Source organism: Streptomyces purpurascens, assembly GCF_045040895.1.
Classification (GTDB): Bacteria; Actinomycetota; Actinomycetes; order Streptomycetales; family Streptomycetaceae; genus Streptomyces; species Streptomyces purpurascens.
Genome location: NZ_CP108341.1, coordinates 1,250,986 through 1,308,656 on the forward strand (window position 1 = coordinate 1,250,986; position 57,671 = coordinate 1,308,656).

The following is a 57,671-nucleotide window of genomic DNA, read 5'->3' on the forward strand; positions in this document are numbered from 1 at the left end:
CCGCCGCGGTCCTGGTCTTCCTGCTGTGGGGACGGTACGAACTGCGCACCGCCCAGCCGCTGGTGGACCTGCGCACCACCGCCCGCCGGCAGGTGCTGTTCACCAACCTCGCCTCGGTCGCGCTCGGCTTCTCGATGTTCGCCATGTCGCTCGTCCTGCCGCAGGTCCTCCAGCTGCCCGAGCAGACCGGCTACGGGCTGGGCAAGTCCATGCTGGCCGTCGGTCTGATCCTGGCCCCGCAGGGGCTGGTGATGATGGCCATGTCCGCCGTGTCCGCCGGCCTCACCAAGGCGAAGGGCCCCAAGGTCACCCTGATGATCGGCGCGGTCGTCGTGGCCGCCGGATACGGACTGAGCATCGTATTGATGTCCGAGGTCTGGCACATCGTCCTGGTCGCCTGTGTGATCGGCGGCGGTGTCGGCTTCGCCTACGGGGCCATGCCCGCCCTGATCATGGGCGCGGTGCCGGCCTCCGAGACGGCGGCGGCGAACAGCCTCAACACCCTGATGCGCTCCATGGGAACGTCGTTCGCCAGTGCCCTCGCGGGCGTCATCCTGGCGCAGATGACCACCGGCTTCGGGGGCCACGCCCTGCCCTCCGAGAACGGCTTCAAGACGGTCATGGCCATCGGTGCCGGCGCCGCCCTCCTGGCCTTCTTCCTCGCCTCGTTCCTCCCGCGCCGGCAGGCCACCCCCGAACCGGACCAGCCGGCCGAAGCCGCCGCCGGACCGGCGGAGATCTCCGGGGCGCGCTCCTAGTGCGCACCCGCCGAGGCGCCGACCCCTGGACGGCCGTGGTGTAGCAGGCTGCACCCCCGGTTCGGGAGCGCGCTCCCTCGTCGCGGCACGCGGCGGACGGGATCGTGGTGAGCAGGTCGGAAACGCCGAACCCACCCCTCCCTCCCCCGCATTCCACCCCGAGAGGCACCTCCATGTCTTCGTTCCTCGCCACCGTCAAGTCGACCGTCGCCAACCTGCTGCTCTGGAGCTTCTTCACCGTCGGTCTCGGCGCAGCCCTGGGCGCCGGTGCCGTCCTCGACGGCACCCAGAAGGACGTGGCCACCATCGCCGGGTCCGCCGTCGCGCTCGTCACCGGGATGCGGCTCGCCAAGAAGCCGAGGATCAAGGGCTTCCTGGCCAAGCCCGGCACGCTGTGGTTCCTGTTCCTGTTCAACGGCGGTGCGGCCGTGGCGATGTACTTCGCCCTGGACGGTGTGAAGGGAATCGCCGCCGCTGCCGCCATGGGGCTGGTCTCGCTCGGCGCGGCCGGCGGGATCGTCGCCAACTACCGGAACGCGGCCCACGCCTGAGACACCGCGACCCGCCGGCGAGTGACGTGAGTCACGTCAGCTCGAGGTCAGGGAGCTGACCGGAAGCTGTCAGCCCGCTCCGCTTCCATACCGATGCCCGAACTCTTCCCCTCCCCCACCCCATCACTGAGGAGACGTCATGTCCGATGCCCTGTCCTGCCCCGTCACCGGCGCCACCGGCCCGCTGCCCGAGTACCCGCTGCCGCGCGCGTCGGAGTGCCCGCTGGCCCCGGCCCCCGTCGCACAGGAACTGCGGGACGAGAAGCCGATCACCAAGGTGCGGATCTGGAACGGCAGCACGCCCTGGCTGGTCACCCGCCACGCCGACCAGCGGGCCCTGCTGCCCGACTCCCGCGTCAGCGACGACGACCTCGACCCCGGCTTTCCCTACGTCAACGCGCACCGGGCGGAGATCGCGCCGGTCACACCGCGGCTGATCACGAACACGGACGCTCCGGAGCACACGCGGCTGCGGCGGACCGTCAACGGGCCGTTCGTGGTCAAGCGGATCGAGAAGATGCGGGAGCCGGTCCAGAGGATCGTCGACGAGCTCATCGACGGGATGCTCGCCGGACCGAACCCGGCCGATCTGCTCACGGCGTTCGCGCTGCCGGTGCCGTCGCTGGTGATCGCCGAGCTGCTCGGAGTGCCGTACGCGGACCATGACTTCTTCCAGCGCAGCAGCAGTCTGGTCCTGGACGGTTCGGCGGCACCGGAGGAGGCCAGGAAGGCCAGCGGTGCGCTGGCCGCGTACCTGGACAACCTCCTCAGGCTGAAGACGGCCGACCCGGACGACGACGTGCTGTCGGAGATGGCGGGCCGTGTCCAGGCCGGCGAGATGACGCACACCGAGGCCGTCCACATGGGCGTCGCGATGCTGATCGCCGGTCACGAGACCACCGCGACGATGATCAGCCTCGGCACCCTCGCCCTGCTCCAGCACCCCGACCAGCTCGCCCTGCTGCGCGAGACCGACGACCCGAAGCTGGTCGCGAACGCGGTGGACGAGGTGCTGCGCTATCTGTCCATCGTCCAGACCGGCGTGCGCAGGGTCGCCAAGGACGACATCGAGATCGGTGACGTCGTCATCCGCAAGAGCGACGGCATCATCTTCGACCTGCACGCCGCGAACTGGGACCCGGAGGTCTTCCCCGAGGCCGAGCGACTGGACATCACCCGCCCGGCCCGTATCCACCAGGCGTTCGGCTACGGACCCCACCAGTGCCTGGGCCAGAACCTGGCCCGTCTGGAGCTCCAGGTCGTCTACGGCACCCTCTACCGCCGCATCCCGACCCTGCGGCTGGACGCGGCGATCGAGGAGCTGGAGTTCGACCACACCGGGACCACCTACGGCGTGCACAGCCTGCCCGTGGCCTGGTGACCCCTCCCCCTCAGATCCCCCCTCAGAAAGAACCGAGGTGACAACGATGCGTGTGGAACTGGACGTACCGAAGTGCGTGGCGTCGGGGCAGTGCGTGCTGGCCGCTCCTGACGTCTTCGACCAGCGGGACGACGACGGTGTCGCGATCCTGCTGGAGGAGCGGCCCGGCGAGGAGCTGCGCGGCGAGGTGGAGGAGGCCGTGGCGATCTGCCCGGCCGCGGCGATCCGGCTGGTCGAGTCGTGAGGCGCGTCGTGGTCGTCGGCGCCTCGGCCGCGGGACTCGCGGCGGCGGAGATCCTGCGCCGGACGGGCTACGACGGCACGCTCACCCTCGTCGGTGACGAGCCGCAGGCCCCCTACGACCGCCCCCCGCTGTCCAAGCAGATCCTCTCCGGCGAGTGGGGCGCCGAGCGACTGCCGCTGCGCCCGGGGCCCGACCTCGACGCCCTCGGCCTCGACCTGCGGCTGGGGTCGGCGGCGACCGGGCTGGACATGACGGACCGTACGGTGTGTCTGGCCGACGGGGAGCAAGTGCCGTACGACGGGCTGATCGTGGCCACCGGGGTGCGTCCCCGGCGGCTGCCCGGTGACGGCGGCGCCCATGTGCTGCGCACCCTGGACGACGCCCTCGCGCTGCGCGAGCGGCTGAAGCCGGGCTGCCGGCTGGTCGTGGTGGGCGCCGGGTTCCTCGGCGCCGAGGCCGCCGCGGTGGCCTGGGGACTCGGCGCCCGGGTGACCCTGCTGGAACCGGCTCCCGTGCCGCTGGCGCACGCCGTCGGCACCGAGGTCGGCCAGGTGCTCTCGCAGGCCCACCTCGACCACGGCGTCGAACTGCGCACCGGCGTCACCGTGACCGAGGTGACCGACGGGGGCGTGCGGCTCGCGGACGGCGAACTGGTCGAGGCCGACGAGGTCCTGGTCGCCATCGGCTCGCTGCCCAACACCGAGTGGCTGGCGGACAGCGGACTTCCGGTCGGCGACGGTGTGCTCTGCGACGCGTACTGCGCAGCCGCACCGGGCGTGTACGCGGCCGGTGACGTGGCCCGCTGGGACAACCCGCTGTTCGGGACGTCCATGCGGATCGAGCACCGTACGAACGCCGCCGAGCAGGGCATGGCCGCCGCCCGCAACCTGCTCGCCGCGCCGGACGCGCGCAGGCCGTTCGCGCCGGTGCCGTACTTCTGGTCCGACCAGTACGACATGAAGATCCAGGCGTACGGCTATCTGCGCGGGCACGACGAAGTCGCCATCGTGGACGGGGACTTGGCCGAGCGCAGGTTCGTGGCCGCCTATCGCACGGGCGAGCGGCTGACCGGCGCCCTGGCGGTCGGCATGCCGCCCAAGGCCGTCCGCGGCTGGCGGCAGGCCATCGCGGGCGGGACGGCCTGGAGCGACGCCGTAACCGCCGCCGGCACCGAGGCGGCCTGACCCCAGGTATCCCAACTCCCGGCGGGGGCGGCCCCGTTGTCGCCCCCGCCCTTTCTTCGAAGGAGAGCGCAGATGCAGAACCGTACGGACGACCCGCGCGACGTGGTCGTCGTCACCGGAGCGGGCGGGATGGGAACGGCGGTCGCGCGCCGCCTGGGCAGCGGGCGGACGCTGATCCTCGCCGACTCCTCGCGCGAACGGCTCGATCAGGTCGTGGCGGAGCTGAGCGCCGAGGGATACGCGGCACAGGGCGTACCGACCGACGTCTCCGACCGCGCCTCGGTCGAGGAACTCGCCCGGACCGCGGCGGAGCAGGGGCGGATCACCGCGGTGGTGCACACCGCCGGAGTCGCCGCCGCGACGGCCTCGGTCCGCAGAATCCTCGACGTGGACCTGCTCGGCACGGTGTATGTGATCGAGGCGTTCGAGAAGGTGGCCGTCAGAGGCACCTCGCTGGTCTGTGTCGCCAGTCTGGCCGGGCACATGGCCTCGATCAGCGCCGAGGAGGAGGCGGCCCTGGCGACGGCTCCCGCCGAGGAACTGCTCGGTCTCGACGCCGTCACAGCCCTCGGCGACGACGCGACCGCCGCCTACATCCTCGCCAAACGCGCCAACCACGTCCGCGTGCAGGCCGCCGCCCTCGCCTGGAACGGGCTCGGCGCCCGCGTCAACACCCTCAGCCCGGGTGTCATCGCCACCGCCATGGCGAAGGCGGAGGCCGACTCGGACGCCGACGGGCACATGCTCAAGATGCTCGACGCGTGCGGCGCGGGCCGGCCCGGCACGCCCGGCGAGATCGCCGACGCCGTGGCCTTCCTCACCGGCCCCGAGGCGCGCTACATCACCGGCACCGATCTGCTCGTCGACGGCGGGCAGGCGGCCTGGATCCGCCGGCACATGCGGCGCCCCGGATGACGGTGGCCCAACCGGCCCGTCCGGTCACCGGCCCGGCCCGCACGGGCAGGGAGTTGCGGCAGGCCGGGCGGGCCACGCTCCACCTGTTCGTAGCCGCGTTGCTGGCCTTCGGCCTGTACCTGTTCATCACCGTGCTGCTGATCACGGCGATCGCCACGGTCTCCGTCGTGGGGGCATGGCTGCTGCCCGAGACGGTGCTGCTGATCCGCCGGATCGCCGGGGCGAAGCGCGCTCTGGTGGCGGCCTGGACGGGCCGGGCGATCCCCGAGGCGTACGAGCCGGTCACCGGCCCGCTGCGGGAGCGGCTGCGGATCGCGGTCCGGGACCCCGGCACCCTGACCGACCTGCGCTGGATGGCGGCCTCCTACGTCTACGGAGCCATGCTCGCCCTGGCACTGCCCCTGTGGCCGCTGGGGCTGGTCGTCGACGGCGTGTGGTGCGGGCTGGGGCGCCGTGAGGCGCTCGTCCTGCCGTTGATCACCCGCCTCGCCGATGTGGAGGCCGGCTGGTCGGAGACCCTACTCAAGCCCTCGCCCAAGGCGCGGCTGGCCGCCCGGGTCGAGGAGCTGGCCGCCACCCGGACGGACGCGATCGCGGCGCACGGGGCCGAACTGCGCCGCATCGAGCGAGATCTGCACGACGGGGCGCAGGCCCGGCTGGTGGCGCTGTCCATGCGGATCGGGCTGGCGGTACGCGCCTACGACCGTGACCCACAGGCCGCGCACCGGCTGCTGGCCGACGCACAGGACCAGGCCGAGGAGGCGCTGACCGAGCTGCGGCACGTGGTCCGCGGCATCCATCCGCCGATCCTCACCGACCGGGGCATGGTCGGTGCGGTGCGGGCGCTGGCCGCGGTCAGCGGGCTCGAGGTGACGGTGCGGGTGGACGGTCTGGAGGGCGAGGGGGTCCGGGCCCCGGCCGCGGTCGAGGCGGCCACCTACTTCGCCGTGGCGGAGGCGCTCACCAACGCCGCCAAGTACAGCGGCGCCGACCGGGCGTCGGTCGTCCTGGAACGCCTGCGCACCGGACTGCGCGCCGTCGTCCGGGACGAGGGGGTGGGCGGCACTGACGAGTCCGGTGGCGGTTCCGGGCTGCTGGGCATCCGCCGCCGCGTCGCCGCCCTGGACGGGAGCGTGACCGTGACCAGCCCCGTCGGGGGGCCGACCGTGATCGAAGTGGAGCTGCCGTGCGTGTGGTGATCGCCGAGGACAACGCCCTGCTCAGAGAAGGGCTCGTGCTGTTGCTGACCTCGGCCGGGCATGAGGTGGCGGCCGTCGCCGGCACCGGCCCCGAGGTCCTCCCGGCGCTGCTGGAACACCGTCCGGACGCGGCCGTGCTCGACGTCCGGATGCCGCCGGGCTTCCGGGACGAGGGGCTGCGCGCCGCGCTGGAGGCCCGCGAGAGGATTCCCGGGCTGCCCGTGCTGGTGCTCTCGCAGTACGTGGAGGAGTCGTACGCCGCCGAGTTGCTGGGCGGCGGGGCGAGCGGGGTCGGCTATCTGCTCAAGGACCGGGTGGGCCGGGTGGACGAGTTCCTCGAGGCGCTGGACCGGGTCGCGGGCGGTGGTACGGCCCTGGACCCGGAGGTGGTCACCGAGTTGCTCACCCGGCGCCGCGACTCGCCCCTGGACTCGCTGACGCCGCGCGAGCGCGAGGTGCTGAAGCTGATGGCCGAGGGCCACGACAACACCACCATCGCGCGGACCCTGGTCGTCACCGAACGCGCCGTCAGCAAGCACATCGGCAACGTGTTCCTGAAACTCGGCCTCCCGCCCAGCGACAGCGGCCACCGCAGGGTGCTGGCCGTGCTGGCCCATCTGAACGGCCGGTGAGTCAGCGCGGGGTCGCGGCGGGCCGGGCCAGCCGCTCGCCGATGACGCTGATCACGTCCGGCGCGTGGTCGATGAGGAAGAAGTGCCCGCCGGGGTAGCTCTTCATCTCGAAGTCGCCCGCGGTGTGGGCGCTCCAGGCGCGTACCTCGTCGTGGCTCGCCTTGGGGTCGTCGTCTCCGGTCAGCGCGGTGAGGGGGCTGCGGAGCCGGTGCTCCGACGCCCACACGTAGGTCTCCACCGCGCGGTAGTCGTTGCGGAGGGCCGGCAGGATCATGCGCATCAGCTCCTCGTCTCCGAAGACGCGCTGGTCCGTGCCGCTGAGCCCGCGCAGTTCGGCGATGATCCCGGCGTCGTCACGCCGGTGCACCCGCTCGTCGCGGTGACACGACGGTGCGCGGCGCCCCGAGACGAAGACCCGCTCGGCGAATCGCCCGGCCCGCTCCAGCCGTACGGCGACCTCGAAGGCCAGGGTCGCTCCCATGCTGTGCCCGAACAGGGCGAAGGGGCGGTTTACCGTGCGCGTCACGGCCCGGCTGACATGGCACGCGAGACCGTCGATGGTGTCGATCATGGGCTCGTTGTGCCGGTCCTGGCGGCCCGGGTACTGGACGGAGAGCACCTCGACCCGGGGGTTCAACGCCTGGGCCACCGGCCGGAAGAAGGACGCCGAACCGCCCGCGTGGGGCAGACAGACCAGTTGCACGGGGGCCTCGGGGCTCGGGAAGAAGCGTCGTATCCACGGATCGGTGGCGGTCATGGGGCCTTCCTGTTCTCATGCTCGGAACGACATGCTCGTACCGATTGCCAAGATAGACGGACCGACCGGCCAGGAGGGATCGCATGACGAACCACCCCACCCGCACGGAACGTGTCGAACTGACGCCGGCCGCCGAGGAACTGCTGCGGCGGCTGACCGGGGCGCACGGGCCGGTGATGTTCCACCAGTCCGGCGGCTGCTGCGACGGCAGCGCCCCGATGTGCTATCCGCGCGGCGAGTTCCGGGTCGGTGCCTCGGACGTCCTGCTGGGGCAGGTGGCCGGGGACACCCCGTTCTGGATGAGCGCGGACCAGCACAGGTACTGGTCGCACACCCATCTCACCGTGGACGTCGTCCCCGGCCGCGGCAGCGGCTTCTCCCTGGAGGCCCCGGAGGGCGTCCGTTTCCTGATCCGCTCCCGGCTGCTCACCGACGAGGAGCTGCGGCACATCGAGACGGAGCCACCGCTGCCGACCGGGGCGGACGAGCCCGGCCGGGCCTGAACCGCTCGGTGCGCGCGTCGCCGTAGGGTGGGCGCATGTACACGACGCGGGTCTCGGGCCATGTCGACGCGCCGCGTCCGGCCGTCTACCGGGCGCTGCTGAGCGCGGAGGCCATCGCGCGCTGGCGGGTGCCGACCGGGATGAGCGGCGAGGTGCACGAGTTCGACGCCCGCGAGGGCGGCGAGTTCCGTGTCTCGCTGACGTACGACGCACCGGACGCCACCGGGAAGTCGGCCGCGCACACCGACACGTACCACGGCCACTTCGCACGGCTCGTGCCCGACGAGCAGGTGGTCGAGGTGCTCGCGTTCGAGTCCGCCGACCCCGCGCTGGGCGGCTCGATGACCATGACGACGACGCTCACCGACGCCGAGGGCGGTGGCACCGACGTCCTCGTGGTCCACGAGGGCATCCCCGACGCCGTGCCCGCCGCGGACAACGAGACAGGCACGCGCATGGCTTTGGCGAATCTGGCCCGGTTCGTCGAAGAGGGCCGGGACGCCTGACGACCTCGTGCACGGCTAGCTGTGGCTCGTCGAAGATTTCGGTGCTGGCAGTGGTCACGCTGGAAGCCGCGGGAGAGGACGGTGGTCTGCTGTCGTGAGAGCAGTCCAGCGACGGCTTGGACAACGTCGCTCATGTGCTCGCGACGGCCAAGATGGCGGGCAAAGAGCCCGCCAGTTCTTCAAGTCCCGATGCCATGCTCAACGCGGATGCGCCTTGGCGGGTGCGGTTTGCGCTGGAGTCCGTGCCGCTCCTCGTACCAGACGGGAACCTTCTTCTTGAACTTGCGGTGCGGTGGTGTGACCACCCGTCCACCGGTCTGCTCCCCTGCCCTGATAGCCGGCGTCCGCGAGAATCTTCATAGGTGACGCGAGGCCAGCAGATCCCCAGTCGTGGGGAGGCTGCGGGCGGCGTAGCTGACGCGACGGCGAGGTAGGTCTGTTCGACGGCGACCCCACGGGCGGGTCCCTTCGGTTGCGCGGAGATCCAGCAGGGTGAGCTGTTCGGCGATGGAGTCCGGCAGTGTGCAGTTCTGCGGCCAGGTAGGCAACATGGCTCTGTCGTCTTGCGCTGTCGATGGCCTGACGGAACGCCGGCGGTTCTCAAACTCAGTCCGGATCGGGCACTGTTGACCAAGCAGGTGGAGATGCTGCGCGTGTTCGCGCCGTCGGGCCGGGTGCCGACCGTATTGTCTGCCGACGCGCAGGCCGGGGCGATGGTGTTGGAGGAGGTCCTGCCCGGCACCGAGGCCGAGGACATGCCGCAGACGTCATTGCCGCAGCAGTGGGGAGAGTTGCTTGCCGCACTGCACGCCGTGACCCCACCCGCGCACTGGCCACTGGATCTGCGCGGTCGATGTGATGAGGCCTTCGTCCGGATCGGCCGGCGGCTGTCCGAGCCGGCCATCGGCGCACGGATCGACCAGGCCGCGTGGCAGGGGGCGATACGGCGCTGTGAGACGTTGCTGGACAGTCAGGCCAGGCTCGTGTTGCTGCACGGCGATCTGCACCTCGGCAACGTCCTGGACGGCGACCCGTCGCGCGGTCTGATCGCGATCGCCCCCAAGGCATGCATAGGCGACCCATGCTTCGACGCCGTCGACTACGTGGTGGCCGGCGCCGGACAAGAGGGTGTCGAGGCCCGTTGCCAGCGGGTGGCGACCGCGTGCGGGCTCGATGGGGACCGGTTGTATGCCTGGAGCCGAGTGATCGCACCCATGGCAGCCATCGCGCACCTCACCTATGACGGTCCAGAGCCGGTGATCGACGAACTACTAGCCCTGTCGTGCTGATCCCACACGAATATCAGTTCCTCGGGCCGGCGCCAGGCTGGGTGCCGGGCATCCAGACCATGCTCCAGAGGTCGTCCCGTACGGCCGCCGATTCGACGAGGCCGTGGCCTTTCCCGCCCCAGCCTCTGCGGTCGTGAAGGTGGCCTGAACGCGGAAACCTCACACGAGTCCGGCGGCCTGCCGGAGCTTCGCCTGACTGGCAGCGGTGATCAGGCCCTCTGGCAGCATCGCCACCACACTCGCGTGTTCCACGAACACAGCCCTGCACTGCTCACGCTCGGGGTGATCTCTGTCGCTGCCGAACCACAGCACCATGGCCTCGTTGCCGGCCTCGATCGGCTCGGAGAACTCGGCAACCGTGACCAGACGATCCAGCAGTCCGGACCGCTCAGGAACCTGAGGGTCGCCTGCGAGACGAAGCAGAAAGGGCAGGACTTCCGGCATGGCCGGGTTCATCTCGGCGATGCTGTCGAACATGGTGTTGGTGAGCACCCGTTGGGCCTCGGACGCGACGGCCTGATCGAGAAGGGCATGCAGCAGCACCGGGATCGCGGCGGGACATCCGGGAAACTCGGACCAGCGGACCTTCTCACACCCGTGAAGGGCAGGATGGCTACGGCTGGCATCAGCCGGCTGCGGGTACTCGTGGAGAAACCGAGCGATCGCCGCATCCTTGGCGGCCACATCCATCCTGCACACCTGTCTGTCCCCCGTCCCGCCGTCTTGAGCCGCGAGCACCGCGTCAACCGCACTCTTGCGCGACCGGAGATCCGCACGCAAGCCAGACAGCAAGGCGACAATCAGGCGCCTACAACTGCTCGGCTTGGCGACTTGGGCACCTGAGGTGTCTCGAAGTAGGGGATTGCGGTCATGACGTCCATCTCCTCTCGCTGGTCTCGGTGGTGAGGGACCACCGCGCCGCCCCGGCCTGCTTCAGATGGAGAGTCCGGGTGGCGCAAAGTGTCCGTCACGCTGGGCTGTTCAGGTATGCCCTTCCAGGGCCGCGCGGTGCACTGTGCTGGCACTGTGCGTCTGCAGAAGTGGGGGGACCATGAACCTGAACCTTGTGACGTTGCTGGTTTCAGTGATCGCGTTGGTCACATCGGCCTGGTTGGCGTGGAGTCAGCTCAGGTCATCTAGGAAGTCGACGGTGTTGGCGATGATCCTGGAGGGGTTTCGGGACACACGAGGCGATGACTACCTCGAAGCAGTCGAGTACGTGCTGTACCGGCTGGCAGTCGAACACCCGCAGCCCGTCGCCTATCAGCAACTCCCAGAGGAGAGCAGGCGGTACATCCAGCGTGTCGGTCTGTTCTACAACGACCTGGGCAAGCTGGTCGCGCACGGTCTGGTCGACGAGTCTCTGATCATCGGCGCGTACGGCGGGAGCCTGCTGCGTGCGTGGAATCTGCTGGCCCCCTACGTCTACCTGGAGCGCCAAGAACATCAGCGGCAACCCATGCGCTACTTCGAGGACCTGGCTTGGCGAGTGTCATCCCGGCGCCCGGAAACGGTGTACCGCGAGCTGGGCCTGCACGTACTTCCGCCTGGCACCATGCAGTGAGCGCTGGGTAGTTCGTGATCGGCAACCCGATGCTCAGGCGCCTTCGCCGCGCCGGAATGGGCGTTCGGGCGCTTTGAGGGTGGTTGCGAAGCGAAGGGTAGTCACCTGCCGCGGAGGTCAAGAGCCCACAGGCCCCGTGATGGGGCTCGGTACAGGCTGCCAGCCGGTTTCGGCTGCCATCATCAGCACCTCCGTGGCCGGAGAGCGAAGCGGGAGCCATAGCTGGACTGCTCTCACACCCGCCGCCCTCTCCCGCGGCTTCCAGCGTGACCACTGTCAGCACCGCACTCCTCGACGAGCCACAGCTAGGGGCGCACGAGGTCGTTAGGCACACACGGACGGCACCGCCCGCGCGAGTCCCTTCAGGTGGAGGGCGTCGAGCCGGTGGGTGCAGGCGGACCAGGCGGCTGCCGTGGTCAGGCGTGGGCCGCACGACGGGACGGCCCGGGCCTGTTCCGTGGCCTGGAGCGCGGTCAGCAGCTGTGTGGTGATGCGGTCGAGGGCCGGGCGGACCTCCTTGGCCAGGTCCGGGCGCTCGGTGGGGCGTTCGCCGGGGTTCGCGTCCCAGCGGGCGTACAGGCCGCGCTGCACCAGCTTGTTCGCCTCGATCTGGTCCCGGAACACGGCGGCCACGGCATCCGGGTCGAGCCCGAGGACGGCCGCGCGGGCCCGGACGTCGTCCAGGATCTGCGCCTCCCGGGCCGGATCGTCGATCGGCGTGTCGGTGCCGTACTTGGCGGCGGCGACCTTGTCGGCCAGCAGCAGTCTCTCGGCGAGCAGTTGGGTGAGAGGGGTCAGGTGTTGCGCGGCGGTCGCGTGGTGTACGGGAGCGGGGTGCACCGGGGCGGCCGAGGACGGGCCGGCCGTGCCGAGGGCCAGCGTGGCCGCGGTGGCCACGGTGCTGAGGACGGTGAGGGCGGACCGGAGGCGGCGAGGGCGCACAGGGGTGTCCTTCCGTGGGGGCGGGGCAGGCACCAACCTACCGATCACCCTCACGGCGTCGTTCGCCCAGGTCCCAGAACAGCCCCGCCATGATGCCCAGCCCCTCTCGGGCCACTGCCCCCAACAGGTGTTCGTCCGGGGCGTGTTGGGAGCAGGACGGGTGGGAGTGCGGGATCCAGACGGTGGGCAGGCCGAGGATGTCCGCGAAGGCGTCGTTGGGGAGCGTGCCGCCGAGGTTCGGCAGGACGGCCGGTTCCTTGCCCGTGGTGTGCCGCAGGGAGTCCACGGCCCAGCCGACCCACGGGTCGTCGGGGCTGAGGCGGGTCGCGGGGACGGCCTGCAGCACCTCGACGTCGACCATGGGCAGGCCGTGGGCGTCGAGGTGGTCGCGGACGATGCGTTCGAGGTCGCGCCACGGGGTGCCGACGACGAAGCGGAGCTGGACATCGGCGTGGGCGGTGCCGGGGATGGCCCCGACGGGCTTGGCGGGGTCCCCGGCGGCCAGGGTGAGGACCTCCAGCGTGTTCCAGCCGAAGACGCGCTCGGCCGGGCTGAGGCCCGGCTCGCCCCAGTCGGTGTCCACGTCCGGGTCGTCGTCCCCGCCGCCCACGGTGAGGTCGGCCAGGGCGGCGGCGACGGGCCCGGGCAGCGCCGGGGGGCGCAGGCCGTCCACGAGGATGCGGCCCCGGGCGTCGACCAGGGTCGCCAGGGCGCCGGCGAGCACCGTGGCGGGGTTGCGCAGGGCGCCGCCCCAGTTGCCCGAGTGGTGGGCGCCCTCGCGCAGGGCCACACGCAGGCGGAAGTTGGCGGCGCCCCGCGAGCCGAGGAACAAGGTCGGGCGGCCGGCCGCGAGGCGCGGGCCGTCGGAGGCGATCAGCAGGTCGGCGGCCAGGTCGTCCTTCAGCCGGCGGCACATCTCGCGCAGGCCCGGTGAGCCGGACTCCTCCCCGGTCTCGACGAGCACCTTCAGGTTGAAGCCCAGCCTGCCTCCGCGAGCCGCCAGGACCTGTTCGAGCGCGGCCAGGTTGACGGTGTGCTGGCCCTTGTTGTCGGCGGTGCCGCGCCCGTAGAGGCGGTCGCCCTCGACGACGAGTTCCCAGGGGGACAGGCCGGTGCGCCACCGGTCGTCCTGGCCGGGGACGACGTCGCCGTGGCCGTAGACCAGGACGGTGGGCAGGTCGTCGGCCTCGTGCCGGTGGGCGAGCAGGAACGGGCCCGCGCCTTGCACCGGGTTGTCGACGATCCGTGCGGTCGCGCCCAGGCGGCGTACGGCGGGGGTGAGTTCGTCGGTCAGGTAGGTGCGCAGCGGGCCCGTGCCGTCGGGCGGCGGGCTCTGGGTCGGGAACGCGACCCGGCGCCGCAGGTCGGCGAGGAACTCCCCGGAGTCGTAGTAGGCCTCGGCCAGGCCGATGGCGGTCTCACGTGTCGTCATGCGTTCCACTCCCACTGGTCCGTGTCCCGTTCGCTTCCGCCGGCCCTGCGCCGCGCGCTCCCGGCCCTCTGGTGCCGCCCTCGCGGTCCGCCGGGCCGGGCGCGTTCGCCAGGCGGCCGTCCTCCCGGTCGAGCCAGTGCCGCCGCAGCGCCCGGAGCACCACGGAGACGTCGAAGGAGAGCACCCCGGGAAGGTCCGCCACATCGCGGGTGAGGAACGCCGCGAGGCCCGCCTCGTCGCGGAAGACGCCCTGGTGGACGACGGAGCAGGGGCCCGCGTTGGTCGACACGTAGCGGGCGGAGGGGTGCCGGGCGAGCGTCCGGGCCGCCTCTTCCATCCCGCCCGGTGACACGGTCAGGGCGACCACCGCCTCCAGGGCGTAGCCGAGCAGTCCGGGCTCGATCTCCACGCGGGGGCGGATCAGTTCGCGCTGGAGCAGTGACTGGGTGACGCGGTAGGCGGTGGACTGGCCGATGCCGAGCTCCCGGGACACCTGGGCGGCGGTCATGCGGCCGTCGGCGGCGAGCAGCCGCAGTGTGCGCAGTTCGTCGTCGGCGAGGCGGGCGGGCCGGTCGGTGCCGTCCGGTGCGGCGTCGCCGTCCTGGGCCGCGTACTCGGCGAGCAGCCGGTGCTGGTCCGCCGTCAGCCGGGGCAGCCGCCACGAGTCGGACTTGGTGTCGGCGCGCAGGACGAGTGCGGTGCGGGTGGAGTGCACGCCGGGGAGTGCGGCGACGCGCCGGGTCAGCAGGTCGTGGGCCTCGGAGCGGCGGCTGGGCTGGACGACGCAGTAGACGTCCGCCTGCCCCGCGGTGACGGCGACATGGGCCGCCTCGGGCAGTGCGACGAGCCGCCGGGCGACGTCGTCGGCCCGTCCCGGCGCCGCGGTGACCCACACGTGCCAGGGCGTGCCCTCGCCGGACACCGACAGGTCGACCTGGCCGATCACCCGCAGCAGCCGGTGCGACTCCAGCCGGGCCAGCCGCCGTCCCACGGTGCTCGCCGACACGCCCAGCGCCTGGGCGAGGAGGCTGAGCGGGGCGCGCGGCGCGCGCTGGAGCGCGGCGACCAGATCGAGGTCGTCGTCGTCCAGGGCGTTCTCCACGGGGTCCATCAGTGCCCATCCCTTCATGGAACGAATCCGTCAACCAGCGGCTTCACGCGACCGATACGACCACAACAACCTTTTCACTTGCATGATTTCGTCAGGGCGTCGTCAATAGGGATGTGACCACCGCCACTTCACCCCCACCGCCCGACGCCCCTTCGAAGCAGCTGTCCCGGCTGCTCGCCGTCCTCGGACGCATCGAACGCCTCGGCAACAAACTCCCCCACCCCTTCTGGCTGTTCGGCGTGCTGAGCGTCGCACTGGCCCTGGTCAGCTGGGTCCTGTCCGCCACCGGCGCCTCCGCGCTCAATCCGGCCACCGGCGAGACGGTGGGGGTGCGCAGCCTCGTCTCGGGCGAGGGGCTGCGGATGATGATCTCCGACGCGGTGACCAACTACGCCACGTTCCCGCCGCTCGGCACGATCCTGGTGGTCATGCTGGGCGTGGCCGTCGCCGACCGGTCGGGGCTGCTGCCCGCGATGCTGCGGGCGGCCGTCGCCCGGGTCCCGGCCCGCTGGCTGACGTTCACGCTGGCCTTCACGGCGATGGTCGCGCATGTCGCGTCCGACGCGGCCTATGTGGTGCTGGTGCCGCTGGGCGCGATGGCGTTCCGGGCGGTGGGGCGCAGCCCGATGCTGGGCGCGGTGGTGGCGTTCGTGTCGGTGGCCGCCGGCTACGACGCGAGCCCGCTGGTCACGCCGACGGACGCGGTGCTGTCCGGGCTCACGACGGCCGCCGCGCACACGGTCGACCCGTCGTACGTGGTCAACCCGCTGTCCAACTACTTCTTCTCCCTGGTCTCGTCCGTCGTCCTGGCCCTCGTGATCACTGTCGTCACGGAGAAGGTCATCGCCCGGCGGGTGGCGGCGATGCCGGAGGAGCCGGAGCCGGAGGACGTCCCGGAGGGCGCGGGCGAGGTCTCCGAAGGGCTGACCCTGCGCCCGGAGGAGCGCAAGGGCCTGCGCAACGCCGGTCTGGTGCTGCTGGCGTACGCGGCGCTGGTCGTGGTGGCGATGGTCCCGGCCGGGTCGCCGCTGCGCGGTGAGGGCGGCAGCATCGTCGAATCGCCGGTGCTCACCGGCATCGCAGTGGTCCTGGCGGTGGCGTTCCTGATCGTGGGCGCCGTGTACGGGCGGACGGTGGGGACGGTACGGAAGGGCCGGGACATCCCCGACCAGATGGCGCAGGGCCTGCGCGAGATGGCGCCGATCCTGGTGCTGTTCTTCGCCATCTCCCAGTTCCTGGCGTACTTCAAGTGGACCGGTGTCGGCGAGGTCCTGGCGATCCGGGGCGCCGGCCTGCTGAAGTCGGCCGGCATCACGGGACCGGTCGCGTTCCTCGGCGTCCTGCTCATCTGCACGGTGATCAATCTGCTGGTCACCAGCGGATCCGCCCAATGGGCCCTGGTCTCCCCGGTGTTCGTCCCGATGTTCATGCTGCTCGACATCCCGCCCGAGGTGACCCAGGCCGTGTACCGCATCGCGGACTCGTGCACCAACGCGGCGACCCCGATGAGCGCCTACTTCGTCATGACTCTGAGCGTCGTACAGCGCTACCGGCGCTCGGCCGGCATCGGCACGCTGCTGTCGCTGACCCTGCCGCTGTGCCTGGTCATGCTGGTGGCCTGGACTCTGCTGTTCTACGCCTGGTGGGCGCTGGGGATTCCGCTGGGCCCGGGGGTACCGGTCCGCTGACGCCGTGACGCGTCGCCGTACGTACGACAAGGAGCGCGCATGTCCCTGACCCGTGTCGAGTCGCTGGCCCGGGCCGCCCTGCCGGAGATCACCGGTGATCTGCGGACGCTGGTCGAGCTGGAGACACCCAGCGACGACAAGGAGTTGCTGACCGCCGGGCTCGCCGCCGTCGAGGCCTGGACGCACCACCGGCTCGGCACGCCGGACGCGTCCCGGCGCCATGACGGCGGCGCCCACGGCGACCTGCTGGAGCTGCTCTACCGGGGCACGTCGCCCGCGGTGGTGCTGGTCCTGTGCCACTACGACACGGTGTGGCCGGCCGGCACCCTCGCCGAGTGGCCCTTCCGGGCGAGCGAGGACGGCCGGGCCACGGGGCCGGGCATCTTCGACATGAAGTGCGGCCTGGTGCAGGCGGTGTGGGCGCTGCGCCTGCTGCGGGAGCTGGACCTGCCGCGCCCGTCGGTACGGCTGCTGTTCAACGGCGACGAGGAGATCGGCAGCCCCGCCTCCCGGCCGGTGATCGAGCGGCTGAGCGAGGACGCGGCGGCCACGCTCGTGTGCGAGGCGTCGGCCGGGCCGGAGGGCGCGCTCAAGACGGCCCGCAAGGGTGTCGGCCTGTTCGAGGTGACGGTGGAGGGCGTGGAGGCGCACGCGGGCCTCGACCCGGACAAGGGCGCCAGCGCCGTGCACGCGCTCGCCGAACTGGTCACCCGGATCGCCGGGCTGGGCTCGCGGGAGCGCGGAACGACGGTCAACGTCGGGCTGATCAGCGGCGGCACGGGACGCAACGTCATCGCCGGCCGGGCGAGCTGCGGCATCGACGTACGGGTCGCCGACCCCGCCGAAGCGGCCCGCGTCGACACCGCGCTGGCCTCCCTCGCCCCCTCCGATCCCCGGGTACGGGTCTCGGTCACCGGCGAATGGAACCGCCCCCCGATGGTGCCGACGCCCGCCTCGCGGCTCCTGTTCGATCAGGCGCACGCGGCAGCGGCGGAACTGGGGTGGGCCCTGCGGGAGACCGCCGTCGGCGGAGCGAGCGACGGCAACTTCGTCTCCGCGCTGGGCCGTCCCGTGCTCGACGGTCTGGGAGCGGTGGGCGACGGTGCCCACGCCCGGCACGAACACATCCTGCTGGACCATGTGCCGCCGCGCACCGCGCTGTTGGCCGGGATCCTCATGGCGGGAGCCGTATAGCCCGGACACCCCATGACCGTGGTCTCCATGTTCATGCCAGGCGCGCAACTCGACTGCCGTGCTCTTCAGGGCCACAGACGGAACACGCATTTCTCCGTGCACAGAAAAGCATTAACAAACTGAATGCACGCAGCAATCGTGATTCGCTCGACGCCCCTGCGTGCTTCCGTGCGCCCCTATGGAGAAAGGATTCGGCGAGCCGTCGGCAGATTTCACTGGGCAGGACTGAGGCGAGCGTCAAATCGGTGCAACCGCACCACAATCCCGTGTGCCGACTGAGGCAGGTGGTATTCGATGACCGGCTCCGTTCCCGGATCGGCCCGAAACTGGACAGTGGGCACTGCTCCAGGCATATTCCCATTCCTGGGCCACGGTATCGACTTGGTCCGTCGGCCGCTGGCTTTTCTGGAATCTCTTCCCACGCACGGGGATCTGGTCGAAATACGACTGGGTCCCCAGCGTGCCTGGATGGCCTGTCACCCGGATCTGGTCCACCAGGTACTCGGGGACCCTGAGACGTTCGACAAGGGCGGCCCGCTCTACGACCGGCTGCGGATGCTGCTGGGGGACGGCGTCGGGACCTGCCCCCATCAGGATCACCGGCGCCAGCGCAGGATGCTTCAGCCCGGCTTCCGCAAGGCCCGCGTCGCCGACCAGGTGCACCTGATGGGCGAGGAAGTGGAGTCGGTGTGCCGCACATGGCGGGGCGGGCAGACCGTCGACATCAGCGCGACCATGATGGATCTGTCGACTCGCGTGATCAGCCGCGTCCTCTTCTCCGACTCGCTCGACGCCGCGACGGCCCTCGAGATGCGCAGGTGCCTGGCCACCGTGGTCCGCGGCATGTTCGTCCGGACGGTGATGCCGGTCGACGCCCTGTTCCGTGTTCCCACTCCGGCGAACCGGCGCTACCGGCACGCTTCCGACCGGCTGCGCGCGATCGTCGACGCGGCTGTCGCCGAGCGCCGGCGAGACGCTGCGCGCGACGACCGGGACGATCTGCTGGGGACCCTGCTGGCGGCGGCGCGGGGTGACGGCCTGGAGTCGGCGATCACCGACCGGGAAGTCCACGGCCAGGTGATCACGCTGATGTTCGCCGGCGCCGAGAGCACCGCCCTGTGCCTCTCCTCCGCCTTGGCGCTTCTGGGGCGGCACCCCGAGGAGGAACGCCGCCTGCACTCCGAGGTCGACGCCGTGCTCGCCTCAGGACGGCCGCCCGGTCCCGACGAACTGCCGCGCCTCGTCCGCACGCGGTGCGTCCTCACCGAGACGCTTCGCCATCGCCCGCCCGGCTGGCTCTTCACCCGCGTCGCCACGAAGGAGACGGTGCTCGCCGGGCACCGGCTCCCGCCGGGCGCCACGATCGTGTTCAGCCCGTACCTCCTGCACCACGATCCCGCCCTGTTCCCCGACCCCGACCGCTTCCTCCCCGACCGCTGGCTGCCCGGGCAGGCCGACGCGGTCCGCCCCGGAGCGATGATCCCGTTCGGAGCGGGCCGCCGGAAATGCATCGGCGAGACGCTCGCCATGACGGAGGCCATGGTGGCCGTCGCGTTCATCACCCGCCACTGGCGACTGCGCCATCTGCCCGGCTACGAGGAACGGCTGCGCCCCGCGGCGTCCTTGGGGCCGAGGGGACTGGTCATGACCTGCGAACCACGAACGAGGAGGCCGGTGGCCACACCGCCTCGGGCGGATTCCCGCGCACCCCGGACAGCTGTCGTACCCGTCGTCCACAACTCCCGAACGGCAGGTGGCCACGATGTCCACGACGCATGAGGAAATCGCGCTCGCCGCGCAGGACGGAACTCAGGCGGTCGATCTGCGGGAACTGATCGACGCGAACCTCTACATGCCATTCCCGTACGAGCGCAATCCCCACGCGTCCGAAGCGTCGGCGGGCGTCGACAGGTGGCTGAGCAGGTGGGGGCTGACCGACGACCCGGCAGTGGCGGCCATGATCTCCTATACACGTCCCGCCGAACTCGCGGCCTGCAACAGTCCGGCCATGGATTCCGGGCTCCTCCAGATCGTGGCCAACCAGATCGCCTACCAGTTCGTCTTCGACGACCGGGCGGAGGACGTCGGCCGGCGCTCGCCCGGCGGGCTGCTGCCCATGCTGTGCGAGAGCGTCGCGATCCTGCGGGACGGCCAGCCGCCCACCACCCCGCTCGGGGCGGCCCTGGCCGACCTCCATCGACAGGTCCGGGAGCGGTGCACCCCCGATCAGGCCGCACGATGGGCCGGGAACAGCCGTGAGTACGTGCACGGCCTCCTGTACGAAGCGGTGGCCCAGGCCCATTCCGACCCGGTGGGCAGCGGGCTGTGCCGGTCCATACGGTCCCTCATCGCCGGCGTCGAGCCGTTCTACCCGCTGTGCGAGGCCGCGCAGCGGTGCGAACTGACCCCGGAGGAACTCCATCACCCCGTCATGCGACGCCTGAGCAGGTTGTCGGCCGACGCGGCGGTGTGGATACCCGACCTCTTCTCCGCGGTGAAGGAGCAGCGCGCGGGCGGCATGATCAACCTGGCCCTCGCCTACCGGCGGACACACCGGTGCTCCCTGCCGGTGGCCGTCACACTGGCCGTACGGCACATCAACAGCACGATCCGCGAGTTCGAGGAGCTCTACGGTGAGATCAGGCCGGAGTTGAGCCCGTCCGGCGTCGGCTACGTGGAGGGCATGGCCGGCTGGATCCGCGGATGCTACTTCTGGTCCCGCACCGTGCCCCGGTACGCCGACACGATGGCGGCACCCGCAGGGCTCTGACCGTCCGCCCGCCCGGTCGCCTCCCCACAGTGATCCCGAAAGGGGCGGAAACGGACCACGCTACCCCGAAAGGCAGGGGCGCAAAGCGTTCCCGCGGGAAATTCACTCACCCTGTCTACCTCCTGTTACGCCCGGGCCAAACGACCTGTTTCCGGGCGTACGCTCGCCCCGTCCGGCGGGGAGCAACGACAGGAAGCGGTAGACCACATGACGCATGGGCTGCGGCAACCGATCACCGAACACCGGCCTCTGCTCGAACGCGACGAGGAACTCCGGGCCATCGACCGTGCGCTGGCGGGGCTCGGGCACGCCGTCGACGGGGTGCCCCGGGTACCGCGCGGCGGGCTGCTCGCCTTCACGGGTGCGGCCGGGCTGGGCAAGACCACACTCATCGCGGCGGTGCGCGCCCGCGCCGCCGCACAGGGGTTCACGGTGTTCTCGGGCAAGGGCGGCGAGAACGAGCAGGGGCTGGCGTTCCGCGTCGTCCGCCAGGTCATGCAGCCCGTCCTGGCCGGAATGAGCGGGCCGGAGCGCCGGGATTTCCTGGGCAGTTGGTACGACATCGTCGGCGCCGCGCTCGGTCTCGAGGCGACGGACCCCGCCCGGGTGCCGGACCCGACCGGAGTGCGCGACGGCCTCGACTGGGTCATGACGCGCCTGACGATGCTGAACGCGCCCGTCGTTCTGCTCCTGGACGACCTGCACTGGGCCGATACCGAATCCCTCGACTGGCTCGCCTCCTTCGCGCCCCGGGTCGCGGACCTCCCGCTCCTGATCGTCGTCGGCTACCGGCCGGACGAACTCCCGTCCGACGCGACCTCTTTCCGCACGCTCGTCGAACGCCACGAGCAGCGCCCGCACCTCCTGTCTCCGCTCGGCGAGGCCGGCGTGGCGCGGATCATCAGGGAGGAAGTGGGTGAGGAAGCCGAGGACGAGTTCTGCGGCGAGTGCTGGACGGTCACCAACGGAATCCCCTTCGAGGCCGTCGAGCTGGCCATCAGACTCCGCGAGCGGCGGCTGAGGGGAACCCAGGACGAGGTGCCCGTGATGCGGGACCTCGCCGCCGCGGTCAAGGGCCCCGGCCTGATCGAGCGCCTCAAGCGGCTCGGCCCGAGCACGGTCCGCTTCGCATGGGCCGGCGCCGTCCTGGGCGGACCCTTCTCACCGGAGGCCGCCGCCGACCTCGCGGTGGTCGGCAGCGCGGAGGCCGTCGAGGCGACCGAGAAGCTGCGCGCCTGCCGCATCCTCACGAACGCCGACGAGACCGCGGGCGCCCTGGAGTTCGTCCATCCGCTGATCGCCACGACGGTCTACGGCGACATCCCCTCGGGCCTGCGCGTCGGCATGCACGACGCTGCCGCCAACGCCGCCCAGACGGTCGAGTCCAACCCCACCGCCGCCGCCCGTCACCTGCTGGAGGTGCCCTGCGACGGCCGGCCCGAGACGGTCGCGTGTCTGCGCGCCGCCGCGCGTGAGTACCTCCGCGCCGGGGCCCCGGAGGCCGCCCGGCGCGTGCTGACCCGGGCGTTGCGGGAACCGCCCCCTGCCGAGGACCGCGCCGCCCTGCTCCACGAGCTGGCTGGCTCGACCTTCCTGATCGAGCCCACGGCCACGGTGAGCCATCTCCGGGAGGCGCTGAAGGAACCCGGGATCGACCCCGACCTGCGCGCCTCCATCGTCTACCGGCTGACCCAGGCGCTGGCCCACACCGACCGGCTGACCGAGGCCGCGACCGTGGCCGCCGACGAGGCGCGGCGCGCCACCAACGCGCGCGTCAGACTGCGCATGCAGGCGGATCACTTCGTATGGAGCGCCTTTCGCGCCGACGAGCCGGACTCGTCCGCCCGCTCGCGCCGGCTGGCGCGGCTGGCCGCCAAGCTGACCGGCCGGGGCCTGGAGGAGCGCTACATCCTCGGTCTGCGGGCCTGGGACGCCCTCGTGCGCGGCGAGCCGCGGCGAAGCGCCCTCGGGTATGCCGAGGAGGCGCTGAGCGGAGGGATGAGCTGGACCGACGAGAACCGCGGCTTCGAGGTGCCCGTCGCGGTCGCCCTGCTGTTCATGTACTGCGACCAGCCGCGGCGGGCCGAAGAACTGTTCGCCGACGGGATGGCCGAGTGCGAGCACAGAGGGTGGCGCGGCTCCCATCTGGCGCAGGGCCAGACACTTCTGGGCTATATCCGCTATCGCCGTGGCTGCCTCCCCGAGGCCGAGGAACTCGTCCGGGCCGGGCTGCACACCGCCGAGCGCGTCGAGGGAGCGGTGCCCGCCCAGTGGTTCGCCATCGGGATTCTCATCCAGATCCTGCTGGCCCGCGGGCGGACCACCGAGGCGCGCCGGCTCGCCGACACCTACCACTACGGCGATGTGGTCCCCAACGCCGTCATCTTCCCCGACCCCCGCACGGTGTACGCCGAACTCCTCCTGGCGGAGGGGCGACTCGCCGAGGCGGCGCGCCTGCTGGCCAGGGTCGGGGACTGGCTGGAGTCTCGGGACTGGCACAACCCCTCGTGGTGCCCCTGGCAGCTGGGGCTGGCCTCGGCACTCGCCCGCACCGCTCCCGACCAGGCGGTGCTGCACGCCCAGGACGCCGCCAAGCGAGCCCGGGACTTCGGTGCGGCGTCCGCGATCGGCCAGGCGCTGCGTGTCCAGGCGGAGGTGACGGGCGGGCAGGCGGCGCTCGATCTGCACACGCAGGCCGTCGATCATCTGGAGCGGTCGCCCGCGGCGTACGAACTGGCCCGTGCCCTGGTGGGGCATGGCGCCGCGCTGGTCCGCAGCGGCCGCCTGCACGACGCCGCCGACCGGCTCTACCAGGGGCTGGAGGGGGCGGTGCACTGCGGTGCCGACGGCCTGGCCGCCCGCGCCAGGCGGGAGCTCTCCGCCGCGGGACTGCGCCCGCTGCCCCTGCGCTACGCGCAGACGGACATGCTGACCGGCCCGGAACGCCGGGCCGCCGAGAAGACAGCCCAGGGCCACCCGGCGCCGGTGGTCGCGAAGGACCTGCGGATCACCGAGCAGGGAGTACGGCAGCTGCTGTCCTCCGTGTACCGCAAGCTCGGCACAGACACGGCGGGCCTCGCCGACGCCCTGGAGAACTGCCACCGGCCGGGGCGGTAGCGGGCCGCGCGACCCAGGCGGCGAGCGACTCGTCTCGGGCGCGGGCAGCCGCCGCTTCTTCAACTATCGCCCGCGACAGACCACTTGACGCTGAACCGTTTCACTGCTTCTCTCGAGAGGCTGCTCATGGGAGCGCTCCCATACACCCACGTGAAAGGGAACCCCGTGCAGACCTCCCCCCACCCCTCCCCCGGACGGGCCCTGCCCGCCCTCCTCACGGCCGTGCTCCTCGCCTGTCTGCTGTCCTGGGCAGGTGGCTCGCCCGCCCAGGCCGTGCCCGGTGACGGCTCGGTGTCCGATCCGAACATCGCGTACGTCGGACGCTGGGACACCTCCTCGGGCACCGCGGCCGTGCCGAACTGGACCGGCGCCTATCTGCAGACCGGCTTCACCGGCACCACGGTGAAGGTCCGGGCCAGGAACGCGGTCAACTTCTACGCGAGCATCGACGGCGGTCCCGACGTCTTCCACGCCGGCGTGCGCGGCACGGTGGACCTCACACCCCGGCCGCTGTCCCCCGGCACCCATACCCTGCGCGTGTCCTACCGCTCCGGTGACACCGTCTTCCAGGGCTTGATCCTGGACTCCGGCGCGAGGACCGTCGCCGCCGGGGCCGCGTCCGGGCTGGTGGAGTTCGTCGGCGACTCCATCACCGCGGGGGCCCTGACCGACCGGCTGGCACTGGACTCGTACGCCTGGAAGACCGGCGAGAGTCTGGGGATGCGGCACACGCAGATCGCCCGGTCCGGGTACTGTCTCGTCGCGCAGTCCGGGTGCACCGGTCTGAGCGGGCAGTTCTTCAGGACGGCCAGCACCGGTGGCGCGAACTGGGACTTCTCCCGGTACCGGGCCGACGCGGTCGTCATCAACCTCGGCACCAACGACGTCGGGCACGGCGTCACCGGCGCCGCCTTCCAGTCGGCGTACACGACGTTCCTGCGGGACGTGCGCGCCAAGTACCCCACGGCGCATCTCTTCGCGGTGCAGACGCTGAAAAAGCGGTACGTCAACGAGACCAGGGCCGCCGTCAGTGCCCGGACCAGTGCTGGTGACACCCGGGTGCACTACATCGACACCTCGGGCTGGCTCACCGACGGGGCCGACTACGAGGACGGCAACGGGCATCCGAACGAGGCGGGGCACACCAAGTTCGCCGAGCGCCTGGCCCCGCTCGTCCGCGCCCGGCTCGGTAGCGGCGCCACGGTGCAGGCAGCGGCTCCCGGGCAGCCCGGCGACCCGAACATCAAGTTCGTCGGCCGCTGGGACAGCACCAGCTCCGCTGCCGCGTACACCCCGTACTGGGCCGGCGCCTACTACCGGGTCGGCTTCACCGGCAGGACGGTCAAACTGAAGCAGCGCGGCACGATCGACTTCTGGGCACGGATCGACAACGGGCCCGTGAGGTTCTACGACGACGTCAAGGGGACGGTGGACCTGACCCCGACGGCCCTCTCCCCCGGCAACCACACGCTCCAGGTCAACTACCAGGTGGTCGCCGGTTCCTACCGGGGTGACGCCGTCTTCCAGGGGCTGGCCCTCGACAGCGGCGCGACGACCTTCGCCCCGCCCGCCCCGGCCAAGCTGGTCGAGTTCGTGGGCGACTCGATCACCGTGGGCACGACGACCTCACAGAACGCCCGTACCGCGTACGGCTGGCTGATCGGGGAGCGGCTGGGCGTCGAGCACACACAGATCGCGCAGGGCGGGGCGTGCCTGGTGGCCGCTGCGGACGGATGCGTGGGTCTGGAGCGGCAGTTCACCAAGCTCAACCCCAACGCCGCGACGCCCGACTGGAACTTCTCCCGCTACCGGGCCGACGCGGTCGTCATCAACCTCGGCACCAACGACGTCGGGCACGGGGTGAGTTCCGCGCAGTTCCAGTCGGCGTACGGCAGTCTGCTGCGCAAGGTCCGGGCCGCGTATCCGCAGGCGTGGATCTTCGCGCTGGAGACGTTCCGCGGGCGGTTCGTCCCGCAGACCGAGGCCGCGGTGCGGACGGCCGTCGACGGTGGTGACGCCCGGGTCTCGTTCGTCGACACGACCGGCTGGCTGGGGTCGGGAGACCTGACGGACTCGGTGCATCCCAACGACCGGGGGCACCGGGTCATCGCCGGCCGGCTGGCGCCGGTCATCGCGTCGAAGATCGGGGCGTAGACACTCCGGGGGCGGGCCTCACATCGGGCCGGGGCCCGTCCCGCCCTTGAGACGTTCCAGGTCGGAGGGGCGGACCTGGATGACGACGAGGGCGATCAGCGCGGCGACGGCGGTGAAGATCGCCGCCATGATGAAGGCGGCCGAGACGCCGGCGGTGAGGATCTCGTCGGACCAGGGTTTCGGCACCTGCCCGGTCTGTTCGAACCGCAGGCGCTCGCTGGGGGTCGCCTGCCGGAGGAAGTCCGGGATCTGCTTATCCGCCTCGTTGGTGCTGGCCGTGCCGTACATCGTGACCAGGATGGACAGGCCGAGCGAGCCGCCGACCTGCTGGGTGGCGTTGAGGAGTCCGGACGCCGCGCCGGTCTCCGGGGTGGCCACGTTGGACAGCGCCATGAGGGTCAGCGACACGAACTCCATGCCCATGCCCAGGCTGAAGACGAGCATCGGGCCGAGGACGCTGCCCGCGTAGGTGGAGTGCACGTCGGTCAGGGTGAGCCAGGCGAGGCCTGCGGCTGCCAGGATCGCGCCCACCACCATGAACGGTTTGGGCCCGTAGACGGGCAGGAAGCGCGACGCCAGTCCGGCGCCGACGGCGATGACCGCGCTGACCGGAAGGAAGGCCAGTCCGGCCGCGAGCGGGCTGAAGCCCAGCACGTTCTGCACGAAGAGCGTCAGGAAGAAGAACATGCCGAAGATCGCGGCGGCGAGACACAGCATGATGCCGTAGGTGCCCGCACGGTTGCGGTCGGCGAACATGTGCAGGGGCGTGATGGGCTGTCTGGAACGCCGCTCGATCAGGATGAAGGCCGCCAGGACGACGACCGCCCCGACGAACGAGGCCACCGTGAGCGGGTCCCGCCAGCCGTCCTGCGCGGCTCTGATGAACCCGTAGACGAGCAGCACCATGCCCGCGGTGGAGGTGAGCGCGCCGGCGATGTCGAAGCGTCCGGGGTGACGCTCGGACTCCCTGATGTAACGGGGCGTGGCCAGCACGATGAGCAGGCCGATGGGCACGTTGACGAAAAGCACCCACCGCCAGTTCAGCCACTCCACGAGCATGCCGCCGGCGAGCAGACCGATCGCGCCGCCGCCGGCCGAGACCGCGGCGAAGACGCCGAAGGCGCGATTGCGTTCGGGCCCTTCGCGGAAGGTGGTGCTGATCAGGGCGAGGGACGTCGGGGAGGCGATGGCGCCGCCGACGCCCTGGAGGGCGCGTGCGCCGAGGAGTTGGCCGGAGTTCTGGGCGAACCCGCCGAGCAGGGAGGCGAGCACGAAGAGCAGCACGCCGAAGATGAAGACGCGCCGCCGGCCCAGGATGTCGCCGGCCCGGCCGCCGAGCAGCAGCAGGCCGCCGAAGGTGAGCGTGTAGGCGTTGACCACCCACGACAGGCTGGTGGTGGAGAAGTCCAGCGAACTCTGGATGTGCGGCAGCGCGATGTTCACGATGGTGATGTCGAGGACCACCATCAGCTGGCAGGAGGCGATGACGAACAGCGCCATCGCGTTTCCGCCACCACCGGATTCCCTGGTGGTGGTCGCCTGTGGTGAAGCCGGCTGCGGGCTGCTGCCTGCGGTGTCCACCGTTCGACGGTACGCCCGCCCCCCGGACCTCACCACTCGATCACCGTCAGCCCCTGCGGTGGCCCTTCGGCGACAGCAGTTGCTCGCGCAGGACGGTCAGTTGGTGCGAGGCGTCCACCGCACGCTGTCACCGACACCCTCGACCTGCTGTGCCGCACCCGGGCCCACATCGCCTCCAACGCGCTGCTGACCTGGGGCGTCAGCCACCCGCGCGAGGCTCGCACGCCCCGGCGCAGGGCGGCCCGGCCGGGACGAGGACCTGGCCGCCCTGGACGTGTCGATCCAGGCGCAGATCCTCCGGCTGCTGGACGAGATCCGCCGGGACACCGGGGTCGCCCTGCCGCCTCGGTTCCTGAGGCGCACGTTCGGTCAGCCCGTCTCCGTCTCCGGTGAGGAGAACGGGTGGCGCAGCGGCGGCGGAGGCCACTCAGGCGTCGTGACGCCCTCCACGGTGAAGGTGTGGCTGCCCGATCCGACCTCGAACGGCGGCTTGCCGCCGGGGAGTTCGACCAGGGCGGAGGTGTTGGGCGGGACGACCGCCGTGACCGTGACGGTGTCGCCCCGCCGCTCCCACCCGGCCTCGGCGCGCCCGTACGGCGTGAGGTGCGCGGCCTGCGCGCGGGTCAGCGTGCCGCCGGGCACCGGTGCGATGCGCAGCCGCTTCCAGCCGGGCCCGGCCTGCCCGAGCCCGGCGACGGTGCGGTGCAGCCAGTCGGCGACAGCGCCGAGCGCGTAGTGGTTGAAGGAGGTCATCTCGCCCGGGTTGACCGTGCCGTCGGGCAGCAGCGAGTCCCAGCGCTCCCAGACCGTGGTGGCGCCCATGGTCACCGGGTACAGCCAGGACGGGCAGCCGGTTTCCAGCAGCATCCGGTAGGCGATCTCGGGCGCGCCCGCCTCGGTGAGCGCGTCGCAGATCAGCGGGGTGCCGGCGAACCCGGTCGCGATCCGGAACCCGGCCCGGCGGACGATCTCCACCAGACGCCGGCCGGCCCGCTCGCGCTGCCGTGCGGTGGGCAGCAGCGAGAACCGCAGGGCCAGCGCGTACGCGGTCTGCGCGTCCGAGGCCAGCAGGCCGCCCGGGGTGACGAACTCGTCGGCGAAGGCGGCCCGCACCCGCCCGGCGAGCCGCGTGTACCGCTCGGCGTGCTCCGGCTCCCCCAGCAGGGCCGCCACTTCGGCCATGATCTCGGCCGTGCGGGCCGCGTAGGCGTTGGCCACCAGGTCGCCGTCGGTCCTGGCGTCTCCCGGCCGGTCCGGCGGGGCGCCCGGGTCCAGCCAGTCGCCGAGCTGGAACTCGGCACGCCACAGGCCACCGCCCTCCGTCGCATACCGCTCCAGTTCGTCGGCCCAGGCGGACATCGACTCCCACTGGGTGCGCAGCAGGCCCTCGTCGCCGAAGGCCCGGTACAGCGCCCAGGGGACGAAGACCGCGCTGTCGGCCCAGATCGCGTTCGCCGCGCTCGGGAAGCCGTCGGGCAGGGCGTCGGGCACGACCAGCGGCGGGACGGCGCCGTCGGGGCGGGCGAGTTGCTCGGCGGCGAGGTCGCGCAGCCAGGAGCCGAGCATGCCGGAGCAGTCGTACAGGAAGGCGGCGGTGGGGGCGAAGACGGCGATGTCGCCGGTCCAGCCGAGGCGTTCGTCGCGCTGCGGGCAGTCGGTCGGCAGATCGAGGAAGTTGCCGCGCATGCCCCACACGATGTTCGCGTGCAGTTGCTCGACCAGGGGGTCGGAGCACGCGAACCAGCCGGTGCGTTCCATGTCGGTGTGCAGGACGACGGCTTCGATGTCGCCGGGGTCCAACTCGCCGGGCCAGTCGTCCACTTGGGCGTACCGGAAGCCGTGGAAGGTGAAGAGGGGCTCGTACGTCTCCCCCTCGGGGGCGCCCTTGAGGGTGTAGCGGTCGGTGGCCTCGGCGTGCCGCAGGGGGCGCAGGGCGAGTTCGCCGTGTTCCAGGACCTCGGCGTGGCGCAGGGTGACCGTCCGTCCCGCCTCGCCCCGCACCCTGAGCCGCAGGCGGCCGACCAGGTTCTGCCCGAAGTCCAGCACGGTGCGTCCGGCCGGGGTGGTCAGGACCCGCACGGGCTTCAGCGTCCGCGTACGGCGTACGGGCGGTCCGGTGGGCGCCACCAAGTCGCCCCGGGGCATGTCCAGTTCGATGACGGGCACCCAGCCGTCGCCGGCCTCGCCGGGCGCGGACCAGCCGGGGCGCTCCAGGCGGGCGTCGTACTCCTCGCCGTCGTACAGCTCGGACCGCGGCGCCGGCCCGGTCGCGGCCTGCCAGCGCCCGTCGGTGGCGACAGTCTCGCGGCTCCCGTCGGCGTAGCGGATCTCCAGTTGGGCGAGCAGGGCGGGCCGGTCGCCGTACACGGCGCGCCGGCCTCCGTGGAAGCCGAGCCGGCCGCTGTACCAGCCCTCGCCGAGCTGGGCGCCGAGCACGTTCGCGCCCTCGCGCAGCTGCTCCGTCACGTCGTAGGTGGAGTAGCGCAGCCGATGGTGGTACGAGGACCAGCCCGGCGTGAGGACGTCCGCGCCGACCGGCCGGCCGTTGAGCTCCGGCCGGCAGACGCCGAGGGCGGTGACGTACAGGCGGGCCGCGGCGACCGGGGCGCGCAGCCGGAAGGAGCGGCGCAGCAGGACGACGGGCTGTGGCCGTCCCGGGTCGATGCCCAGGTCCGGGTGCGGGGCGATCGGGCGGGCCGTCCAGTCCGCCGCGTCCAGCAGTCCGGTTTCCGCGTACGCGACCGGCGACCAGGCGGAGACCCGGCCCTCGGCGCCCCATACGCGCACCCGTGCCCCGGCCCGGGTGCGCGAGGCCAGGTCCGGCCCGGGCCACGGCACCAGCACCGACGCGTCCGACCCGACACGGCCGTCCGTCCCGCCGATCCGGGTGCCGGCGTCGTCGAGCAGCTCGATCTCGTACGCCGACTGCCGCCAGTCGGGTGCGTCGGTCTCGGTGCGCCAGCTCAACCGGGGCCGGGGCTCGCCGATGCCGAGCGGCGCCCGGTGATGTTCGAAGACGGGAGCGGTGACCTTGGCCTGCATGGGGAAGCTCCTCACTCCACGCTCTGGTGAATCGTTTCAACAGGGCCGGTCACGCGTGCGGCCCGAACTGAGATTCCCGGGGCGGGCGGTGATAATCCGATCGTGATCCGCGTTCCGACGTGGCCGTGACCGACGACTCCCGGACGGGCGAGGGCGTCACCGTCGGGGGCGAAGCCGCGGGCACGGCTTCCCGAGGGCCGGTCGGCGGACCGGCCTCGCGGTCAGCGGCCGCCGCGGATCAGGCCGGTCAGATAGCGCCAGAGCGAGGAGCGCTGCCGGGCGGACGGGTCCGGCAGGACCTCCTCCGCCACCCCCGGCGCGGGGTCCGCCGCCGGCCGCGCGGGCGCCGAGGCGAGTTCGTACCGCACGGGCAGCGAGCGCAGGCCCCGCATGAACGGGGAGGAACGCCAGGGCAGTTGGTCGGCGGGCAGAGCGAGGTCGAGGTGGTCGAACCGCTCGAACAGGCGCCCCACCCCGGCCGCCGCGACCGTCGAGGCGAGCTCCCGGGCCGGGCACTGCCGCGGACCGGCTCCCCAGGACAGATGCGCCCGGGTGCTGATGGTGGTGCCGGAGGCGACGTGGTCGGCGAAGAGCGGGTCGGCGTGCGCGGCGGCCGAGGAGACCCACACCGGGTCGCCGGCCCGGATCGTGTAGTTGCCGAGCGGCGTGTCCTGGGCGGCGAAGCGCGGGACGAAGTTCACCAGGGGCGGCTTGCGCATGACCACCCGGTTCATGGTCTCCCTGACCATCCCGGCGGACAGGCTGGCGCGCACGCTGCTCTCCCCCGAGATGACCTCGACGACGGTGTTGGAGATGAGGATGCCGACATGGTCGGAGGTCATGCCCAGCAGCATGAACAGTTCGCGGGCGAGATGGTCGAGCGAGAGGTCCGGGTGCGCGGCCAGCAGGTACGAGGGGAAGTCGTCGCCCGGCTTCTGCAGCTTCCCCGCGGCCAGTTCCGCCAGGGTCGCCAGCAGGCGCTCCAGCGCGGCCTCGGCGTCCGGGCCCGCGTCGAGCACACGCCACATGTCCATCAGCGCGTCGTCGCCCTGCGAGCCGGGGAAGCCGAGCAGATGGCTCGCCACCATCAGCGGCAGCGGCCGGGAGAACTGCGCGGACAGGTCCGCCACGCCGGTCCTGCCGCCCTGCCCCACCAGGGTGATCAGCTCGTCGGCGTAGGCGGTGACGGCGGACTTCAGGCGCTTGGCCTGCGGGTGGCGCGGGTCCTGGAACGGCTTGAGGGCCACGTCCCACGCGGACCGCAGCGGCCGGTAGCCGGGGCCGCCCTGGATCAGGATGTGGTTGACCTCCAGGGACGGGCCGAGCGGCCAGTCGGCCGGCACCCTGCCCTCGGAGCGGGCCCGCCAGTTCTCCAGCCCCTTCGGGAAGCCGTCGTTGTCCTGGAGCACCTGGAGCGCCTCGCGGTAGCCCAGGACCAGCCAGGCGGGCACCCCCAGCAGATCGACCGGCGCGACCGGGCCGTGCTCGTGCCGCAGCCGCTCGTAGACGAGCGAGGGCCGTGTCTCGTAGTCCCGGGTCAGCAGCGGTTCGGGGCTCAAGGACTCCAGCCGCGTGTCGTCCAGGTCCACGGATCCGCCGTCACCCCACTGGGATTCCATTTGCCTTGCCATCCCTCCGACACGCCCTGTACCGGCACACCATCAGCCGGTAGCCGGAAACGGTGGGGACCCTACCCCAGGGCGAACTCGCGGGTAACGACGGGGGGTGGGGTGAGGAGGGCGGCCCGGCGGCGGGACGTGCCGCGGATCAGGCCGCCGTGTAGCCGAGTTGGCGGCGCATGTAGGGCGTCATGAGCGTTTTCGCCTTGGCCAGGGTGGTGGTGCGGCTGCCGAGGACGGCGGACTCGCCGCCGGGTACGGGCAGCACGGTCAGTCCGTCGGCCGGGCCGAACGGCACGATGAGGGGGGTGCGCTGGATCGGCCGGTAGAAGCGCGGCTCCTTGCGGTGCTTGCCGGAACTCTGCAGGTAGGCGCGGATGTTGTGGGCGGCGATGTCCGCCTGGGCGAGGGCGGCGGGGGTGATCTTGAGTTCGCTGACGTCGTTCACGTCGCCGACGGCGAACACATCGAGCTTCCCCTCGACGCGCAGCGTCCGGTCGACCTTGACGTGTCCGTCCCGGTTGAGCCAGTCGCCGTGTCCGGCCAGGCGGAGCCAGAGGGTGTTGGGGGTGGTGCCGGTCGCCCAGAAGGACAGGTCGGCCTCGATGATGTCGCCGCGGGCGTCTCGGTAGGTGCCGAAGTCGTTGCCGGGGGACATGAAGGCGTCGAGCCGTACCTCGACACCGTGGGACTCCAGCCAGGCCAGGGCCTTGCGTCCCGGCCGTGTACTGCCCGTGGAGTCGAGCAGCGCCGGCCCGGAGTGGGCGAGCGTGACCCGGGCGTCGGGGCGGGCGAGGCGGATCTCGGCGCTGAGTTCGACGCCCCCGGGGCCGCCGCCGACGACGAGGACGTGTTCGGCCGTGGCGACGTTGCGCTGGTGTTCGGCGAACGACTTGGCCGCCTCCTCGATGGTGGTGCCCGAGAAGCGGGCCGGCTCGGGGTAGTCGGCGCCGGTGGCGATCACGACCACGTCGTAGGGCAGCCGCTCGCCGGTGGCGAGGACGACCTGCCGCTCCGCGGTGTCGATGCGGACGCACTTGCCCGCGACCACCCGGCCGTTGCCGAGCAGCCGGTCGTACGGGATGAAGGGGGTGTGGGTCCACTCGGGGCGGATACCGGCGCGCAGAGAGGCGACGCGGTGGAAGAAGACCTCCTTGCGGTCCACCAGCGTGACCCGGGCGAGGCCGTCCAGCCGCTTCGCCAGCCGGACACCGGCGTAGCCGCCGCCGATCACCACTACGTCGCCGTCGTACACACCGAGTCTCCTGTGCCTGGTGGGGGGTGCGAGTGCCGCCGCGGACGGGCCCCGCTCGGATCGACCCCCGGCGGCCACTCGACTGACGGTGAGATTAGCGCTTGAAAATTAAAGGGATTCCGAGGTTCCGTGCATGTTCCGTGAAGGGATGGGCACCTTGACCGGCCGTCACTTCCCCCAGATCTTCCGGTACGCCTCCTGATAGCCCGACGGGTCCCAGGTCGCGGCGCCCTCGCTGTTGCCGGCCGTGGCGATGTGGATGGGGGCCGTGTACCCGCTGGCCGGGCGGCCCGCGAAGGCGCGGTTGAACTCGTCGACGATCTGCCAGCCCTGGAGGGTGAGCGGCTCGGGCACGGTGGCGGCCTGGTACTGCTCGCTGTTGATGCGCTGGAAGGCGGACGGGTCGCCGTCGCCGGCGCCGATGTTGAAGGGCGGGCCGGAGCCCTTCTCGCCGGCCGCGCGGAAGGCGGGGGCGGCGTCGGCGAAGTACAGGTCGTTGATGGCGACGGAGTGGGTCCAGCGGTCCTGGAACCGGGAGAGCAGGGAGGAGACCTCCCGCGGGGTGCGGCTGCTCGCGTCGGGGATCGGGATGTTCTCGACCGAGAGCAGCCGCACGCCGGAGCAGGCGGCGAGTTCCTTCCTGATCAGGTCGGACTTGTTCCTGGCGAAGGGGATCGAGGCGTCGGTGATGACCACGACCCCGGCGCGGCCGTCCGAGTCGGAGATGATCCACTGCGCGCTGATGCGGGCCACGTCCTGGACCCGGGTGGTGACGTTGGTGAAGAGGTCGGGCTGCCGGCTGGGGCCGGGCTCGGGGACCGCGTGCCAGCCGATGAGCGGGATGCCCTGGGCGTTGGCCCGCGCCGCCTGCTGTGCCGTGGAGTCGGGGTCGAAGCCGCCGATGACGATGCCCGCGGGCCTCAGGGCCACGGCCTCGCTCATGGCCGCCTGGATACCGGCCGGGGTGCCTCCGCCGTCGATCACCCGGACGTCCCATCCGATGACCCGCGCGGCTTCCCGCACGCCCTTCGCGGCGCCCGCGACGCCGGGATTGGTCATGGTCTGGGCGACGTAGACGATCGTCTTGCCGGACACCGCCGCGGGGCCGTCGGTGGGCCCGCCCCAGGGGATGTCGGTCCGCTCGGCGCGGGTGACGGCGGCCTGGGCCCTGGCGTTCACGGCGGGGCAGCCGCTCGGGCCCGTCGCGGTCTCGTCCGCGCCGTCCGACGAACCGCGCTCGCAGCCGGCGAGGGCGGCCGCCGTCGCCAGCAGGGCGCAGGAGGCGAGCCGCGCGGTGCGGGCCGCGGGGGCGGGTTTGTGGTTGCGGTGCACGGAAGCTCCTGTGAGGGGATCGACGCGGCGGGACGTGCCGGGGGTCAGGGAGGTGTGCCCGCCGTTCCGGCCTCGGGCGTCGGGGAGGACGGTGGCGGGGGCGGCGCCGCCGGCGAGTCGCGCGCCGCGGCCCCGCCGCGCAGCCTGCGCCGGGCGGCGTACCCGGCCAGACCCACGGCGATGAGCAGCGTGCCGCCGTGGAACAGCGGGACGGTCCAGAAGTCGGCGCCGAGCTGGGCGATGCCGGTGAGTCCGACGGCGAGGACGGCCACGGCGACGACGGTGCCGAGGGCGTTGGGCCGGCCGGGTTTGATCGCCGTGGAGCCGAGGAGGGCGCCGACGAAGGCGGGCAGCAGGTAGTCGAGGCCGACGCTCGGGTTGCCGATCTGCTGCTGGGACGCGAGCAGCACACCGGCGAAGCCGACGATCAGCCCCGAGGCGGCGAACGCGTAGACGGTGTACTTGCGGGTCGGGATGCCGACCAGGTCGGCCGCGCGCGGGTTCGACCCGACGACGTACAGGTACCGGCCGAGCGGCAGCCGTTCCAGCACCAGCCAGAGGACCCCCGCGAGGGCGAGCACGTAGAAGGCCGGCACCGGGAGGCCGAGGAACGTGGAGTCGTAGAGGTCGGTGAACGCGGGCGGGAGGCCCTGCGGGCCGGGGACGATCCGGCTGCCGTCGGTGATCCAGCCGGTCACGGCGTACAGCATGCTGCCGGTTCCCAGGGTGGCGATGAAGGAGTCGATGCGGCCGAACTCGACGATGACGCCGTTGAGGACACCCACGACCAGGCCCCCGGCGATCACCGTGAGGCAGGCGAGCGGCCAGGGCCAGGACTCGTTGACGATGAGCTGCAGCACCATCACGTGGGCCAGGCCGAGGCCGTAGCCGATGGACAGGTCGAACGCGCCGGTGACGATGGGGACCATGGCGGCGAGCGCGAGGACGGCCGGGATCGACTGGTTGGACAGGATCGAGTCGACGGTGTCCAGCGTGGGGAAGGTGCTCGGCAGGGCGAGGGAGAAGACCAGGTAGAGCACGGCGGTGAGGGCGAGCAGGCCGTAGGCGCCGATGTGGTGCCCGCCCGGCCGGCGCGGTCGGGTTCGGGGGGTCTTCATGGGTTCTTCGCGGCGGTGGACGGAGGCATGGCAGAGGCGGCCCGGGTGAGCCCGGCGACGGTGAGCGCCCTGCCGCTGAGCTCCGCCGTCACCGCCCCGCGGACGAAGACCAGGGTGCGCCGGCACACGCTCGCGACCTCCTCGAAGTCGGTGGACAGGAGCAGGACCGCCAGACCCGCGTCGAGCGCCTCGTCGAGCAGGCGGTGGATCGCGGCCTTGGCGCCGATGTCCACGCTCGCGGTCGGCTCCTCGAGGATCAGCAGCCGCAGGTCCGTGCGCAGCCAGCGGCCGATCACGACCTTCTGCTGGTTGCCGCCGGAGAGGGTGGCGATGGGTGTCTCGCTGTCTCGGGGGCGCACCGAGAACCGGTCGATCAGAGCGGCGGCCGTGGCGCGTTCCCGCCGGGGCCCGATCCAGCGCGGCGCCGCCGCTCCTCCCGCGCGCGGGTTGGCCAGGAGGTTCTCCCGCACGGTCAACTCGGCGAGGCAGCTCTCCCGCAGCCGGTCCCCCGGCACGAACCCCACACCGAGACCGACGGCCTCGGCGACCGTACGGGGGCGATACGACCGCCCGTACAGCACGGCCCGCCCGTCCAGGATCGGCCGGGCCCCGGCGAGGGCCCGGCCCAGGTCCATGTGCCCGGCGTCGGAGAGCCCGACCAGGCCGAGCACCTCCCCGCCCGCGAGCTCCAGACTGACGGGTCCGGCCAGGGGGGTGCGTACGGAGTCGAGGGTCAGGACGGGGCGTGCGCCTGCTGCCGGGGGCGGGGCCGGAGGTCCTCCGGCGGGGCGGGGGGCGAGAGGTTTCTCCTCGCCGACGATGTCCTGGACCAGGCGGGCCGGGCTGTGGTCCGCCAGGCTGCCGTGGCTGACGAGGTGGCCGTCGCGGAGGACGGCGAAGGTGTCGGCGACCTGGTAGACCTCGTCCAGGCGGTGGCTGACGTAGAGAACGGCGTGGCCGCGGTCGCGCAGGTCGTGCAGGACGTGGAAGAGCCGGGCGCTGTCCGCGGCGGGCAGGCGGGCGGTGGGCTCGTCGAGGACGATGAGCTTCGCGCGTGCCGCCAGCGCCCTGGCGATGGCGACCAGCGAGCGGTCGGCCGGCGCGAGCCCGGAGACCGGCGCGTCGGGGTCGAGGTGGGCGGCGACGACGCCCAGGGCGTCGACGCAGCGCGCACGGGTGCGGCGCCAGGAGATCAGGCCGGTCCGGCGCCCGTACCCGGTGGTCAGGGCGATGTTCTCGGCGACCGTCATCCACTCCACGAGACCGAGGTCCTGGTGGATGAAGGACATGTCGCGGGAGGCGGTGGGACTGCCGAGCGGCTGCCCGTCCACGGTGATCTGCCCCGCGTCGGCGTGATGGACTCCGGCGAGCACCTTGATCAGCGTGGATTTTCCGGCCCCGTTGGGACCGAGGAAGGCGAGCACGCTGCCCGCGTACACATCGAGGTCGACCCCGGCCAGCGCGACGGTCCCGCCGAACCGCTTGCTGAGCCCGCGGATACGGACCAAGGGCTCCGGTCCGAAGGGCGAAGCCGCCTTCGCTGGCGTGTCGGGAGCGTCGCGCACTCGATCAAATTACAGCATTTCGGGCATTTCACAGGGTGCTGCGGCTCCAACGGGCCGCGGACGCGTCACGCGGCCTCGAGCCCGCATTCGGCCCAGATGACCTTGCCCTCCGGGAGGTAGCGCGTGCCCCAGCTCCGCGAGAGCTGAGCGACGAGGAACAGTCCGCGTCCGCCCTCGTCGGTGCCGGCTGCCCGGCGCAGATGCGGAGCGGTGTTGCTGGCGTCGGAGACCTCGCAGATCAGGGCGTGGCCGTACAGCAGCCGTACCCGGATGGGCCCGGCGCCGTGCCGGATGGCGTTGGTGACCAGCTCGCTGAGGATCAGCTCCGCGGCGAACGCGGTCTCCTCGAGCCCCCACTCGGTCAGCCGCCGCGTGGCGTCCGCGCGGACCTCCCCGACGACTGCCGGGTCGGCGGGCAGCTCCCAGGTGGCGATCCGGTCGGCGTCCAGGGCGTGGACGCGGGCCACGAGCAGGGCGATGTCGTCGTGCGGGTGCGCGGGCGCCACGGTGTCGAGGACCGCCTGGCAGGTGTCCTCGGGTGCGCGCTCCGGGTGGGCCAGGGCCGTACGCAACTGCTCCAGGACCACGTCGACGTCACGGTTGCGGTCCTCGATGAGGCCGTCGGTGTAGAGGACCAGCTGACTGCCCGCGGGGAGGTCGACCTCGACGGCGTCGAAGGGCAGGCCCCCGAGCCCGAGCGGGGGCCCGGCCGGGAGGTCGGGGTAGGACACGGTGCCGTCGGGGTGGACGAGCGCGGGCGGCGGGTGCCCGGCGCGGGCCATCAGGCACCGCTGCGAGGTGGGGTCGTAGACGGCGTAGAGGCAGGTCGCGCCGATGACGCCGGCGCCCTTGCCGTCGGGGTCCTCCCGGTCCAGGCGCCCCACGAGGTTGTCGAGGTGGACGAGGACCTCGTCCGGGGGGAAGTCGAGCTCGGCGAAGCTGCGCGCGGCGGTGCGCAGCCGGCCCATGGTGGCCGCGGAGAGCATGCCGTGCCCGACGACGTCGCCGACGAGCAGCCCGACGCGGGCACCGGAGAGGGGGATGACGTCGTACCAGTCCCCGCCCACGTCGGACTCGGCGGGCAGATAGCGGTGGGCGACCTCGACGGCGTCCTGGTCGGGCAGACCGTGCGGGAGGAGCCGGCGCTGGAGGGCCAGGACCATGGTGCGTTCATGGGTGTAGCGCCGGGCGTTGTCGATGGACAGGGCGGCGCGGGTGGCGAGCTCCTGGGCCAGCGAACAGTCGTCGTCGCCGAAGGAGCTCCCGGCGCGGTAGAAGCTGGCGATGCCCAGGAGGACACCGCGGGCGAGCAGGGGCACCGCGATGAGGGACTGGACGTGGGCCAGCAGGCGTGCGGTGTGCTCGGGGTCCTGGGCGAGCCAGCCCGCGGCGGCCTTCAGGTCCGGTTCCAGCACCGCCTCGCCGCTGTTCAGGCAGCGCAGCTGGGGCGAGGTCGGACCGCATTCGATGCGCTTGCCGGGCGGGGTGAACGGCAGGCCCTCGCGTACGCCGTACAGCACCGTGCGGCGCAGGTCGGCGAGGGGGTCGACGGACTCCTCGCCGCGCAGGACGGCGTCGGGCAGGTCGATGGTGACGAAGTCGGCCAGTCGCGGGACCGCCGTCTCGGCCAGTTCCTCGGCGGTGCGGCGCACGTCCAGGGTGGTGCCGATGCGGGCGCTGGCCTCGGACAGCAGTTCCAGGCGCCGGCGCGCGGCCAGGGCGTAGGCCCCGACGTGCGGCTCCCCCAGCATCACGAGCCCTCGGGCCGGGAAGGGTGCCTCGGCGCGATCGTCGCCGGCGTCGCGGCCCTCGTCGGCCGCGACGGTCCCGCCCGGTCCGGGCACGGCGGTCTCGGCGAGCCCTGCGGTGCCCCGTTCGCCGTCGGCCGTGGGGGCCTCGCCAGGATCAGCGGGTCCCCGGCCACCGTCGGCCGCGAGGACCGGGCCGGGCACGGCGGCGGGGTGCCCGGACGGGAGGGTGATCGAGGGCCGGGCGGGCAGCGGGCCGGCCGGGAGGGCGGCAAGGCCCGGCAGCTCGTCGACCTGATGCGGGAGGAGGAGGGACCCGCTCGCCGAGGAGTCGTGCGGCACCGCCTCGATGGCGACGCCCTGCACCCCGGACGCACTTGCCATCGGGCGGCTCACGAGCGTCACCCGCCGGCCGTCGGGCAGGGTCACGTCGACGGCGGCCCGCTGTGCACGGGAGATCAGCTCGGCGGCCTTCTCCCGCAGGATCGCCTGGTCACGAGGGTGGAGTTCGCGTACCGGCGCACCCGTCGCGCGGTCGCCGCGCAGGCTGACGGCGCCGACCCCGGCCCCGGTCCCGGTGGCCAGATACGCCCGCAGCAGCGCGCGCTCGTGCGCGGAACTCTGCCCCAGCAGTCGCCGCTCGATGCCCTCGGCCGCCCGGCGGATGGCCGCGGCCAGCGCGGGGCGGTCGAAACCGCGCGGATAGCCGAAGCACAGGACGCCCTCGATGCGCCCGCTGAGCGGATCACGGACGGGGAGCGCGACGCAGGCGCTCTGCTGGGCGCGTTCCGCGAAGTGCTCGGCGCCGTGGACGCGGATGAGCTGCCGCTCCGCGAGGGCCAGACCGATCCCGTTCGTGCCGGCGACCTGCTCGGCGAACACGAACCCGGGGACCCGCTGGATCGCCGGCAGGTCCCTGGCCATCGCGGGATCCCCGAAGCGGCGCAGCAGGACCGTCCCGTTCGCGTCCGCGACCGAGATGTTGACCTTGCTGCCGGAGAAGGTGGCCTGCAGCCGGTCGAGCACGGGAACGGCCGCGCGGACGATACGGCCCCCCGGGTCGAAGTCGTCCCGGTAGGGGAGGTCGGACTCGTCCGGCGACAGGCCCAGGGACCGGCAGCGCTGCCACGAGTTCAGGATGGAGGTCCGTACGCCCGCCTCGACGGACTCGCCCTGGAGAAACCGCTCACGAGGACGGGCGGGCCCCGTGCCGTCCGTCGCACGTCCCGCCGGCTTGGGTTCCTCGCCGGACCGAACCACGCTTCGCCTCACCTGCGCCTGCGATGAATCCGCTCATCGGAAAGAATCGTGCATTGATGAGGATACGGGCATTGCGGGCATGAGTCACGATTCGCTTGACCCGTCCGGGCAGGCGGCCCTAGCCCAGGAAACTCAAGCGCACCTTCCGCTCCGGGTTGTCCTTGTTCGTGTCCACCAGGCAGACCGACTGCCACGTGCCGAGCTCCAGCCGACCACCCAGCACCGGCAGGGTCGCGTGGGGCGGGACGAGTGCGGGCAGGACGTGGTCGCGTCCGTGGCCGGGGCTGCCGTGCCGGTGCTGCCAGCGGTCGTCGGCGGGCAGCAGCGTGTGCAGTGCGGCCAGGAGGTCGTCGTCGCTGCCGGCGCCGGTCTCGAGAACGGCGATCCCGGCAGTTGCGTGCGGGACGAAGACATTGAGGAGGCCGTCGCGGCCGGCGGCCGCCTCGCGCAGGAAGGACGCGCAGTCGCCGGTGATGTCGACGACCTTCTCCGTGGAGCCGGAGGTGACGTTCAGAACTCGAGTGGTGAAGACATCTGACATGCCTCCATCCTGACGCACACGCGGGATCTCACCCGGGCACTCCGGACCGAGTGGCGATACCGGCGTCCACTGGACGAGACGCCGTTGACCGTGCGCATGCCACCTGGCTAGGTTCAGCCGCATGTTGCGTTCAGCCCTGCTCACCACGCGCGGTCACATCGACCTGCTGCGGGTGGCCTCCGCCGCGTGTCGCCGCGGCTGCTGACGCCCTTTCTCCTCCTCGCTCTCCACTCACCTCGCCTTCGTCGCACCTGCCCGCCGATCTCCCCTGATCCCGTGGGCGCGGCGATGACGAGGCGTGCCTCCAACGGCCCTCGCTCTCCCCCTGTGGAGCCCCTTCATGAGCATCAGCCATGCCCCGCCGAGGTCATCGGCACCCGATATTTCGCCCAAGTCGGCTTCCGATCTCGACCTCCAGCCCCTCGTCCCCACCTCCTCCCGCCGCACCCGCGTCCCCCGCTGGCTGCGCCGCACCACCGGCCCGGTCCTGCTGCTGGTGTTGTGGCAACTCCTGAGCAGCACGGGCTCGTTGCCGCCGGACGTGCTCGCCTCGCCCGGCCGCATCGCCCAGGTCGGCGGGGACATGGTCGCCGACGGTTCGCTGCCCGCGGCCATGGGCACCTCGCTCCAGCGGGTCGCTGCCGGGCTGCTGTTCGGCCTGGTCGTCGGCACCGGACTCGCCCTGCTCTCGGGCCTGTTCCGGATCGGCGAGGACCTGGTGGACGCGCCCGTGCAGATGCTGCGGACCGTGCCGTTCGTGGGGCTCATCCCGCTGTTCATCATCTGGTTCGGCATCGGCGAGGCCCCCAAGGTCGCCATCATCACGCTCGGCGTGACCTTCCCGCTCTACCTCAACGTCTACGCCGGGATCCGAGGCGTGGACGCCCAGTTGATCGAGGCCGGGGAGTCCCTAGGACTGTCGCGGTGGGGCCTCGTACGGCATGTCGTGCTGCCGGGTGCGCTGCCGAGCGCGATGACCGGCCTGCGCTACTCGCTCGGCATCGCCTGGCTCGCGCTGGTCTTCGCCGAGCAGGTCAACGCCGACTCCGGCATCGGGTTCCTCATGGTGCAGGCACGGGACTTCCTGCGGACCGACGTGATCATCGTCTGCCTGGTCGTCTACGCCTTCCTCGGCCTGCTGGCCGACTTCATCGTCCGCTCCCTCGAAAGGCTGCTGCTGCAATGGCGACCGACGTTCACCGGCCGGTGACCCCCCAGGCGGTCCACGTCGACGGGCTCACCCGCTCCTTCGACGGCCGTGCCGTCATCGACGACCTGCGACTGGACGTCGAGCCGGGCGAGTTCGTGGCCCTGCTCGGCCGCAGCGGCTGCGGCAAGTCGACGCTGCTGCGCATCCTCGCCGGGCTCGACCGCGACATCGAGGGCACCGTCCTGGTGCCGCGCCGCAAAGCCGTCGCCTTCCAGGCACCGCGGCTGATGCCGTGGAAGAAGGTGTGGCGCAACGTCCTGCTCGGTCTGCCGGGCAAGCCCGAACGGGCCGTCGCCGAGCAGGCCCTCGACGAGGTCGGCCTCGGCCACCGCTCGGACGCCTGGCCCAAGACCCTCTCCGGCGGCGAGGCCCAACGCGCCTCCCTGGCCCGGGCGTTGGTGCGCGAGCCCGATCTGCTGCTGCTCGACGAGCCGTTCGGCGCGCTCGACGCGCTCACCCGCATCAAGGCCCAGCGGCTCGTGGGCGAGTTGTGGCAGCGCCGGGGGTGCGCGGTGCTCCTCGTCACCCATGACGTGGAGGAGGCCGTGCTGCTCGCCGACCGCGTCCTGGTGATGGACGACGGCGTCATCGCCCACGAGCAGCACATCGACCTCGACCGTCCCCGCGACATCGCCGACCCGCGCTTCGCCGCGCTGCGCGCCGGACTCCTCGAACGCCTCGGCGTCGAGGCGACGGCGGCCGAAGCCGCCTGACCCACCCCGCGAACTTCACGCACGACACGTACGCCACGTACGACCCACACGAACGGAACCGCCATGCGACGACGCCTCGCCCCCGCCGCCCTGCTCCTCCCCCTCGCCCTTCTGCTCTCCGCCTGCGGCGGGAACTCGGCCGCCAGCACCTCGGACGGCGGCACCGACGGCCAGGGCGACGTCACGATCAACGTCGGTGACCAGAAGGGCGGTTCGGAGGCCATCCTGCGGGCCGCCGGGGAACTGAAGAACCTCGACTACAAGATCAAGTGGTCGACGTTCACCTCCGGCCCGCCCCTGCTGGAGGCCGTCAACGCCAAGGCCGTCGACATCGGCGGCGTCGGCAACACCCCGCCGGTGTTCGCCGCCGGGGCGGGTTCGAAGATCAAGGTCGTGGCCGCGTGGCACGGCACGTCCAAGGGCGACACCATCCTGGTCCCGAACGGCTCGTCCCTGAAGAACCCCGCCCAGCTCAAGGGCAAGTCGGTCGCCGTCGCCCAGGGGTCCTCCGCGCACTTCCAGCTGGTCGCGAACCTGAAGAAGGTCGGGCTGAAGCTGAGCGACGTCAAGGTCAAGTACCTCCAGCCGGCCGACGCGCTCGCCGCGTTCACCGCCGGCAAGGTCGACGCGTGGGCGGTGTGGGACCCGTACACCTCGCAGGTGCTCAAGGCCAAGCAGGGCCGTGTGCTGACCGACGGCGACGGTGTGACCAACGGGCTCACCTTCCAGGTCGCGGCACCCGACGCGCTGAAGGACAAGAAGAAGGCCGCCGCCGTCAAGGACTACCTGGAGCGGCTGCGGCGCGCCTACACGTGGGTGTACGACCACGAGCAGGAGTGGGCGAAGGTCTGGGCGAAGGACACCGGGCTCCCCGAGGACGTGGCCCTTGCGGCGGTGAAGCGCACCTACACCACCCGGGTCGAGGTCGCGGTCGACAAGCCGCTGATCGCCTCCGAGCAGGAGATCGCCGACACGTTCACCGCGTTGAAGCTCATCCCGCGCAAGGTCGACTTCGCCGACTTCACCGACACCCGGTTCAACGGCGACCTGCCGCCGTCGACCACCGCGCCCCGGCCTTCGGAAGGCTCGTGACGGGTCTGACATGACACGGCCGCCCGGGCGGGAAGATCCTTGCCCCCGGGCCGGTTGGTAGAAGCGTGAACAACACGCGCGAGGTCGAGGTCGTCGTCATAGGCGCAGGTCAGGCGGGTCTGGCCGGCGCCTATCACCTGCGCCGAGCCGGTTTCGAGCCGGACCGCGACTTCGTCGTGCTGGACCACTCCCCCGGGCCCGGCGGGGCCTGGCAGTTCCGCTGGCCGTCGCTGACGTTCGGCAAGGTGCACGGCATGCACGCGCTGCCGGGTATGGAACTCACCGGCGCGGACCCGGCGCGGCCGTCCGCCGAGGTGATCAGCGACTACTTCGACCGCTACGAGGAGACCTTCGACCTGCGGGTGCGGCGCCCGGTCGATGTACGGGCCGTGCGCGAGGGCTCCGGCGGGCGGCTGCTCGTGGAGACCTCGGACGGCGTGTGGTCGACGCGGGCGCTGATCAACGCGACCGGCACCTGGGACCGGCCGTTCTGGCCGCGCTATCCGGGTCAGGAGACCTTCAGGGGGCGGCAGTTGCACACCGCGCGGTACCCCGGGCCCGAGGGGTTCGCCGGGCAGCGGGTCGTCGTGGTGGGCGGCGGCGCGTCGGGCACGCAGCATCTGCTGGAGATCGCCGCGTACGCCGCTGCCACCACCTGGGTGACGCGGCGCCCGCCCGTCTTCCGTGAGGGGCCCTTCGACGAGGACGCGGGCCGGGCGGCGGTGGCGCTCGTCGAGGAGCGGGTACGGCAGGGGCTGCCGCCCAGGAGCGTCGTCTCGGTCACCGGGCTGCCGCTCAACGACGCGATCCGGCAGGGCATCGAGGACGGGGTGCTCGACCGGCAGCCGATGTTCGACCGCGTCACGCCCACCGGGGTGGACTGGAAGGACGGCCGGCATGTCGACGCCGACGTCATCCTCTGGGCCACCGGCTTCAGGCCCGCCGTCGACCACCTCGCCCCGCTGCGGCTGCGCGAGCCGGGCGGCGGCATCCGCATCGAGGGCACACGCGCGGCGGCCGACCCGCGGATTCACCTCGTCGGCTACGGACCGTCGGCCAGCACGATCGGAGCCAACCGGGCCGGCCGGGCGGCCGTCCGTGACATCAGGCGACTGCTGACTCTCGAGCCGGCCGCGGCGTGACGTGACAACAGGGTGCAGGGAGCCGCGGCGTGCCGTCGGCCGCGGGTGGTTTGCGGCTGGTCGCGCCCACGCGGCGGAGCCTCATATCGGCACAGCCCCGCGCCCCTAAGGGGCCGCCGCGCCCGTGCTCTTCTTCCGGTGGGTGTTGAACTCCGCGACATTGCGCTGGTGTTCCGCGTAGTCCGCGGTGAAGCGGGTGTCGCCCGGCCGGACCGTGACGAAGTACAGCCAGTCGCCCGGGGGCGGGGTGACGGCGGCGCGCATCGCCTCCTCGCCCGGGTTGTCGATGGGTGTGGGCGGCAGGCCCATGCGCTGGTACGTGTTGTAGGGGTTGTCGATCCGGGTGTCGCTCTCCGTCGTCCGCAGGGTGGAGCGGCCCAGCGCGTAGTTGACGGTGGAGTCCATCTGCAGCGGCATACCGCGTTCGAGGCGGTTGAAGACGACCCGGGCCACCTTGCCCATGTCGGCCGCGGTGGCCGCCTCCGCCTGGACGATGCTCGCGATGGTGACGGCCTGGTAGACGTTCATCGCGTTGCGCTGGGCCCCCGCGGCGATGGGCGCGCCGTTGAATTTCTCGTTCGCGGTGTCGATCATCCGCGCCAGGAGCTTCTCCGGCCCGGCCTTCTTCTGGAGCGGATAGGTCGCCGGGAAGAGGTAGCCCTCCGGGTTGCCCCGGGCGTCGTCCGGCAGTTTCGCGGCGGCCTTCGCCAGGGACTTCTTCGCACTGCCGGGGGGCAGGGCCAGGGCCTTGTCGACGGCGGCGTAGACCTGACTCGCGCGCCAGCCCTCCGGGATCACGAGGGTCGCGGGCCGGCCGCCCTTCCCGTGCCCCAGGATCAGCAGCGGCACCGCCACGGCGGTGCCGACCAGGACGGCTCCGGTCGCGACGAGGGCGATACGGCCCCGGCGCGTCAGTCGCATGGTGCTCCGTGGCGGAGTGTTCGTCTGCATGCGGGCACGGTAACCCGCATTTCGTCACAAACCTGGCATATCTTCAGCTTGTCGGTTCCAGTTGGGCATCCCGGCGTACGAGCGCCGCGTACCGCCCGTCCCGCTCCAGGAGTTCCTCGTGCGTGCCGCGTTCGACGACGCGCCCCGAGTCGAGGACCACGATCTGGTCGGCACGCCGCACCGTGGACAGCCGGTGGGCGATGGTGAGCGTGGTGCGGTCGGCCGACAGGGCGTCGATGGCCTCCTGGACGGCGGCCTCGGTCCGGGTGTCCAGGGCGCTGGTGGCCTCGTCGAGGATGAGGACCGGCGGGTCGCGCAGAATCGTGCGCGCGATGGCCAGGCGCTGCTTCTCACCGCCGGAGAAGCGGTGGCCGCGCTCTCCGACGACGGTGTCGTAGCCGTCGGGCAGGGACGCGATGTGGTCGTGGATCTGCGCCGCCTTCGCCGCCTGGTGCAACTCCTCGTCGGTGGCGTCGGGCCTGGCGAAGCGCAGGTTGTCGGCGACCGAGGCGTGGAAGAGGTAGGTCTCCTGCGAGACGACGCCGACCGCGCGCGCCAGGGTGTCGAAGTCGAGGTCACGGACGTCGACCCCGTCGAGGGTGACGCGGCCGCCGGTCACGTCGTAGAGACGGGGCACCAGATAGCCGAGCGTGGACTTGCCGGCGCCCGTGGAGCCGACGAGGGCGAGGCTGCCTCCGGCCGGGACGGTGAGGTCGATGGCGTCGAGGACCGGGCCGCCCTTGTCGTCGTAGCCGAAGGAGACGTTCTCGAAGCGGACCTCACCCTTGACCCGGTCGAGGCGGACCGGGTCCGCGCGCTCGGTGATGTCGACGGGCAGGTCGAGGTACTCGAAGATGCGCTGGAAGAGGGCGAGCGAGGTCTGGATCTGCACACCGGTCGACAGCAGGCTCACGGCCGGGCGGAACAGGCCCTGCTGGAGCGAGACGAACGCGACGATCGTGCCGAGGGAGACCTTGGGGCCGCCCAGCTGGAGGGCCATGCCCGCGGTCCAGTAGATGACGGCGGGCAGGGCGGCCATCACGATCGTGATCACGGCCATGCGCCAGCGGCCGGCCATGTTCGACCGCACCTCGAGGTCGACGAGCTCCTCGGACTCGTCGGCGAAGGACTTCGTCAGCGAGTCGGAGCGGCCCATCGTGCGGCCGAGCAGGATGCCGCTGACGGAGAGCGACTCGGTGACCGTGGCGGCCATGGTGGCCATCTGCTTCTGGCGCTGGGTGGTGATCCTGCGGCGCTCCTTGCCGACACGGCGGCTGATCCACACGAACACCGGAAGCAACAGCAGCGAGACGACGGTCAGGCGCCAGTCGAGGACGACCATCGCGACGATCGTCGCGACCACGCTGGTCAGGTTGGAGACCAGGGAGGTCGCGGTGGAGGTGACGGTGGCCTGCATGCCGCCGATGTCGTTGGCGATGCGGGACTGCACCTCGCCCGTGCGCGTACGTGTGAAGAACGCGAGGGACATGCGCTGGAGCCGGCCGTAGACGGCGGTGCGCAGGTCGTGCATGACGCGCTGGCCGACCGTCGTGGAGATCAGGGTCTGCAGTACGCCGAAGACGCTGGTGAGGACGGCGCTGAGGATCATGCCGAGGGCGAGCAGGCTGAGCAGGCCGGTGCGCTCCTGCGGGATCGCGACGTCGAGGATCTCCTTCAGCAGGAAGGGCGTGGCGACCGAGACCAGCGACGCGGCGCCGACGAGCAGGCCGACGATCGCGAGGCGGCCGCGATAGGGGCGGAAGAGCCTGAGGATACGGCGGACCTGCCGGGGCTGTTCCTTCGAGCCCTCGGGTGGGGTCCAGCGGGTTTCGTGATCGGGAGGCATGGGCTCCTTCGAGAGCGGTACGGCGCCGGCGGCGCCGGGCGGGTCGGATCGTAGCTCATTGTTACCTACACTCACAATGAACTGCATCCTGATATTGTTCCCGTATGACCATGCCCGATCCCGACGGCCTGCTCGCCGAGCAGTTGCTGCGGCTCACCCGCCGGGTCCATCGCATCCAGAAGCGCCATCTGGAGCAGCGCGACCTCGGTATCACCCCGGCCCAGTCCCGGCTGCTGCGCACCCTCGCGCACTGGGGCTCGCCGCCGCGCATGGCCGATCTGGCCGAGCGGCTGGAGGTGGTACCCCGGGCCGTGACGACGCTGGTCGACGGGCTGGAGGCGAGCGGGAAGGTACGGCGGGTCCCGGACCCGGCGAACCGCCGGGTGATCCGCATCGAGCTCACGGACGACGGGCGCGGCGCGCTGCGCGAGCTGCGGGCGGCGCGCAGATCGGCCGCGGAGGAGATCCTCGCACCGCTGGCGGAGGATCAGCGCGCGACGCTCGGGGGGCTGCTGGACACGCTGATCGACGGGGAGCCGGTCCGGCGGTGCTGAGGCTTCGCCGATAAGACGGGGGAGGGCCCGGCGGCACTGAGGGCTTCGCCGATCAGACGGGGGACGACCCTGCGGCACTGAGGGCTTCGCCGATCAGACGGGGGACGACCCTGCGGTGCTGAGGGCTTCACCCCTCAGCCGGGAGCCGGTTTGGCGGCGCTGAAGGCCTGACGCCTGGTGGCGGCCCGGCGCGTGAAACGGGCCGCGGCCGCCGCTCGTGACGCTGGAGCGGTGGCCGCGGCCCGTTCGGTTTTGGTCAACCGACCTCGGGGGCGGGTTCCTTGGGCTTCTGGGTGGGGATGCCCGACGCCGGCGCCTCGGCCGTCGTCGGCTCGACCGCCGGCGCTTCGGCGCCGACGCCCTTGTCGCCGTCACCCTCGTCGCCGTCCTCCGGCGGAGCCGCGTAGTCCCCGTCGAGCGTCTTCTTCGCCCGGGCGATGTCCAGGGCCCCCTCCCAGCGGGACACCGCGAACACGGCGACGCAGTTGCCGAGCAGGTTCGTGACGACGCGCATCGAGTCCATGATGCGGTCCACGCCGAGCAGCAGAGCGACCGCTCCGGCCGGAATCGCACCCAGGGAGGAGGCGGTCGCGGACAGGGCGAGGAACGCCGAACCGGGGATGCCCGCCATGCCCTTGCTGGTCAGCATCAGCACCAGGACCACGGTGACCTGCTGGCCCAGGGTCAGGTCCACGCCCACCGCCTGGGCGATGAACAGCGTGCCGATGGACAGGTAGAGCGAGGCGCCGTCGAGGTTGAAGGAGTAGCCCGTGGGCAGCACCAGGCCCACGGCGTCGTCGCGGGCACCGGCCCGCCGCAGCTTCTGCATCACCCGCGGCATGACCGCCTCGGTGGACGCGGTACCGAGCGCGAGCAGCATCTCCTCGCGGATGTAGCGCAGGAACTTCCACAGGCTGAGCCCGGTCACCAGGCGCAGCGCGACGGCGAGCAGCGCGATGAACAACGCCGCCGCCACATAGCAGAGCACGATGAGCTTGGCGTACGTCTTCATCACGCCCAGCCCGTAGTTGCCGACGAGGTGGGCCATCGCGCCGAACACCGCGATCGGCGCCAGTCGCATGATGAAGCCGACGACCGCGAAGATGACCTCCTGGGCCTGGTCGATCGCGGGCAGGATCTTCGGCACCTTGGTGTGCCCGAGGTGCAGCAGGGCGGCGCCCACCAGACAGGCCAGGATCAGGACCTGGAGCAGTTCGTTCTCGGCGAAGGCGCCGACGAAACTCTCGGGCAACGCGTGGAGGAGGAACTCGGTCGTCGAGGGCAGATGCTCGCCGCCGGTCGTCTTCTCCACGGCGGAGGCGTCCAGCGAGGCGGGGTCGACGTTCATGCCCTTGCCGGGCCCGACGAGGTTGGCGGCGAGGAGACCGATGACCAGGGCGACCGTGGAGGCGATCTCGAACCAGATCAGGGCCTTGACCCCGATCCGGCCGAAGGCCTTCAGGTCACCGGCCTTGGCGATGCCGACGACGACCACGCAGAACACCAGCGGCGAGATCACGGTCTTGATGAGGCGGGTGAAACCGTCGCCGAGCGGCTGGAGAGCCGTGGCCGTGTCCGGCCACAGCTTTCCGACGACGATTCCGAGAACGAGCGCGCAGAGAACCTGCGCGAAAAGTGAGGTACGCAGTGTGCGTGCGACACGTCGCGGCAGAGACGGTACGGACGGTGGCACGGGGCCTCCTTGGGGGGACGGGCTACACAGAGGCCGGAGGGGACTTCTGCGATACGGAAAGTTGCTTCCGTAGCCGAACACTTTGGAGGCTGTCTTGATCGCGCACAAGACCGCAATGTTTCGGACACGTAAAAGTGGCTTAAGTGACGCATGTCACACTGACCCCACCACTCCCGTCAGCAACGGTCGCGGTCTCCCGTGAGCACCCCCTGCACCGAGGTCAGCGTGCGGTCGTAGCAGCCGTGCGAGCCGTACAGCCGGTAGCGCTCGCTCGTGGTGCCGACGGCGTGCCGCTGGTCGCGGGGCACGTTCGCCGTGTACGTGGCGTCGCCCGTGTAGGAGTCGTCGAGCCGCGACCACGCGGTGCGCCGGCCGCCCCGCGACTCGACGGTCGTGGCGCGGTCGCCGAGGGTCAGCGCGGTGCGCAGCCGGTCGCCCGCCCCGAGGGTGGTCGTGCCGTCCATCGTGTAGCTCCGGTGGGTGCGTGTGCTGCGGGCCGGTCCGCGCCCGTCGACGGTCACCGACTCGTCGTCGGTCCAGATGGCCTCGAGCCCGTCGCGAGTCTCGCCGTCGGTCCAGCGGTGCTCGGAGGTGTGGGCGAGCGAGCGGCCGACGGTCGTCGTGACGCGGCCGTGCGAGGTGTCCACGTATCCGGCGACGGTCAGCCGGTGCGCGCCCTCGGTGTCCACCCGGTGCTCCGAACCGGGCGTGTGGTCCGAGGAGTCGGTGAGGTCGCCCTCCCGGTGCACGGTGAGCTTCCCGGTGACGTGGGCGCGCCGCTCGTCCTGCCAGACGAGGACGTTCACGGGAGTACTCCAGCCGGCCTGCCCCTCCGGGACGCCGACGACCGAGACCTCGACGCGGTGCGGCCGGCCGTCGTTGAGGAGGCCGGCGAAGGGGGTGAGGTCATAGGTGATCGGTTTGATGTCGAAGGCGCGCGGACCCGGGATCACGTACCAGAGGAACGGGTTGGACCAGCCGCCGGTCCACACGGTCGGGAACGGCGTGGCGATGCCCGCGAGCCGGCCGTCCACGCGGATCTGCACCTCGCGGTAGGGGCCGCGGCCGGCCTTGCAGGAGTACGGCGCGGGAGATGGCACCGACAGGTACCAGTACTCCTCGCAGCCGCCGCCGGAGCCGGTGGCGTACACCTCGGCGACGATGCGCTCGCTGTTGCGCGGGGTGGTGAGGGCCGAGTCGTCGTCGAGGGTGAGGACCCGGTCGGGGCTCTCGCCGTCCGGGCGGCCCTGGTAGAACGTCAGCGTGACCTTGACGTCGAGGACGCCCGTGTAGGTGTCGTCGACGACGTTGCCGATGAGCATCTCGACGTCCTGGCGACCACGGAAGGTGTCGCTGTAGCGCGTGACGTCCTTCTCCACGGACCACTCGATGCCGTCGGGCGAGGGCTGCGGCGTCGACGTACGGAAGATCTCCACCCCGCCGACGTGCAGATAGCCGAGCCGGTCGTACTGGCGCCCCTTGACCTTGCCGTCGAGCCGCAGCACGACCCTGCTCCAGCGGTCGCCGCAGTCGTCAGGTGGGGTGTACGTGCCCCGGTACGGCGTGAAGTCACGGAACTGCGCCTGGGCGACGGTGACCTCGCAGGACGGGCCGGCCGGCCTGCCGACGGGCGGGGCGGCCGTGACCGGGTCGTGCCAGTCGGTGCCGAACTCGGCGGGGACGTCGGCCGCCCGGGCGGCACCGGTTCCGAGGAGGGTGCTCGCCAGGAGGGTCGCCCCGGCAAGCATGGACATGACGATCCGTCTCTTCATGGCCGGTGTTCTACGGGGAGTCCGCCGCCTCCGCAATGAGCAACCGCCCGTCGAGGCAGCGCCGTTCCCACCTCTGTCGGCCGGTTCCCGTCGGTGGGACGCGCGCGCGGAAGAAAACCGGTTGCCTCCGACCACGCCGCGACGCGAACCTGTCACGGTTTGCTGCCTTCGGCCGAACCCCCATCCCCCTGACACGAGCCACTGGGACGTCATGCAGATTCAAGACCTTCCCTACGCCGACCCCGGCGTGCCGGACGCGCGTTCGGGTCCCCGATTCCTGTGGTGGCTCTTCCGGAATCAGCTGGGCGGACAGCTCAAGTCGCTGGCCTGGGGGCTGCTGCACTTCGCCTCCGTCGCCGCGCTGCCGTTCTGCGTGGGTGTCGCCGTGCAGGCCGTCGTCGACCGCTCCGGCGGGCGGCTCGCCCTGGCGGGCGGCCTGCTGGCGCTCGCCTGCGCCGGCAACGCGGTCGGCGGCACCTTCCTGCACCGCACCGCCATCACCAACTGGATCACGTCGGCCGCCCGCGTCCAGCAGCTGCTCGCCCGCAAGGCCGCTCAGCTGGGCTCGGCGCTGACCCGGCGCGTCGCGGCCGGTGAGGTCGTCGCCGTCTCCACGGGTGACGTCGAGAAGATCGGCTGGTTCGTGGAGGCCTGGTCACGGTTCACCGCGGCCTTGGTCACCATCGTGCTGGTCTGCGTCGGTCTGCTCGTCTACCAGCCCGCGCTCGGCGTGGTCGTGGCCGTCGGCCTGCCCGTACTGGCACTCGCCGTGCTGCCCCTGCTCCCCCGCGCCACCCGGCGGGCCGACACCCAGCGCGAGAAGGCCGGACGTGCCACCGAACTGGCCTCGGACACCGTCGCCGGTCTGCGCGTACTGCGCGGCATCGGCGGCGAGGAACTGTTCCTCGACCGCTACCGCCGGGCCTCCCAGGAAGTCCGGCACGCGGCCGTGCGCAGCGCCCGGATGTGGTCCCTGATCTCCGCGATCCAGGTCCTGCTGCCCGGACTGCTGCTCATCGCCGTCGTCTGGCACGGCGTGCAGCTCGCCCGTCAGGGCCGGATCACCGTCGGCGAACTGGTCACCGTCTACAGCTCGGTGATGGTCCTGACCTATCCGCTGCGGCACTTCGAGGAGATCGCCATGGCGTACTCCTTCTCGCGGCCCTCGGCCGAGCGGGCCGCGGGCGTGCTGTCGCTGGAGCGGGCCACGGACACCGCCGGGTCCCGCGCCGCCGAGGCCCCCTCCGGAGACCTGTACGACCCGGAGACCGGGCTGCTCGCGTCCACCGGCCGGCTCACCGCCGTGGTGTGCGGCGACCCGGACGCGGCGGGCCGGCTGGCGGAACGGCTGGGCGGGCACCCGTCGCAGGAGGGCACCGCGGTGCTGCTGGACGGTGTGCCGCTCGACGAACTCCCGCTGGACTCGGCCCGTACGGCCGTCCTCGTCCAGGACAAGGACCCGGTACTGCTCTCCGGCTCGCTGCGCGAACTGCTCGACGTACCCGCGTCGGGTGCCGTGGAGCCGCGGGAGGCGCTGGCCGCCGCGCAGTGCGACGACGTGCTGGCGGCGCTGGCGCAGGGCTCGCTGGACGCCGCCGACCCCATGGACGCCCGGATCACCGAACGCGGCCGGTCCCTGTCCGGCGGGCAGCGCCAGCGGCTCGCGCTCGCCCGGTCGCTGATCACGGACCCGGAGGTGCTGGTCCTTGACGAGCCGACCTCGGCCGTCGACTCGCACACCGAGGCACGGATCGCCCAGGGCGTGCGGGAGCTGCGCGCGGAGCGCACGACCGTGGTGTTCACCTCCTCCCCGCTGCTGCTGGACCGCGCCGACCGGGTCGTGTTCCTGCACGACGGCGAGGTCGCCGCCGTCGGTGCCCACCGCGAGCTGGTGCGCACCGAGCCCCGCTACCGGGCGGTGGTCACACGCGAGACCGAGGACGAGGCCGCCCTGAACGGTGCGGCCGACCTGACCGACGTACTGGCGGAACTGGAAGAGATCGAGGAGAAGGCATGATCGGCGTGGCGCCACCGGCGTACGACCCGGCGGCCCCGACGACGGCGAACACCCTGCCGGTCGGTGCCCCCGCGACCGTCCGCGCCTACGCGGCCGAACTGCTGCGCCGGCACCGCCGGGCGTTCCTGCTGCTCGTCACCGTCAACACGGTCGCCGTCATCGCCTCGATGGTCGGTCCGTGGCTGCTGGGCGGGCTCGTGGAGCGGGTGTCCGACGGGGCGCGGGACCTGCGGCTGGAACTCACGGCGGGGCTGTTCGTGGCCGCGCTGGCCGTCCAGGCGGCGTTCGTCCACCAGGTGCGGCTGCGCGGCGCGATGCTCGGTGAGCGGATGCTGGCCGACCTGCGCGAGGACTTCCTCGTGCGGTCGGTCGGGCTGCCGCCGGGCGTGCTGGAGCGGGCCGGGACCGGGGATCTGCTGTCGCGGATCACGACGGACATCGACCGGCTGGGCAACGCCATGCGCGAGGCCGTGCCGCAGCTGTCGATCGGCGTGGTGTGGGTGGTGCTGCTGATGGGCGGGCTGGTGGTCACGGCGCCGCCGCTGGCGCTCGCCGTGCTGCTCGCCCTGCCACTGCTGGTGGTCGGCTGCCGCTGGTACTTCCGGCGCGCGCCGGCCGCCTACCGCTCGGAGTCCGCCGGGTACGCCGCGGTGGCCGCCGCGCTCGCCGAGACCGTGGACGCCGGCCGCACGGTCGAGGCGCACCGCCTCGGTGCCCGCCGGGTGGCGCTGTCCGAGCGCCGGATCAAGGAGTGGACGGCCTGGGAGCGCTACACGCTGTGGCTGCGGTCGGTGCTCTTCCCGGTCATCAACGTCACCCACGTGACGGTCCTCGCCTCGGTCCTGATGGTCGGCGGTGTGTTCGCCCTCCAGGGCTGGATCGACGTCGGGCAGGTCACGACGGGTGCGCTGATCGCCCAGATGCTCGTCGACCCGGTGGGCATGATCCTGCGCTGGTACGACGAGCTGCAGGTGGCCCAGGTGTCGCTGGCCCGGCTGGTCGGGGTCCGGGACATCGAACCGGAGGCCGGCGACTCCTCCGTGGCTCCCGACGGACGCCATGTGCGGGCCGACCGGGTGCACTTCGGCTATCTGGAGGGCGTGGACGTCCTGCGCAAGGTCTCCCTGGAGGTCTCCCCCGGCACCCGGCTGGCCCTGGTCGGGCCCTCGGGCGCGGGCAAGTCGACGCTGGGCCGGCTGCTCGCCGGGATCTACGCGCCCCGGGACGGCCGGATCACCCTGGGCGACGCCGAGCTGTCCCGGATGCCGGCGGAACGCGTCCGGTCCCATGTCGCGCTGGTCAACCAGGAGCACCACGTGTTCGTGGGCTCCCTGCGCGACAACCTCCTCCTCGCCCGGACCGACGCGGTCGAAGCCGAGCTCTGGGCGGCGCTGGGCGCGGTCGACGCGGACGGCTGGGCGCGGGCGCTCGACGACGGCCTGGACACCGAGGTCGGCTCCGGCGGCCTGGCGCTCACCCCGGCCCAGGCCCAGCAGATCGCCCTGGCCCGCCTGGTCCTCGCGGACCCGCACACCCTGGTCCTGGACGAGGCGACGTCCCTGCTCGACCCCCGAGCCGCCCGCCACCTGGAACGCTCCCTGGCCCGCGTCCTCGACGGCCGCACCGTCGTGGCCATCGCCCACCGCCTCCACACCGCCCACGACGCGGACGTCATCGCCGTCGTCGAGAACGGCCGGATCAGCGAGCTGGGCAGCCACGAGGAGTTGGTGGCGGCGGAGGGGGCGTACGCGGCGCTGTGGAGGTCCTGGCACGGGTGACGCACCGCCCCGCGGTACCTGAACCGACGGCCTCGACCGGCCGGGGCGCGATCGTGACGCCGGGCCGGGACGGCGAGGGCCGGACCGTGACGCCGAGGGCGCTGTGCGCGGCCGTTCGGCCCGGCCGCTTCCGGCACCGCTGACGCGTGCCTCCGGCCGAGCCCCGGGCCGGTCGACCGTACTCGGCTCTGCCCGGGTGGTCCGGCCACGCGGCGACCGAGCCGCGCGGCCAGGACCGTGTGGCCCTGGGCCGTCGACGGTTCCGGCTTCTGCCCACCGGGGCGGACGGCCCCGGCGTCGGCGGCAGGCCGGAAGCCTCAGGGCCTCGGCCGAGCCCCCGGCAGCGGTCCGTGGCGTTGCGCGGGGACGAGGCCGGGTGGAAGGCTGGAATCAGGCACCGGCTCGGGGAACGGGCCCGTCCCCACCCCCTGGAGGTACCCGTGAACAGGTCCGACGGTTGGGGAGACGATGTCTACCAACCGGATCAAGACGAGCAGCGAGAGGACACGGGGCTGCTCGACGCCGAGGACACCCTGGTGGACGACGGCGTCGACGATCCCCTGGACCGGGGCTGGTCCCCTCCCGAGCGGCCCTGGGCCGTCGAGCACCTCGGTGTGACGGCGGCCGAGCGGCGCACGGGCGAGACGCTGGACCAGCGGCTCGCCGAGGAGCTGCCGGATGCCGCCGCCCCGGACGGTGACGGTCTCGGGGACTGCCAGGGCACCGACGGGGAACTCCTGGACAACGAGGTCGGCGACGCCCGCTCCGGCCGGCTCGTGGCACCCGACGAGGGCGCGCACGAGGACGAGGAGAGCGCGCTGGTCGCCATGGACGTGGGCATCGACGGCGCGGCGGCGTCGGCCGAGGAAGCCGCCGTGCACGTCGTCGACGAGGACACCCTGTCCGGCTGATCGCAGCACCGCCCGAGCCGCACGAGGAGCATCCATGCAGCAGGACAAGCACCCCGACTACCACCCCGTCGTCTTCCGCGACCGGACCGCCGGATACGCCTTCCTGACCCGGTCCACCGCGACCAGCGGCGAACGCATCGAGTGGGACGACGGCGAGACCTACCCGGTCGTGGACGTGGAGATCTCCTCGGAGAGCCACCCCTTCTACACGGGCAAGGCCCGCACGGTGGACTCGGAGGGTCGGGTCGCCCGTTTCGAGCGGCGGTACGGCGGCTCCTGAACCCGGCCGGAAGCCCCGGGGCGCTCAGATGACGTTGAGCGCCGCCGCGCAGCCCACCCCGCCGAGCAGCATGAACACCGGCATCAGCACCCTGAGCTCGACCCAGCTGCCCGCCCGGAACCGCAGGGCCTTCGGCGGCCCGAGCGGGTACCAGCGCTTGCGCCCCACGGGTATGGGCCACAGGATCGGGCACCCGGACACGGTCAGCGCGTCCCCGATGTCATGGACGATCGCCCCCAGCACGACCGGCAGCCCCAGCCACAGGTACTCCTGCCCCGGCGCCGTGAACAGCCAGTCCGCGCCGTTGCCCGGCTTGTCCAGGACACCCGCGAGGATCCACGCCGTGGTCGCGGCCAGCAGCCACACCAGGACATCGCTGCTGGAGCCGCGCGCCGCCCGCCACAGCAGACCCTCGATGGCCAGGACCAGGTGCACGAAGAGGATCGCCAGCACGCCCCAGCGGTCACTGGTGATCGCCACGACCGAGGTGCCCGCACCGATCAGGACCGCCCACAGCCAGGTGTGCGTGAGCGTCCGGTGCCCCCCGGAGCGGCGCGGGTCGCCCTGCTTCTTCGTCGCCTTGTAGACGGCGTACGACAGCTTGTCCACGATCTCGCACAGCCAGCGTGACAGCGGTCCGAAGGACCGGGAGATGGTGGCCGCCTTGTGGTCGAGGTCCGGGGCGAGCGCGGCACCGGCGCAGATCAGGGCACCCACGAGAAGGACCGGCCAGGGCATCGGATGCCCGGCCACGGCGGCC

General features: G+C 72.1%; 47 protein-coding genes (2 of these 47 only partly in view). 28 read left to right on the forward strand and 19 right to left on the reverse strand.

Annotated features, from left to right (window positions below; translation table 11 throughout):
* The 8 genes from OHU35_RS05665 to OHU35_RS05700 all read left to right on the forward strand — a co-directional run.
* Nucleotides 1–758, forward strand: the 3' portion of a protein-coding gene (locus OHU35_RS05665) for an MFS transporter (protein WP_189724300.1). 727 nt of this gene lie to the left of the window's left edge; 758 of the gene's 1,485 nt are visible here — the last part of the coding sequence; the start codon falls outside the window, past its left edge; the stop codon is at nt 756–758.
* Between the two features lie 173 nt (nt 759–931).
* Entirely contained in the window at nt 932–1,309 is a 378-nt protein-coding gene (locus OHU35_RS05670; RefSeq protein WP_359895151.1) for a hypothetical protein, read from the forward strand.
* A gap of 139 nt (nt 1,310–1,448) precedes the next feature.
* Nucleotides 1,449–2,690 carry a cytochrome P450 gene (locus OHU35_RS05675; RefSeq protein ID WP_405504936.1) on the forward strand — a complete coding sequence of 414 codons (1,242 nt, stop codon included), beginning with the start codon at nt 1,449–1,451 and terminating at the stop codon, nt 2,688–2,690.
* A 46-nt stretch (nt 2,691–2,736) separates the two neighbouring features.
* Nucleotides 2,737–2,934 (forward strand): ferredoxin, encoded by a 198-nt coding sequence (locus OHU35_RS05680; RefSeq protein WP_189724303.1) that lies wholly within the window; start codon nt 2,737–2,739, stop codon nt 2,932–2,934.
* Nucleotides 2,931–4,118 (forward strand): NAD(P)/FAD-dependent oxidoreductase, encoded by a 1,188-nt coding sequence (locus tag OHU35_RS05685; RefSeq protein ID WP_405504939.1) that lies wholly within the window; start codon nt 2,931–2,933, stop codon nt 4,116–4,118. The genes OHU35_RS05680 and OHU35_RS05685 overlap by 4 nt, the downstream gene beginning before the upstream one ends.
* Nucleotides 4,119–4,190: 72 nt before the next feature.
* Nucleotides 4,191–5,033 (forward strand): SDR family oxidoreductase, encoded by an 843-nt coding sequence (locus OHU35_RS05690; protein WP_189724305.1) that lies wholly within the window; start codon nt 4,191–4,193, stop codon nt 5,031–5,033.
* Nucleotides 5,030–6,232: a histidine kinase gene (locus OHU35_RS05695; protein ID WP_189724306.1), complete on the forward strand. Its 1,203-nt coding sequence runs from the start codon at nt 5,030–5,032 to the stop codon at nt 6,230–6,232. The genes OHU35_RS05690 and OHU35_RS05695 overlap by 4 nt, the downstream gene beginning before the upstream one ends.
* Complete coding sequence (locus tag OHU35_RS05700; protein ID WP_189724307.1) at nt 6,220–6,864, forward strand: response regulator transcription factor; 645 nt, start codon at nt 6,220–6,222, stop codon at nt 6,862–6,864. The genes OHU35_RS05695 and OHU35_RS05700 overlap by 13 nt, the downstream gene beginning before the upstream one ends.
* A 1-nt stretch (nt 6,865) precedes the next feature.
* Here the strand turns inward: OHU35_RS05700 and OHU35_RS05705 are convergent, their stop codons facing one another.
* Nucleotides 6,866–7,621, reverse strand: coding sequence for a thioesterase II family protein (locus OHU35_RS05705; RefSeq protein WP_189724308.1), 756 nt, complete (start codon nt 7,619–7,621; stop codon nt 6,866–6,868).
* Between the two features lie 83 nt (nt 7,622–7,704).
* Between OHU35_RS05705 and OHU35_RS05710 the strand changes: the two genes are divergently transcribed.
* From OHU35_RS05710 to OHU35_RS05720, 3 genes are all read left to right on the forward strand, one after another.
* Nucleotides 7,705–8,124 carry a DUF779 domain-containing protein gene (locus tag OHU35_RS05710; RefSeq protein ID WP_189724309.1) on the forward strand — a complete coding sequence of 140 codons (420 nt, stop codon included), beginning with the start codon at nt 7,705–7,707 and terminating at the stop codon, nt 8,122–8,124.
* Nucleotides 8,125–8,159: 35 nt separating this feature from the next.
* Nucleotides 8,160–8,630, forward strand: coding sequence for an SRPBCC domain-containing protein (locus OHU35_RS05715; RefSeq protein WP_189724310.1), 471 nt, complete (start codon nt 8,160–8,162; stop codon nt 8,628–8,630).
* 530 nt (nt 8,631–9,160) lie between these two features.
* Entirely contained in the window at nt 9,161–9,919 is a 759-nt protein-coding gene (locus OHU35_RS05720) for an aminoglycoside phosphotransferase family protein (protein ID WP_267943662.1), read from the forward strand.
* A gap of 159 nt (nt 9,920–10,078) precedes the next feature.
* Here OHU35_RS05720 and OHU35_RS05725 read toward each other — a convergent pair whose 3' ends face one another.
* Nucleotides 10,079–10,609, reverse strand: a complete 531-nt coding sequence (locus tag OHU35_RS05725) for a hypothetical protein (RefSeq protein WP_189724311.1) — start codon at nt 10,607–10,609, stop codon at nt 10,079–10,081.
* A gap of 361 nt (nt 10,610–10,970) precedes the next feature.
* Between OHU35_RS05725 and OHU35_RS05730 the strand changes: the two genes are divergently transcribed.
* The gene (locus tag OHU35_RS05730; RefSeq protein WP_189724312.1) at nt 10,971–11,483 is read left to right on the forward strand and encodes a hypothetical protein; all 513 of its coding nucleotides are present in this window, start codon (nt 10,971–10,973) and stop codon (nt 11,481–11,483) included.
* 324 nt (nt 11,484–11,807) lie between these two features.
* Here OHU35_RS05730 and OHU35_RS05735 read toward each other — a convergent pair whose 3' ends face one another.
* From OHU35_RS05735 to OHU35_RS05745, 3 genes are read right to left on the reverse strand one after another with little or no spacing between them, the layout of a single operon-like run.
* On the reverse strand, nt 11,808–12,425 hold the full coding sequence (locus OHU35_RS05735; protein WP_189724313.1) for a chorismate mutase: 618 nt from the start codon (nt 12,423–12,425) through the stop codon (nt 11,808–11,810).
* 37 nt (nt 12,426–12,462) lie between these two features.
* Nucleotides 12,463–13,857: a M20 family metallopeptidase gene (locus tag OHU35_RS05740; RefSeq protein WP_189724314.1), complete on the reverse strand. Its 1,395-nt coding sequence runs from the start codon at nt 13,855–13,857 to the stop codon at nt 12,463–12,465.
* Entirely contained in the window at nt 13,844–14,986 is a 1,143-nt protein-coding gene (locus OHU35_RS05745) for an Lrp/AsnC family transcriptional regulator (RefSeq protein WP_229872945.1), read from the reverse strand. The genes OHU35_RS05740 and OHU35_RS05745 overlap by 14 nt, the downstream gene beginning before the upstream one ends.
* 95 nt (nt 14,987–15,081) lie before the next feature.
* Between OHU35_RS05745 and OHU35_RS05750 the strand changes: the two genes are divergently transcribed.
* From OHU35_RS05750 to OHU35_RS05775, 6 genes are all read left to right on the forward strand, one after another.
* Nucleotides 15,082–16,656 carry an AbgT family transporter gene (locus OHU35_RS05750; protein WP_189724315.1) on the forward strand — a complete coding sequence of 525 codons (1,575 nt, stop codon included), beginning with the start codon at nt 15,082–15,084 and terminating at the stop codon, nt 16,654–16,656.
* Nucleotides 16,657–16,695: 39 nt separating this feature from the next.
* Nucleotides 16,696–17,850: a M20 family metallopeptidase gene (locus OHU35_RS05755; protein ID WP_189724316.1), complete on the forward strand. Its 1,155-nt coding sequence runs from the start codon at nt 16,696–16,698 to the stop codon at nt 17,848–17,850.
* A gap of 294 nt (nt 17,851–18,144) precedes the next feature.
* On the forward strand, nt 18,145–19,629 hold the full coding sequence (locus OHU35_RS05760) for a cytochrome P450 (protein WP_189724317.1): 1,485 nt from the start codon (nt 18,145–18,147) through the stop codon (nt 19,627–19,629).
* Nucleotides 19,613–20,620: a (-)-alpha-amorphene synthase gene (locus OHU35_RS05765; protein ID WP_189724318.1), complete on the forward strand. Its 1,008-nt coding sequence runs from the start codon at nt 19,613–19,615 to the stop codon at nt 20,618–20,620. The genes OHU35_RS05760 and OHU35_RS05765 overlap by 17 nt, the downstream gene beginning before the upstream one ends.
* Nucleotides 20,621–20,827: 207 nt before the next feature.
* Entirely contained in the window at nt 20,828–23,737 is a 2,910-nt protein-coding gene (locus tag OHU35_RS05770; RefSeq protein WP_405504946.1) for an ATP-binding protein, read from the forward strand.
* A gap of 165 nt (nt 23,738–23,902) precedes the next feature.
* Nucleotides 23,903–25,891, forward strand: a complete 1,989-nt coding sequence (locus tag OHU35_RS05775; protein ID WP_189724319.1) for a GDSL-type esterase/lipase family protein — start codon at nt 23,903–23,905, stop codon at nt 25,889–25,891.
* Between the two features lie 18 nt (nt 25,892–25,909).
* On the opposite strand, the gene OHU35_RS05780 is transcribed toward OHU35_RS05775, so the two are convergent.
* The 9 genes from OHU35_RS05780 to OHU35_RS05820 all read right to left on the reverse strand — a co-directional run bounded on the left by OHU35_RS05780 (nt 25,910) and on the right by OHU35_RS05820 (nt 40,952).
* Nucleotides 25,910–27,391: an MFS transporter gene (locus OHU35_RS05780; RefSeq protein ID WP_189724583.1), complete on the reverse strand. Its 1,482-nt coding sequence runs from the start codon at nt 27,389–27,391 to the stop codon at nt 25,910–25,912.
* 450 nt (nt 27,392–27,841) lie between these two features.
* A complete protein-coding gene (locus OHU35_RS05785; RefSeq protein ID WP_405504948.1) occupies nt 27,842–30,514 on the reverse strand; it encodes a family 78 glycoside hydrolase catalytic domain in 2,673 nt (890 codons plus the stop codon).
* A gap of 221 nt (nt 30,515–30,735) precedes the next feature.
* Complete coding sequence (locus tag OHU35_RS05790; protein ID WP_189724321.1) at nt 30,736–32,133, reverse strand: cytochrome P450; 1,398 nt, start codon at nt 32,131–32,133, stop codon at nt 30,736–30,738.
* A 148-nt stretch (nt 32,134–32,281) separates the two neighbouring features.
* Nucleotides 32,282–33,388 (reverse strand): NAD(P)/FAD-dependent oxidoreductase, encoded by a 1,107-nt coding sequence (locus tag OHU35_RS05795; protein WP_189724322.1) that lies wholly within the window; start codon nt 33,386–33,388, stop codon nt 32,282–32,284.
* A gap of 168 nt (nt 33,389–33,556) precedes the next feature.
* Complete coding sequence (locus OHU35_RS05800; RefSeq protein ID WP_189724323.1) at nt 33,557–34,720, reverse strand: substrate-binding domain-containing protein; 1,164 nt, start codon at nt 34,718–34,720, stop codon at nt 33,557–33,559.
* A 44-nt stretch (nt 34,721–34,764) separates the two neighbouring features.
* Entirely contained in the window at nt 34,765–35,838 is a 1,074-nt protein-coding gene (locus tag OHU35_RS05805) for an ABC transporter permease (protein ID WP_189724324.1), read from the reverse strand.
* Nucleotides 35,835–37,403, reverse strand: a complete 1,569-nt coding sequence (locus OHU35_RS05810) for a sugar ABC transporter ATP-binding protein (RefSeq protein WP_189724325.1) — start codon at nt 37,401–37,403, stop codon at nt 35,835–35,837. The genes OHU35_RS05805 and OHU35_RS05810 overlap by 4 nt, the downstream gene beginning before the upstream one ends.
* Before the next feature lie 65 nt (nt 37,404–37,468).
* Nucleotides 37,469–40,411, reverse strand: coding sequence for a SpoIIE family protein phosphatase (locus OHU35_RS05815; RefSeq protein WP_189724326.1), 2,943 nt, complete (start codon nt 40,409–40,411; stop codon nt 37,469–37,471).
* A gap of 118 nt (nt 40,412–40,529) precedes the next feature.
* Nucleotides 40,530–40,952, reverse strand: a complete 423-nt coding sequence (locus OHU35_RS05820; RefSeq protein WP_189724327.1) for a YjbQ family protein — start codon at nt 40,950–40,952, stop codon at nt 40,530–40,532.
* 121 nt (nt 40,953–41,073) lie between these two features.
* Here OHU35_RS05820 and OHU35_RS05825 point away from each other — a divergent pair, with 121 nt between their 5' ends.
* The 5 genes from OHU35_RS05825 (at nt 41,074) to OHU35_RS05845 (ending at nt 45,109) form a co-directional block, all read left to right on the forward strand.
* Nucleotides 41,074–41,157 (forward strand): putative leader peptide, encoded by an 84-nt coding sequence (locus OHU35_RS05825; RefSeq protein ID WP_349817350.1) that lies wholly within the window; start codon nt 41,074–41,076, stop codon nt 41,155–41,157.
* 135 nt (nt 41,158–41,292) lie between these two features.
* Nucleotides 41,293–42,162, forward strand: a complete 870-nt coding sequence (locus OHU35_RS05830) for an ABC transporter permease (protein WP_189724328.1) — start codon at nt 41,293–41,295, stop codon at nt 42,160–42,162.
* Nucleotides 42,135–42,875 carry an ABC transporter ATP-binding protein gene (locus OHU35_RS05835; RefSeq protein ID WP_189724329.1) on the forward strand — a complete coding sequence of 247 codons (741 nt, stop codon included), beginning with the start codon at nt 42,135–42,137 and terminating at the stop codon, nt 42,873–42,875. The genes OHU35_RS05830 and OHU35_RS05835 overlap by 28 nt, the downstream gene beginning before the upstream one ends.
* 63 nt (nt 42,876–42,938) lie before the next feature.
* A complete protein-coding gene (locus tag OHU35_RS05840) occupies nt 42,939–43,967 on the forward strand; it encodes an ABC transporter substrate-binding protein (protein ID WP_189724330.1) in 1,029 nt (342 codons plus the stop codon).
* Nucleotides 43,968–44,032: 65 nt separating this feature from the next.
* Nucleotides 44,033–45,109, forward strand: a complete 1,077-nt coding sequence (locus tag OHU35_RS05845) for an NAD(P)-binding domain-containing protein (protein WP_189724331.1) — start codon at nt 44,033–44,035, stop codon at nt 45,107–45,109.
* Nucleotides 45,110–45,214: 105 nt separating this feature from the next.
* Here OHU35_RS05845 and mltG read toward each other — a convergent pair whose 3' ends face one another.
* Both mltG and OHU35_RS05855 read right to left on the reverse strand, forming a co-directional pair.
* Entirely contained in the window at nt 45,215–46,060 is an 846-nt protein-coding gene (gene mltG / locus OHU35_RS05850; RefSeq protein ID WP_189724332.1) for an endolytic transglycosylase MltG, read from the reverse strand.
* Nucleotides 46,061–46,103: 43 nt separating this feature from the next.
* Nucleotides 46,104–47,906: an ABC transporter ATP-binding protein gene (locus tag OHU35_RS05855; RefSeq protein ID WP_189724333.1), complete on the reverse strand. Its 1,803-nt coding sequence runs from the start codon at nt 47,904–47,906 to the stop codon at nt 46,104–46,106.
* Between the two features lie 104 nt (nt 47,907–48,010).
* Between OHU35_RS05855 and OHU35_RS05860 the strand changes: the two genes are divergently transcribed.
* Nucleotides 48,011–48,460 (forward strand): MarR family winged helix-turn-helix transcriptional regulator, encoded by a 450-nt coding sequence (locus OHU35_RS05860; RefSeq protein ID WP_189724334.1) that lies wholly within the window; start codon nt 48,011–48,013, stop codon nt 48,458–48,460.
* 256 nt (nt 48,461–48,716) lie between these two features.
* Here the strand turns inward: OHU35_RS05860 and OHU35_RS05865 are convergent, their stop codons facing one another.
* A complete protein-coding gene (locus OHU35_RS05865; protein WP_189724335.1) occupies nt 48,717–50,153 on the reverse strand; it encodes a cation:dicarboxylate symporter family transporter in 1,437 nt (478 codons plus the stop codon).
* 176 nt (nt 50,154–50,329) lie between these two features.
* The gene (locus OHU35_RS05870) at nt 50,330–51,925 is read right to left on the reverse strand and encodes a peptide-N4-asparagine amidase (RefSeq protein ID WP_189724336.1); all 1,596 of its coding nucleotides are present in this window, start codon (nt 51,923–51,925) and stop codon (nt 50,330–50,332) included.
* A gap of 211 nt (nt 51,926–52,136) precedes the next feature.
* Between OHU35_RS05870 and OHU35_RS05875 the strand changes: the two genes are divergently transcribed.
* The 4 genes from OHU35_RS05875 to OHU35_RS05890 all read left to right on the forward strand — a co-directional run bounded on the left by OHU35_RS05875 (nt 52,137) and on the right by OHU35_RS05890 (nt 56,911).
* Nucleotides 52,137–53,942, forward strand: coding sequence for an ABC transporter ATP-binding protein (locus tag OHU35_RS05875; protein WP_189724337.1), 1,806 nt, complete (start codon nt 52,137–52,139; stop codon nt 53,940–53,942).
* Complete coding sequence (locus tag OHU35_RS05880) at nt 53,939–55,720, forward strand: ABC transporter ATP-binding protein (RefSeq protein ID WP_189724338.1); 1,782 nt, start codon at nt 53,939–53,941, stop codon at nt 55,718–55,720. The genes OHU35_RS05875 and OHU35_RS05880 overlap by 4 nt, the downstream gene beginning before the upstream one ends.
* A 440-nt stretch (nt 55,721–56,160) precedes the next feature.
* Nucleotides 56,161–56,631, forward strand: coding sequence for a DUF5709 domain-containing protein (locus OHU35_RS05885; RefSeq protein WP_189724339.1), 471 nt, complete (start codon nt 56,161–56,163; stop codon nt 56,629–56,631).
* A 34-nt stretch (nt 56,632–56,665) separates the two neighbouring features.
* Nucleotides 56,666–56,911 (forward strand): type B 50S ribosomal protein L31, encoded by a 246-nt coding sequence (locus OHU35_RS05890; protein WP_189724340.1) that lies wholly within the window; start codon nt 56,666–56,668, stop codon nt 56,909–56,911.
* Nucleotides 56,912–56,935: 24 nt separating this feature from the next.
* On the opposite strand, the gene OHU35_RS05895 is transcribed toward OHU35_RS05890, so the two are convergent.
* On the reverse strand, nt 56,936–57,671 hold the 3' portion of the coding sequence (locus OHU35_RS05895) for a metal-dependent hydrolase (protein ID WP_189724341.1). 59 nt of this gene lie beyond the right edge of the window; the window shows 736 of its 795 coding nt (coding positions 60–795); its start codon lies off the right edge, out of view — the gene reads right to left on this strand; its stop codon occupies nt 56,936–56,938.

Bases quoted from the DNA above. Each gene is read 5' to 3' on its own strand.
- OHU35_RS05860 (WP_189724334.1), top strand. From the start codon at position 48,011: ATGACCATGCCCGATCCCGACGGCCTGCTCGCCGAGCAGTTGCTGCGG.
- OHU35_RS05770 (WP_405504946.1), top strand. From the start codon at position 20,828: ATGACGCATGGGCTGCGGCAACCGATCACCGAACACCGGCCTCTGCTC.
- OHU35_RS05855 (WP_189724333.1), bottom strand. From the start codon at position 47,906: ATGCCTCCCGATCACGAAACCCGCTGGACCCCACCCGAGGGCTCGAAG.
- OHU35_RS05825 (WP_349817350.1), top strand. From the start codon at position 41,074: ATGTTGCGTTCAGCCCTGCTCACCACGCGCGGTCACATCGACCTGCTG.
- OHU35_RS05780 (WP_189724583.1), bottom strand. From the start codon at position 27,391: ATGGCGCTGTTCGTCATCGCCTCCTGCCAGCTGATGGTGGTCCTCGAC.
- OHU35_RS05675 (WP_405504936.1), top strand. From the start codon at position 1,449: ATGTCCGATGCCCTGTCCTGCCCCGTCACCGGCGCCACCGGCCCGCTG.
- OHU35_RS05725 (WP_189724311.1), bottom strand. From the start codon at position 10,609: ATGGATGTGGCCGCCAAGGATGCGGCGATCGCTCGGTTTCTCCACGAG.
- OHU35_RS05730 (WP_189724312.1), top strand. From the start codon at position 10,971: ATGAACCTGAACCTTGTGACGTTGCTGGTTTCAGTGATCGCGTTGGTC.
- OHU35_RS05755 (WP_189724316.1), top strand. From the start codon at position 16,696: ATGTCCCTGACCCGTGTCGAGTCGCTGGCCCGGGCCGCCCTGCCGGAG.
- OHU35_RS05835 (WP_189724329.1), top strand. From the start codon at position 42,135: ATGGCGACCGACGTTCACCGGCCGGTGACCCCCCAGGCGGTCCACGTC.
- OHU35_RS05690 (WP_189724305.1), top strand. From the start codon at position 4,191: ATGCAGAACCGTACGGACGACCCGCGCGACGTGGTCGTCGTCACCGGA.
- OHU35_RS05680 (WP_189724303.1), top strand. From the start codon at position 2,737: ATGCGTGTGGAACTGGACGTACCGAAGTGCGTGGCGTCGGGGCAGTGC.
- OHU35_RS05880 (WP_189724338.1), top strand. From the start codon at position 53,939: ATGATCGGCGTGGCGCCACCGGCGTACGACCCGGCGGCCCCGACGACG.
- OHU35_RS05830 (WP_189724328.1), top strand. From the start codon at position 41,293: ATGAGCATCAGCCATGCCCCGCCGAGGTCATCGGCACCCGATATTTCG.
- mltG (WP_189724332.1), bottom strand. From the start codon at position 46,060: ATGCAGACGAACACTCCGCCACGGAGCACCATGCGACTGACGCGCCGG.
- OHU35_RS05695 (WP_189724306.1), top strand. From the start codon at position 5,030: ATGACGGTGGCCCAACCGGCCCGTCCGGTCACCGGCCCGGCCCGCACG.
- OHU35_RS05840 (WP_189724330.1), top strand. From the start codon at position 42,939: ATGCGACGACGCCTCGCCCCCGCCGCCCTGCTCCTCCCCCTCGCCCTT.
- OHU35_RS05870 (WP_189724336.1), bottom strand. From the start codon at position 51,925: ATGAAGAGACGGATCGTCATGTCCATGCTTGCCGGGGCGACCCTCCTG.
- OHU35_RS05745 (WP_229872945.1), bottom strand. From the start codon at position 14,986: ATGAAGGGATGGGCACTGATGGACCCCGTGGAGAACGCCCTGGACGAC.
- OHU35_RS05785 (WP_405504948.1), bottom strand. From the start codon at position 30,514: ATGCAGGCCAAGGTCACCGCTCCCGTCTTCGAACATCACCGGGCGCCG.
- OHU35_RS05705 (WP_189724308.1), bottom strand. From the start codon at position 7,621: ATGACCGCCACCGATCCGTGGATACGACGCTTCTTCCCGAGCCCCGAG.
- OHU35_RS05740 (WP_189724314.1), bottom strand. From the start codon at position 13,857: ATGACGACACGTGAGACCGCCATCGGCCTGGCCGAGGCCTACTACGAC.
- OHU35_RS05670 (WP_359895151.1), top strand. From the start codon at position 932: ATGTCTTCGTTCCTCGCCACCGTCAAGTCGACCGTCGCCAACCTGCTG.
- OHU35_RS05875 (WP_189724337.1), top strand. From the start codon at position 52,137: ATGCAGATTCAAGACCTTCCCTACGCCGACCCCGGCGTGCCGGACGCG.
- OHU35_RS05715 (WP_189724310.1), top strand. From the start codon at position 8,160: ATGTACACGACGCGGGTCTCGGGCCATGTCGACGCGCCGCGTCCGGCC.
- OHU35_RS05760 (WP_189724317.1), top strand. From the start codon at position 18,145: ATGACCGGCTCCGTTCCCGGATCGGCCCGAAACTGGACAGTGGGCACT.
- OHU35_RS05765 (WP_189724318.1), top strand. From the start codon at position 19,613: ATGTCCACGACGCATGAGGAAATCGCGCTCGCCGCGCAGGACGGAACT.
- OHU35_RS05805 (WP_189724324.1), bottom strand. From the start codon at position 35,838: ATGAAGACCCCCCGAACCCGACCGCGCCGGCCGGGCGGGCACCACATC.
- OHU35_RS05790 (WP_189724321.1), bottom strand. From the start codon at position 32,133: ATGGAATCCCAGTGGGGTGACGGCGGATCCGTGGACCTGGACGACACG.
- OHU35_RS05890 (WP_189724340.1), top strand. From the start codon at position 56,666: ATGCAGCAGGACAAGCACCCCGACTACCACCCCGTCGTCTTCCGCGAC.
- OHU35_RS05710 (WP_189724309.1), top strand. From the start codon at position 7,705: ATGACGAACCACCCCACCCGCACGGAACGTGTCGAACTGACGCCGGCC.
- OHU35_RS05820 (WP_189724327.1), bottom strand. From the start codon at position 40,952: ATGTCAGATGTCTTCACCACTCGAGTTCTGAACGTCACCTCCGGCTCC.